The organism is Brevibacillus panacihumi (assembly GCF_003710985.1).
In the GTDB taxonomy this organism is placed as follows: Bacteria; Bacillota; Bacilli; order Brevibacillales; family Brevibacillaceae; genus Brevibacillus; species Brevibacillus panacihumi.
Window position 1 is genome coordinate 1 of sequence record NZ_RHHT01000046.1, and the last position, 55,103, is coordinate 55,103.

The 55,103-nt window shown below is 52.1% G+C and carries 63 protein-coding genes and 2 riboswitches (1 of these 65 running past the window's edge); of the genes, 41 read left to right on the forward strand and 22 right to left on the reverse strand.

The window, feature by feature from the left end:
• Positions 1-100: 100 nt before the first annotated feature.
• Positions 101-535: a DUF2621 domain-containing protein gene (locus EDM58_RS18750; RefSeq protein ID WP_122914794.1), complete on the reverse strand. Its 435-nt coding sequence runs from the start codon at positions 533-535 to the stop codon at positions 101-103.
• A gap of 176 nt (positions 536-711) precedes the next feature.
• On the opposite strand from EDM58_RS18750, the gene EDM58_RS18755 reads away from it, so the two are divergent.
• The 3 genes from EDM58_RS18755 to EDM58_RS18765 all read left to right on the forward strand — a co-directional run bounded on the left by EDM58_RS18755 (position 712) and on the right by EDM58_RS18765 (position 3,243).
• Positions 712-1,086, forward strand: coding sequence for an ATPase (locus tag EDM58_RS18755; protein WP_122914679.1), 375 nt, complete (start codon positions 712-714; stop codon positions 1,084-1,086).
• A gap of 63 nt (positions 1,087-1,149) precedes the next feature.
• Complete coding sequence (locus EDM58_RS18760) at positions 1,150-2,112, forward strand: tetratricopeptide repeat protein (protein ID WP_122914680.1); 963 nt, start codon at positions 1,150-1,152, stop codon at positions 2,110-2,112.
• Positions 2,113-2,307: 195 nt separating this feature from the next.
• The gene (locus EDM58_RS18765; protein ID WP_122914681.1) at positions 2,308-3,243 is read left to right on the forward strand and encodes a cation diffusion facilitator family transporter; all 936 of its coding nucleotides are present in this window, start codon (positions 2,308-2,310) and stop codon (positions 3,241-3,243) included.
• Between the two features lie 73 nt (positions 3,244-3,316).
• On the opposite strand, the gene EDM58_RS18770 is transcribed toward EDM58_RS18765, so the two are convergent.
• The 3 genes from EDM58_RS18770 to EDM58_RS18780 are packed head-to-tail and all read right to left on the reverse strand — an operon-like array spanning position 3,317 to position 5,906.
• A complete protein-coding gene (locus EDM58_RS18770; protein WP_122914682.1) occupies positions 3,317-4,123 on the reverse strand; it encodes an ABC transporter permease in 807 nt (268 codons plus the stop codon).
• On the reverse strand, positions 4,104-4,907 hold the full coding sequence (locus EDM58_RS18775; RefSeq protein ID WP_122914795.1) for an ABC transporter ATP-binding protein: 804 nt from the start codon (positions 4,905-4,907) through the stop codon (positions 4,104-4,106). Before EDM58_RS18775 ends, EDM58_RS18770 begins: the two co-directional genes overlap by 20 nt.
• A 6-nt stretch (positions 4,908-4,913) precedes the next feature.
• Entirely contained in the window at positions 4,914-5,906 is a 993-nt protein-coding gene (locus tag EDM58_RS18780) for an ABC transporter substrate-binding protein (protein ID WP_122914796.1), read from the reverse strand.
• A gap of 154 nt (positions 5,907-6,060) precedes the next feature.
• Here EDM58_RS18780 and rnz point away from each other — a divergent pair, with 154 nt between their 5' ends.
• The 4 genes from rnz to EDM58_RS18800 all read left to right on the forward strand — a co-directional run bounded on the left by rnz (position 6,061) and on the right by EDM58_RS18800 (position 8,212).
• On the forward strand, positions 6,061-7,038 hold the full coding sequence (gene rnz / locus EDM58_RS18785; protein ID WP_122914683.1) for a ribonuclease Z: 978 nt from the start codon (positions 6,061-6,063) through the stop codon (positions 7,036-7,038).
• Between the two features lie 27 nt (positions 7,039-7,065).
• Positions 7,066-7,287 (forward strand): hypothetical protein, encoded by a 222-nt coding sequence (locus EDM58_RS18790; RefSeq protein ID WP_122914684.1) that lies wholly within the window; start codon positions 7,066-7,068, stop codon positions 7,285-7,287.
• Between the two features lie 95 nt (positions 7,288-7,382).
• On the forward strand, positions 7,383-7,994 hold the full coding sequence (locus tag EDM58_RS18795) for a YczE/YyaS/YitT family protein (RefSeq protein ID WP_183187563.1): 612 nt from the start codon (positions 7,383-7,385) through the stop codon (positions 7,992-7,994).
• A gap of 122 nt (positions 7,995-8,116) precedes the next feature.
• Complete coding sequence (locus EDM58_RS18800) at positions 8,117-8,212, forward strand: YjcZ family sporulation protein (RefSeq protein ID WP_023554639.1); 96 nt, start codon at positions 8,117-8,119, stop codon at positions 8,210-8,212.
• A gap of 68 nt (positions 8,213-8,280) precedes the next feature.
• Here EDM58_RS18800 and EDM58_RS18805 read toward each other — a convergent pair whose 3' ends face one another.
• A complete protein-coding gene (locus tag EDM58_RS18805; RefSeq protein ID WP_122914685.1) occupies positions 8,281-8,511 on the reverse strand; it encodes a stage VI sporulation protein F in 231 nt (76 codons plus the stop codon).
• Between the two features lie 188 nt (positions 8,512-8,699).
• On the opposite strand from EDM58_RS18805, the gene EDM58_RS18810 reads away from it, so the two are divergent.
• Positions 8,700-9,632: a S8 family peptidase gene (locus EDM58_RS18810; protein ID WP_122914686.1), complete on the forward strand. Its 933-nt coding sequence runs from the start codon at positions 8,700-8,702 to the stop codon at positions 9,630-9,632.
• A gap of 57 nt (positions 9,633-9,689) precedes the next feature.
• Here EDM58_RS18810 and EDM58_RS18815 read toward each other — a convergent pair whose 3' ends face one another.
• Complete coding sequence (locus EDM58_RS18815; protein WP_122914687.1) at positions 9,690-10,016, reverse strand: hypothetical protein; 327 nt, start codon at positions 10,014-10,016, stop codon at positions 9,690-9,692.
• A 73-nt stretch (positions 10,017-10,089) separates the two neighbouring features.
• Between EDM58_RS18815 and EDM58_RS18820 the strand changes: the two genes are divergently transcribed.
• Both EDM58_RS18820 and EDM58_RS18825 read left to right on the forward strand, forming a co-directional pair.
• On the forward strand, positions 10,090-10,542 hold the full coding sequence (locus EDM58_RS18820; RefSeq protein WP_122914688.1) for a DUF188 domain-containing protein: 453 nt from the start codon (positions 10,090-10,092) through the stop codon (positions 10,540-10,542).
• Positions 10,539-11,216, forward strand: a complete 678-nt coding sequence (locus EDM58_RS18825; RefSeq protein ID WP_122914689.1) for a phosphatase PAP2 family protein — start codon at positions 10,539-10,541, stop codon at positions 11,214-11,216. The genes EDM58_RS18820 and EDM58_RS18825 overlap by 4 nt, the downstream gene beginning before the upstream one ends.
• Before the next feature lie 17 nt (positions 11,217-11,233).
• Here EDM58_RS18825 and EDM58_RS18830 read toward each other — a convergent pair whose 3' ends face one another.
• Entirely contained in the window at positions 11,234-12,115 is an 882-nt protein-coding gene (locus EDM58_RS18830) for a LysR family transcriptional regulator (protein WP_023554633.1), read from the reverse strand.
• 135 nt (positions 12,116-12,250) lie between these two features.
• Here EDM58_RS18830 and EDM58_RS18835 point away from each other — a divergent pair, with 135 nt between their 5' ends.
• Positions 12,251-13,465 (forward strand): MFS transporter, encoded by a 1,215-nt coding sequence (locus EDM58_RS18835; RefSeq protein ID WP_183187559.1) that lies wholly within the window; start codon positions 12,251-12,253, stop codon positions 13,463-13,465.
• Between the two features lie 281 nt (positions 13,466-13,746).
• Here the strand turns inward: EDM58_RS18835 and EDM58_RS18840 are convergent, their stop codons facing one another.
• Positions 13,747-15,156: a sigma-54 interaction domain-containing protein gene (locus tag EDM58_RS18840; RefSeq protein ID WP_122914798.1), complete on the reverse strand. Its 1,410-nt coding sequence runs from the start codon at positions 15,154-15,156 to the stop codon at positions 13,747-13,749.
• Between the two features lie 209 nt (positions 15,157-15,365).
• Between EDM58_RS18840 and EDM58_RS18845 the strand changes: the two genes are divergently transcribed.
• Both EDM58_RS18845 and sda read left to right on the forward strand, forming a co-directional pair.
• Positions 15,366-16,577, forward strand: coding sequence for an ornithine--oxo-acid transaminase (locus EDM58_RS18845; protein ID WP_122914691.1), 1,212 nt, complete (start codon positions 15,366-15,368; stop codon positions 16,575-16,577).
• A gap of 265 nt (positions 16,578-16,842) precedes the next feature.
• Positions 16,843-16,980: a sporulation histidine kinase inhibitor Sda gene (sda, locus tag EDM58_RS18850; protein ID WP_023554628.1), complete on the forward strand. Its 138-nt coding sequence runs from the start codon at positions 16,843-16,845 to the stop codon at positions 16,978-16,980.
• Positions 16,981-17,076: 96 nt separating this feature from the next.
• Here sda and EDM58_RS18855 read toward each other — a convergent pair whose 3' ends face one another.
• Positions 17,077-17,586, reverse strand: coding sequence for a molybdopterin-binding protein (locus EDM58_RS18855; RefSeq protein WP_122914692.1), 510 nt, complete (start codon positions 17,584-17,586; stop codon positions 17,077-17,079).
• Between the two features lie 145 nt (positions 17,587-17,731).
• Here EDM58_RS18855 and EDM58_RS18860 point away from each other — a divergent pair, with 145 nt between their 5' ends.
• From EDM58_RS18860 to EDM58_RS18870, 3 genes are all read left to right on the forward strand, one after another.
• Complete coding sequence (locus EDM58_RS18860) at positions 17,732-18,937, forward strand: MalY/PatB family protein (RefSeq protein ID WP_122914693.1); 1,206 nt, start codon at positions 17,732-17,734, stop codon at positions 18,935-18,937.
• 111 nt (positions 18,938-19,048) lie between these two features.
• Complete coding sequence (locus EDM58_RS18865; RefSeq protein WP_023554625.1) at positions 19,049-19,330, forward strand: Fpa/YlaN family protein; 282 nt, start codon at positions 19,049-19,051, stop codon at positions 19,328-19,330.
• A 124-nt stretch (positions 19,331-19,454) separates the two neighbouring features.
• Positions 19,455-20,789, forward strand: a complete 1,335-nt coding sequence (locus tag EDM58_RS18870) for a sodium-dependent transporter (RefSeq protein ID WP_122914694.1) — start codon at positions 19,455-19,457, stop codon at positions 20,787-20,789.
• A 21-nt stretch (positions 20,790-20,810) separates the two neighbouring features.
• Here the strand turns inward: EDM58_RS18870 and cax are convergent, their stop codons facing one another.
• Positions 20,811-21,854 carry a calcium/proton exchanger gene (gene cax / locus EDM58_RS18875; RefSeq protein ID WP_122914695.1) on the reverse strand — a complete coding sequence of 348 codons (1,044 nt, stop codon included), beginning with the start codon at positions 21,852-21,854 and terminating at the stop codon, positions 20,811-20,813.
• Positions 21,855-21,968: 114 nt separating this feature from the next.
• Between cax and EDM58_RS18880 the strand changes: the two genes are divergently transcribed.
• Positions 21,969-22,226, forward strand: a complete 258-nt coding sequence (locus EDM58_RS18880; protein ID WP_122914696.1) for a hypothetical protein — start codon at positions 21,969-21,971, stop codon at positions 22,224-22,226.
• 125 nt (positions 22,227-22,351) lie between these two features.
• Here EDM58_RS18880 and sleB read toward each other — a convergent pair whose 3' ends face one another.
• Positions 22,352-23,110, reverse strand: a complete 759-nt coding sequence (sleB, locus tag EDM58_RS18885; protein ID WP_122914697.1) for a spore cortex-lytic enzyme — start codon at positions 23,108-23,110, stop codon at positions 22,352-22,354.
• Between the two features lie 249 nt (positions 23,111-23,359).
• Between sleB and EDM58_RS18890 the strand changes: the two genes are divergently transcribed.
• A complete protein-coding gene (locus EDM58_RS18890; RefSeq protein WP_122914698.1) occupies positions 23,360-23,689 on the forward strand; it encodes an Asp23/Gls24 family envelope stress response protein in 330 nt (109 codons plus the stop codon).
• Positions 23,690-23,757: 68 nt separating this feature from the next.
• On the opposite strand, the gene ftsW is transcribed toward EDM58_RS18890, so the two are convergent.
• Positions 23,758-24,930, reverse strand: coding sequence for a putative lipid II flippase FtsW (ftsW, locus tag EDM58_RS18895; protein ID WP_122914799.1), 1,173 nt, complete (start codon positions 24,928-24,930; stop codon positions 23,758-23,760).
• Between the two features lie 82 nt (positions 24,931-25,012).
• Positions 25,013-25,357, reverse strand: coding sequence for a YugN family protein (locus tag EDM58_RS18900; RefSeq protein ID WP_122914699.1), 345 nt, complete (start codon positions 25,355-25,357; stop codon positions 25,013-25,015).
• Positions 25,358-25,532: 175 nt separating this feature from the next.
• Between EDM58_RS18900 and EDM58_RS18905 the strand changes: the two genes are divergently transcribed.
• The 7 genes from EDM58_RS18905 to EDM58_RS18935 all read left to right on the forward strand — a co-directional run bounded on the left by EDM58_RS18905 (position 25,533) and on the right by EDM58_RS18935 (position 29,890).
• Positions 25,533-25,973 carry a CBS domain-containing protein gene (locus tag EDM58_RS18905; protein ID WP_122914700.1) on the forward strand — a complete coding sequence of 147 codons (441 nt, stop codon included), beginning with the start codon at positions 25,533-25,535 and terminating at the stop codon, positions 25,971-25,973.
• 134 nt (positions 25,974-26,107) lie between these two features.
• Positions 26,108-27,157: a MerR family transcriptional regulator gene (locus tag EDM58_RS18910; protein WP_122914701.1), complete on the forward strand. Its 1,050-nt coding sequence runs from the start codon at positions 26,108-26,110 to the stop codon at positions 27,155-27,157.
• A 330-nt stretch (positions 27,158-27,487) separates the two neighbouring features.
• Positions 27,488-28,204: a thermonuclease family protein gene (locus EDM58_RS18915; RefSeq protein WP_122914702.1), complete on the forward strand. Its 717-nt coding sequence runs from the start codon at positions 27,488-27,490 to the stop codon at positions 28,202-28,204.
• A 113-nt stretch (positions 28,205-28,317) separates the two neighbouring features.
• The gene (locus EDM58_RS18920) at positions 28,318-28,542 is read left to right on the forward strand and encodes a spore coat associated protein CotJA (RefSeq protein WP_023554613.1); all 225 of its coding nucleotides are present in this window, start codon (positions 28,318-28,320) and stop codon (positions 28,540-28,542) included.
• Between the two features lies 1 nt (position 28,543).
• Positions 28,544-28,816, forward strand: a complete 273-nt coding sequence (locus tag EDM58_RS18925; RefSeq protein WP_122914703.1) for a spore coat protein CotJB — start codon at positions 28,544-28,546, stop codon at positions 28,814-28,816.
• Between the two features lie 21 nt (positions 28,817-28,837).
• Complete coding sequence (locus EDM58_RS18930; RefSeq protein WP_023554611.1) at positions 28,838-29,407, forward strand: manganese catalase family protein; 570 nt, start codon at positions 28,838-28,840, stop codon at positions 29,405-29,407.
• Between the two features lie 51 nt (positions 29,408-29,458).
• Entirely contained in the window at positions 29,459-29,890 is a 432-nt protein-coding gene (locus EDM58_RS18935; protein WP_122914704.1) for a hypothetical protein, read from the forward strand.
• 98 nt (positions 29,891-29,988) lie between these two features.
• On the opposite strand, the gene EDM58_RS18940 is transcribed toward EDM58_RS18935, so the two are convergent.
• Complete coding sequence (locus EDM58_RS18940) at positions 29,989-30,432, reverse strand: protease complex subunit PrcB family protein (protein WP_122914705.1); 444 nt, start codon at positions 30,430-30,432, stop codon at positions 29,989-29,991.
• Positions 30,433-30,497: 65 nt separating this feature from the next.
• On the opposite strand from EDM58_RS18940, the gene EDM58_RS18945 reads away from it, so the two are divergent.
• From EDM58_RS18945 to EDM58_RS18960, 4 genes are all read left to right on the forward strand, one after another.
• Positions 30,498-32,408, forward strand: a complete 1,911-nt coding sequence (locus tag EDM58_RS18945) for a hypothetical protein (protein ID WP_122914800.1) — start codon at positions 30,498-30,500, stop codon at positions 32,406-32,408.
• Between the two features lie 56 nt (positions 32,409-32,464).
• On the forward strand, positions 32,465-32,917 hold the full coding sequence (locus EDM58_RS18950; protein ID WP_122914706.1) for a YlbF/YmcA family competence regulator: 453 nt from the start codon (positions 32,465-32,467) through the stop codon (positions 32,915-32,917).
• A gap of 62 nt (positions 32,918-32,979) precedes the next feature.
• Positions 32,980-33,324, forward strand: coding sequence for a YlbG family protein (locus EDM58_RS18955; RefSeq protein ID WP_023554606.1), 345 nt, complete (start codon positions 32,980-32,982; stop codon positions 33,322-33,324).
• A gap of 154 nt (positions 33,325-33,478) precedes the next feature.
• On the forward strand, positions 33,479-34,243 hold the full coding sequence (locus tag EDM58_RS18960; RefSeq protein WP_122914707.1) for a LamB/YcsF family protein: 765 nt from the start codon (positions 33,479-33,481) through the stop codon (positions 34,241-34,243).
• Between the two features lie 77 nt (positions 34,244-34,320).
• Here EDM58_RS18960 and EDM58_RS18965 read toward each other — a convergent pair whose 3' ends face one another.
• Genes EDM58_RS18965 through modA form a run of 3 tightly spaced genes read right to left on the reverse strand, consistent with a single transcriptional unit; the run spans position 34,321 to position 36,509 of the window.
• Complete coding sequence (locus EDM58_RS18965; protein WP_122914708.1) at positions 34,321-34,977, reverse strand: ATP-binding cassette domain-containing protein; 657 nt, start codon at positions 34,975-34,977, stop codon at positions 34,321-34,323.
• A gap of 14 nt (positions 34,978-34,991) precedes the next feature.
• Positions 34,992-35,675, reverse strand: a complete 684-nt coding sequence (gene modB, locus EDM58_RS18970; protein WP_122914709.1) for a molybdate ABC transporter permease subunit — start codon at positions 35,673-35,675, stop codon at positions 34,992-34,994.
• 36 nt (positions 35,676-35,711) lie between these two features.
• A complete protein-coding gene (modA, locus tag EDM58_RS18975) occupies positions 35,712-36,509 on the reverse strand; it encodes a molybdate ABC transporter substrate-binding protein (RefSeq protein WP_246000877.1) in 798 nt (265 codons plus the stop codon).
• Positions 36,510-36,650: 141 nt separating this feature from the next.
• Here modA and EDM58_RS18980 point away from each other — a divergent pair, with 141 nt between their 5' ends.
• The 4 genes from EDM58_RS18980 to EDM58_RS18995 all read left to right on the forward strand — a co-directional run bounded on the left by EDM58_RS18980 (position 36,651) and on the right by EDM58_RS18995 (position 40,157).
• Positions 36,651-37,607, forward strand: a complete 957-nt coding sequence (locus EDM58_RS18980) for a helix-turn-helix transcriptional regulator (protein ID WP_122914710.1) — start codon at positions 36,651-36,653, stop codon at positions 37,605-37,607.
• A 117-nt stretch (positions 37,608-37,724) separates the two neighbouring features.
• The gene (locus tag EDM58_RS18985) at positions 37,725-39,590 is read left to right on the forward strand and encodes a stalk domain-containing protein (RefSeq protein ID WP_122914711.1); all 1,866 of its coding nucleotides are present in this window, start codon (positions 37,725-37,727) and stop codon (positions 39,588-39,590) included.
• 126 nt (positions 39,591-39,716) lie between these two features.
• A complete protein-coding gene (locus EDM58_RS18990; protein ID WP_122914712.1) occupies positions 39,717-39,878 on the forward strand; it encodes a YqzE family protein in 162 nt (53 codons plus the stop codon).
• Positions 39,879-39,905: 27 nt separating this feature from the next.
• Complete coding sequence (locus tag EDM58_RS18995) at positions 39,906-40,157, forward strand: YkuS family protein (protein WP_122914713.1); 252 nt, start codon at positions 39,906-39,908, stop codon at positions 40,155-40,157.
• A 24-nt stretch (positions 40,158-40,181) separates the two neighbouring features.
• Here EDM58_RS18995 and EDM58_RS19000 read toward each other — a convergent pair whose 3' ends face one another.
• From EDM58_RS19000 to EDM58_RS19010, 3 genes are all read right to left on the reverse strand, one after another.
• On the reverse strand, positions 40,182-41,045 hold the full coding sequence (locus EDM58_RS19000; RefSeq protein WP_122914714.1) for a hypothetical protein: 864 nt from the start codon (positions 41,043-41,045) through the stop codon (positions 40,182-40,184).
• Positions 41,046-41,156: 111 nt separating this feature from the next.
• Positions 41,157-42,224, reverse strand: a complete 1,068-nt coding sequence (locus tag EDM58_RS19005; protein WP_122914715.1) for a YqhG family protein — start codon at positions 42,222-42,224, stop codon at positions 41,157-41,159.
• Positions 42,225-42,257: 33 nt separating this feature from the next.
• On the reverse strand, positions 42,258-43,958 hold the full coding sequence (locus tag EDM58_RS19010; RefSeq protein ID WP_122914716.1) for a DEAD/DEAH box helicase: 1,701 nt from the start codon (positions 43,956-43,958) through the stop codon (positions 42,258-42,260).
• Between the two features lie 217 nt (positions 43,959-44,175).
• Positions 44,176-44,268, forward strand: a riboswitch (glycine riboswitch).
• A riboswitch (glycine riboswitch) is annotated at positions 44,269-44,363 on the forward strand.
• A 102-nt stretch (positions 44,364-44,465) separates the two neighbouring features.
• On the opposite strand from EDM58_RS19010, the gene gcvT reads away from it, so the two are divergent.
• The 5 genes from gcvT to EDM58_RS19035 all read left to right on the forward strand — a co-directional run bounded on the left by gcvT (position 44,466) and on the right by EDM58_RS19035 (position 50,494).
• Complete coding sequence (gene gcvT, locus EDM58_RS19015; protein ID WP_122914717.1) at positions 44,466-45,569, forward strand: glycine cleavage system aminomethyltransferase GcvT; 1,104 nt, start codon at positions 44,466-44,468, stop codon at positions 45,567-45,569.
• 41 nt (positions 45,570-45,610) lie between these two features.
• Complete coding sequence (gcvPA, locus tag EDM58_RS19020; protein ID WP_122914718.1) at positions 45,611-46,963, forward strand: aminomethyl-transferring glycine dehydrogenase subunit GcvPA; 1,353 nt, start codon at positions 45,611-45,613, stop codon at positions 46,961-46,963.
• Positions 46,956-48,422 carry an aminomethyl-transferring glycine dehydrogenase subunit GcvPB gene (gcvPB, locus tag EDM58_RS19025; protein WP_122914719.1) on the forward strand — a complete coding sequence of 489 codons (1,467 nt, stop codon included), beginning with the start codon at positions 46,956-46,958 and terminating at the stop codon, positions 48,420-48,422. The genes gcvPA and gcvPB overlap by 8 nt, the downstream gene beginning before the upstream one ends.
• A 103-nt stretch (positions 48,423-48,525) precedes the next feature.
• Positions 48,526-49,605 carry an undecaprenyldiphospho-muramoylpentapeptide beta-N-acetylglucosaminyltransferase gene (locus EDM58_RS19030; protein ID WP_122914720.1) on the forward strand — a complete coding sequence of 360 codons (1,080 nt, stop codon included), beginning with the start codon at positions 48,526-48,528 and terminating at the stop codon, positions 49,603-49,605.
• Between the two features lie 58 nt (positions 49,606-49,663).
• Positions 49,664-50,494: a lipoate--protein ligase family protein gene (locus EDM58_RS19035; protein WP_122914721.1), complete on the forward strand. Its 831-nt coding sequence runs from the start codon at positions 49,664-49,666 to the stop codon at positions 50,492-50,494.
• 70 nt (positions 50,495-50,564) lie between these two features.
• Here the strand turns inward: EDM58_RS19035 and dat are convergent, their stop codons facing one another.
• The gene (dat, locus tag EDM58_RS19040) at positions 50,565-51,416 is read right to left on the reverse strand and encodes a D-amino-acid transaminase (protein WP_122914722.1); all 852 of its coding nucleotides are present in this window, start codon (positions 51,414-51,416) and stop codon (positions 50,565-50,567) included.
• A gap of 319 nt (positions 51,417-51,735) precedes the next feature.
• On the opposite strand from dat, the gene EDM58_RS19045 reads away from it, so the two are divergent.
• Positions 51,736-53,100: a PA domain-containing protein gene (locus EDM58_RS19045; RefSeq protein WP_122914723.1), complete on the forward strand. Its 1,365-nt coding sequence runs from the start codon at positions 51,736-51,738 to the stop codon at positions 53,098-53,100.
• Between the two features lie 55 nt (positions 53,101-53,155).
• Here EDM58_RS19045 and EDM58_RS19050 read toward each other — a convergent pair whose 3' ends face one another.
• Positions 53,156-54,169 (reverse strand): hypothetical protein, encoded by a 1,014-nt coding sequence (locus EDM58_RS19050; RefSeq protein ID WP_122914724.1) that lies wholly within the window; start codon positions 54,167-54,169, stop codon positions 53,156-53,158.
• 165 nt (positions 54,170-54,334) lie between these two features.
• Here EDM58_RS19050 and EDM58_RS19055 point away from each other — a divergent pair, with 165 nt between their 5' ends.
• Positions 54,335-54,898, forward strand: a complete 564-nt coding sequence (locus EDM58_RS19055; RefSeq protein WP_122914725.1) for an NADPH-dependent FMN reductase — start codon at positions 54,335-54,337, stop codon at positions 54,896-54,898.
• A 90-nt stretch (positions 54,899-54,988) separates the two neighbouring features.
• Positions 54,989-55,103, forward strand: partial view of a transcriptional regulator MntR gene (gene mntR, locus EDM58_RS19060; RefSeq protein WP_122914726.1) — the start only. Its footprint extends 314 nt past the window's final position; the window shows 115 of its 429 coding nt (coding positions 1-115); the start codon lies at positions 54,989-54,991; its stop codon lies off the right edge, out of view.

Consider the following 55,103-nt stretch of genomic DNA (forward strand, 5'->3'; position numbering starts at 1 on the left):
AAATATTAGCTGGTTTCCTCTGCTCCGCTACAGTTGGAGGACCACTAATCAAAAAGGCGGGTCAACTTCCCGCCCATTTCTCATTTGGTAACTAGCGGCTTCACGCCTCCGTGTGCAGATATTGTTTATAAGGCGTATAGTCAATCTGCTTGGACTCCAGATGGGCGATCAGCCATTTATGGTCCCGTTTTGGCGTGGCGACGATATAACCCTTTACAATCAGCTCGGTCGAGATCGTCTCTGCCTTTTCCTCCAGCGCCAGCTGTCCGATCTTGGCCGCGATGGTGCGTCTGGCTACGTCGCGAAACAGCTGCGGCACCGGTGACACCAACTCATTCAACAGCTCCAGTCCTTCATCCGTCCACCGAGAGCGGGTCTGATCGATATAGTAATCCTGCCAGTCAAGATCGGACTTGCCGTCTTGCTTGGGCATCGATTTCAAAAATTTGCGGAACATGAAAAAGCCGCCAATAAACATCAGACTGACCAGAACGATCGACCATCCCACAATAAAGAGGGAGAACCCCGTGGTCATTTGCATGCTCGTACACCTCGTTTACCAGGCAAAAATTGCGTATTACCCAAAGTGTAACGCATTTTGCCCGCGACAACAAACTTTTTGTGCCATTGCCCAAGTGCGGTGTTTGCTCTTCCCAAGCGCACCTAACATTGTGTATGATAGGTAGTAAACTTATGAAGGAGTTGACGCTTATGTTCAAGCTTGGACAACGCGTCGTCATCGTGGCCGACTCCTTTGAACAAGGTTTGCCCATTAGCGAATACGGTTACCTGATCGCTCGCGACCGTAATCCAGACAGTGCTTTTGCGTGGATTGTGCGAATCCCTAAAATAGATAAGCAATTCCCCGTTGTCGAGGAGGATATTGCGCTGGAACAACAAATCCTGGAAGAGGAGGCGGAGCGAGTATCTCGCGAGGCCTTGCTCGATTACGCACTAGCGACACGCAACGAAGCTCTATTTCGCCAACTGCTGGGGATGCAGGAAGCGGATGCGGCTAATGACGAACCGGTCAAGGAATCAATGGAAGAATTTATCCGCAAAGTAAACATGAAGGCCTGGATTTAAACGGGGACAAGGACCGTCGCACCCTAAAGAACATTTTACGGGAAATGAAAGTGAGGCTGTTTCATGTCTGATTTTGTGACATTTACAAATGAGTTTGGCCAAACGGTTCAGATGTCGCGCGAGGATTACCAGAAAAAGGTGATCCCTGCCAATCTGGATCGATACTGGGACGACAAGGACAAGTTGCGGAATTTCGCCATGGAATTGGCGAAGGAGCAGTTCAATGAAGAGGCGGCAAGTGCGGCAGACAGACTGCTGGAACTTTACGGCCCGATCGAGTCAGCCCTGATTTTTCGGGCTGTCGTACATATGCAAGCGAAGGAATTTGAGCGCGCCAAAACCATCCTGATCAATTGTCTCGACCGTTTTCCCGCCTCCGGTACGGCCTGTACCAATCTGGCGAAAATATACGGAGCAGAGGGAGACGAAGCCAAGGCTTTTGAAATGCTGGAGACGGGCCTGTTCAAGGATCCCAACCAGGAAAATGCCCTTAATCTGTACGCGCAGGCGTTTGTGAACAGCGGCAGAAAGGATGAACTGCGACGTCGATTGGAAACGCTCTCTTCCAAGGAAGGCGCATGGCGTCCCAAACTTCATCTGGCGCGGCTAGCGCTGACGGAAGAAAATCTGCTCAAAGCGATGCAGTGCTACCGGGAGGCAATCGAAGGAACCAACGACCGCTTCGAGGTGGTCATGACCGTCACTGGAGAGTTGGGACAAGCAGGGTATGTGTATCAATTGATCCAAATCTGCGAGGATTACTGGCAGCCTGATTTTCCCTATCCCTATGCCGGCTTCAACTACGCGAACGCCTTGCTCGCGACGGATCAGAAGGAAAAGGCCATCGCGATCCTGCGCCACATGCAGGACCATCTGGCAGACAACTACAAGCCGATGGTAGACCATTTCCTGGCCCGAATCCCTGGTGCGGCGGAAGTGGAAGCTGCCGCGGAACAAAAAGTGGCGCTTGAGCAAGCAGAAAATCCGGCACATAAAAAAAGCTGGTGGAAGTTTTGGAAATCATGATGAAAGATGTGGAATGAACAGAGGCTATCTCTTCGTCGGCGGACGATTGGGATAGCCTTTGTTTTTTTTGGGCGGTTGGGAATGAGTATCACTTGTATGATCCATAAAATGTTCATTGGAAAAAAAGAAAAAGAAGATGTATGATTAAAATAATTATTAGATAGTATTTATTTTAATATTGAGAGGAGCGTTCCCATGAAATATGCCGATTATCATCATCTCGACCATGTAAAGGAACAGCAAAAATCAAAGAAAACCCTCTGGATCACATTGCTGTTGACCCTGTTTTTTACCATCGTAGAGGTCGTGGGAGGAATTCTCTCCAACTCTCTTGCACTCCTGTCCGATTCGGCCCATATGATCTCTGATGTCATTGCGCTGGGCTTGAGCATGACAGCCATCTACATGGCAACACGAAAGCCGAACCAGAAGTACACGTTTGGCTTCCTGCGCTTTGAAATCATCGCTTCGTTCTTAAACGGGTTAGCCCTTGCCATTATTGCGATCGGTATCTTTATCGAGGGAATTAATCGGATGATCCATCCCCAAGACGTGAATCTGCAGCTCATGCTGCTCATTGCTTCAATCGGCTTGGTGGTCAACGTCGTGCTGACGGTCATTTTGAGCCGGAGCACCAAGGAAGAAGACAACCTGAATGTAAAAAGCGCACTTTGGCATTTCTTCGGAGATTTGCTCAGCTCCGTCGGCGTCATTACATCTGCAGTTTTGATCCACTTTACAGGCTATTACATCTTTGACCCGTTGATCAGCATGGTGATCGGGGGAATCATTTTTGTCGGAGGGGCCAAAATCATTCGCGAGTCGCTAGCTGTATTGATGGAATCCGTTCCCGAGAAGTTCGATCTGGATCAAATCCGGGAAGACATCGGACGTGTCGAAGGAGTAGAGGATGTTCACGAGCTGCATTTGTGGGCGGTGACTACAGACCATTACTCGCTGACTGCGCATGTTTTTGTTCGGGAAACGATTCAGCCGTTTTGTGTGATCATGGCAATCAACCATCTTCTGAAGACAAAGTACGGCATCGAACATTCGACGATTCAGATCGAGGATCCAGCTATTTTGGATCATGGAGAATACGGCAAAAAGTTTTTGCTCCAGCATGCGTGACAAACACGTCAGGACTTACGCAAAAAACGGTGCTGCTCGATCGCTTGCGAGCAGCACCGTTTTTTGATGCTATCTATTTAAACTGGCTGGTGAGCCGCCGTTCGAGAAACGCGACCCCTTGGTACATCAAGGTGGCGACGACTGCGATGATGGCGAGGCTCATCATGACCAGGGTAAAATTAAAGACTTGGAAGCCGTAGATGATCAGATATCCCAATCCCATCTGCGAGACGAGAAATTCTCCGACGATCACTCCGACCCAGGAGAGGCCGACATTCACTTTTAATGTGGCCAGTATGGTCGGAATCGTAGACGGGAGAATCACGGTGGTAAAGATTTGCCGCTTGTTGCCGCCCAGCGTCTGCACGACCTTGACGAAGTTCGGATTTACCTCGCGAAAGCTGGTGTAGATGTTGATGGTCGTGATAATGACGGAAATCGCTAATCCCATCGCGATGACGGAGGTCAGACCTGGACCGAATAAGACGATAAACACAGGTCCGAGCGCAACCTTGGGCATGCTGTTGGCGACGACGAGATAGGGCTCCAGCACGCGGGAGAGGAAGGGGGACCACCAGATGACAGAGGCGAGCAAGGTACCCAGCAGCGTTCCGAGTACAAAACCCACAATGGTCTCCCATACTGTCAGCCCGACGTGGGGGAGCAGACTGCCATCGAGCAGTTGCGTCCACAGCAGCGCGATGATTTTCGACGGATAGCTGAAGATCAGGGAATTGATGAGATTGGCGCGCGACAGCAATTCCCAAAGGCCGATAAAAGCCGCGAAGAGAAAGAGCTGGGTGACGAATACCCAGGTTCGAGTCCGTCCCTCCTTCTGGAGATACTGCTGATGGACGGCTTCAATTTCCTTTGCTTGCATCCGACACCACCTCCATCTCTTTCCATACCTGATGAAATACGTCCTGAAAGCCTTCCTGATTCCGTGCTTCAAACGGGAGGGCATTGCGAATAGCCGGCGGTATCGTCAATTCCATGCGCACCTGTCCCGGATTGCGGGATAAGATGGTCACCCGATCTCCGAGCGCGATCGACTCGGAGAGATCATGCGTCACCAGAAGAGCGGTTTTTTTATGGCGGCGCAAAGTAGTAAATACGAGGTCCTCCAGCTTCAGCTTGGTATGGTAATCGAGCGCGGAAAAAGGTTCATCCAGCAACAGCACATCCGGCTGGCAGGCGAGCGTCCGTACGAGAGCTACGCGCTGCCGCATGCCGCCGGACAATTGGGTCGGCGATGATTTGCGAACATCGATCAGCTCCATTTCTTCCAGCAGGTGCAACGCGTATTCTTCTGTCTCTTTGTTGCGGATTCCCTGTATCTCCAGACCGAGAAATACATTGTCCTCGATGCTTCTCCAGTTGAACAAGTAGTCTTGCTGAAGCATATAACCGACCTGCGAAGACGTCCCGCTGACGGGTTTGCCATCGATGAACAGCTCGCCGGATGTGGGCCGCTCCAGTCCGGCAATCAGGGACAGCAGGGTCGTTTTCCCGCAACCGCTGGGACCAACCAGACAAATGAACTCGCCTTCCTCCACGCGCAGGTTTATATCCTTGACCGCCATGAAAGCCCTGTGCGCGGATAGGTAGAGATGGGTCACGTGGCGAAGTTCAATTTTGGCCGGCGTAGAAGGAGTCTTGTTCATCATGGTCTACTTCCCTTCTTTAGCAGCTTTGGCAAACGTCGTATTCACCAGCTTGGTGTAATCGGCAGGTTCCTTCAGCTCTCCCGCTTCGTTCATAATGTCCTGAAGCTGTTTCCATTCTTCTTCATCCAGGATCGGGTCAGCAGCGTAGGAGCCTTGTTCCAGATAACGCTTCACAGCACTTTCCATGATCTCGGGTTTGATCCCCTCAAAGTACTTGGCAATGACTTCTGCTGTTTCTTTGGGAGAGTGGCTGGCAACCCACTGTTGCCCTTTGTATACGGCATTGGTAAACTTCTGGATAGCATCCTGATTTTTATCCAATGTACTTTGCTTTGTCATGTACACGGTATACGGGACCGTTCCGCTTTCTTTTCCGAACGAAGCGACGACATGGCCGATGCCTTCCTGTTCAAAGCGGGACGCTTCCGGTTCGAACAGTTGCACGTACTGGCCTGTGCCAGAAGCAAAAGAAGCGGCGATATTTTTGAACTCTATGTTTTGGATCAATTCAAGATCATTCTGTGGATGGATATTGTGTTTTTTGAGCACGTATTCCCCGACCATTTGCGGCATGCCGCCTTTTCGCTGCCCAAGGAAGACGCTGCCTTTCAGCTGATCGAAGGAGAAGGTACCTGTCTTTTCGCGGGCGACGAGGAAGGTGCCGTCTGTCTGTGTCAGCTGCGCAAAATTCACCACTCGATCCGCAGCTCCTTGCTGTGCGACATAAATGCTGGTTTCGGAACCGACGAGTGCCACATCGATGCCGTCAGAGAGGAGTGCAGACATGACTTTGTCTCCGCCAGGGATGGTGGATAATTCCACCTCCAGCCCTTCTTCTTGAAAAAAGCCCTTTTCCAATGCGACGTACTGGGGGGCGTAAAATAGAGAACGGGTTACTTCACCGATGCGGATTTTATCTGGAGCACTGGAACAGCCGCCCAAGATTGCCATGGCTCCCAGGCCTACTGCCATTCCCAGATAGAGAAGGCGTTTGATCATTAAATGTCCCTCCTTGCTAGGTTTGTCGTCTGAGGTAAGGTATGCGATTCGGGAAAAAAGGGTGAATGCCCAGATGAGCGGACAGACACCTAAATGCGTGATCAGGGCTCAAGGAGAAGACTTCCAATCAAAAAGGAGATGCACACTCACCGTGATTGTTACATTTTTGGGTACAGGTTCAGGAGCGCCGACCACCAAGCGCAATGTAAGTGGAATCGGGCTTCGGTTTTTACAAGCTGGGAAATGGTGGCTGTTCGATTGCGGGGAAGGGACCCAGCATCAATTGCTTCGCGCCCCGATGAAAATCAGCCAGCTGGAAAAAATCTTTATTACACATCTGCACGGGGACCATCTCTACGGCTTGATCGGACTTTTGGCCAGCCGTTCTTTGCGCAATGGCGAAGCATCTCCGTTGGATTTGTACGGTCCCCCGGGTCTGGATCGCTACTTTCGCGCCATCATGGAGACGAGCCCTGTCCATCTGCACTATCCCCTGCAGATCCATATCGTCAGCGAGGGAGTCGTATATGAGGATGAGGAGGTCGTTGTCACCTGCCGTCCCGCCCGGCACCGGGTCATGTCATTTGCTTACAGCGTGGAAGAAAAAGAGAAGCCGGGTGCCTTCCAGGTAGAAAAAGCGAGAGCGCTCGGGGTTCCGTCAGGTCCGATCTACGGGGCGTTGAAGCGGGGAGAACAGGTTGTTCTGCCAGATGGACGGGTCCTGGATGGACGTGATTTCGTCGGGGAGGCTCAGCCAGGCCGTAAGATCGTATTCAGCGGCGACACCGAGCCCTGCCAGGCGGTTCTACAGCTTGCGCAGGGAGCAGATTTGCTGGTGCATGAGGCGACCTATTCGCAGCAGGACAAGGATCTGGCGGTTCGCAGCGGCCATTCCACTGCTCAGGAAGCGGCTCAATTGGCACGGGATGCAGGGGTGAAAAGCCTTTGCCTGACTCACTTCAGCCCGCGTTATGAGGATGAGGAAGGGGAGTTCACGATGGAGGACCTGCTGGCCGAGGCGCAGGCGATTTTTCCGAATACGACATTGGCGGAGGATTTCTACAGTTTGCCGGTCAAACGTGAGCGAAAAACCATGGGAGGAAATGAAGAAGCCTGCTATAATGGATGATCATTACATACAGGAAGGGAAGGAAGCATGAAACGGATTGTTTTTGCGACCCCGGAGGAGTTGGTGGAGCACTGCCTGCGCGAAGAGGTAAGCCTGGTTGTCGAGTACAAGGATGAAGCGAACAAGCAACGGCAGATCGTCCTGGCATCGGAGCAGCTCTCCCAGGCACCGATCTATTTGCGCTATGAAAAAGCCGAGGCGTATTACCGCAAGGATGGCATCTTTTTTGAAGTGGTTGTTCAAGGGTAACTGGTAAGGGATAGATAGAGCGGAGAATAGGAGAGGAAAGGTGAAAGGCAGTGTCCGGTATACGGATTGGCAGGCCGATCGTGATTCGTTACGCCATGTTTGTGCTGGGGCTGTTTGTCTGCGCCTTCGGTTGCGTGCTGACGATTCAGGCGAATATGGGGGTTGCGCCCTGGGATACGTTTCACATTGGTTTGCAAAAAACATTTGGATTGACGATCGGGATTTGGTCTCAGATTGCGGGTGTCGCAGTCATCATGGCCTCTTACCTGCTCGCCAAGATCAAGCCCACTTTTGCCATGTTCCTGAACATGGTTTGTTTTGGCCTTTTTCTGGATTTGTTCATATGGTGGGGGATCGTGCCCAAGCCGGAAATGATGGTGGAGCGCACTGTCATGTTTCTGGTCGGGGTTCTGATCATGACAGTGGGGATAGGAATGTACCTCTCTCCAAAACTGGGGGCGGGGCCTCGTGACAGCTTTATGCTGGCGATGAATGAACGCCTTGGCTGGAGCATCCAGAGGGTTCGCCTGATCATTGAGATTACGGTCTTGATTGCAGGAGCGTCGCTGGGGGGGCCGGTATCGGTTGGTACCGTCTTGATTGCCTTGTTGACTGGCCCGTTGATACAGCGGACGATTCCCTTTTGGCAAATGGTGATGAAAAAACAATACGCGTTGCCGGAGCCAGTTGAGCGCCGAGCCAGTTGATTTTCCTCTACGGCAGTAGTGAGGTGTCCAAAAAAAGGGCACGCAGATAGGCGATCGTCCAATCAGGTTAGACGTTTCGCTCATACAGTATGACTAGTTGCCGATAAAAGGAGGGAAAGCAAATGAGTAGCATATTCAACGGTTCCGGATTCGACGATTTTGCTTTGATATTGGTGCTGTTCGTCCTGCTGACGATTGTAGGTTGTGCCTGCGACTAATCAGTGGATAGGATCCGGTCAAGAGAAAACGAGAAAAGGGAGAGCTTCGCGGCTCTCCCTTTTCTTGCTTATCCGAGGCGATCGTGCACTTGTTTTTTGACAGAAGAAATTTGCTTGTCGCTTAGCTTGATCCCGACTGCCTTGCTTACTTTTTTAATCAGCTCGCCCAGCTTTTTGTCGTTTTTCAGATCCTTTTTGGAATACCCTTTGGCAAGCGATTTAATATCGCTCATTTTTACTTTTTTCTTGCTCTTCTTGTTGATTTTTTTCAGCAGATCGCTGGCTTTTTCTTTTCCCATGCTGCTCTCTCCCCTCATTTCGAATAGCTGGTCTCCTATGCAGTTATATGGAAGTAATCTCCTCCTTGTCTGGACAAATGCCGCGGTAATGGGTGCCTATTTTGTCAGGCGTGTGTATCTGCCCAAGCCGAGTGATGCGGCAGGTACATAGGATGAGGCAGAAAGAAGCATGACAGGAGGCCACAGAGTTGAAGATACTCAGCTTTCATCGAGAGACGCCTTTTCATGAAATACTCCGGGATCTGCAAGGAAAAATTCGCACGAACAGGGAGCGCAAGCCGTGGCGCTGTTACGAGGATATGGCCTGCATGTGTGTGAGCAAACAGATGTATCGGCTGTTGCAAAAGCATGTTGAACGCTATCAGCCGACGGTCGAAGAAAACTTGACGGTCAGTGTGCATGCGGAAGAAGAGATTCCCTGGGGCGTGCAGTACGTAGGGGCGCAGCGGCGCTGGAAGAAGGGGATGGGAGCCGGAATCAAGATCGGTGTCATTGATACCGGGATTTCGGGCGAGCATTTCGAATTAAGGCATCGTTTAAAAGGCGGAGTAGATTTTGTCGGAGGCAAACGCAACGGGCACGGGACACATGTAGCCGGGATCATCGTCGCAGAGATGAACCAGCGGGGGATCGTCGGTGTTTCTCCCGAATCGCATATCTATGACATCCGCGCCTTTGATGAAGAGGGGAGATCTTCGCTTGCGACGATACTGCGTGCCATTCACTGGTCGATTGACAATCAGATGGACATTATCAATATGAGCTTTGGGATGCCGCAGTACAGCGAAGCTTTGGCCCGCGTCATCAAAAAGGCGAATGACAGGGGAATCGTAATGGTTGCCTCGGCCGGAAACAACGGTGGAGAAGTCGAGTATCCCGCCCGATACGATCAGGTGATTGGCGTGAGCGCGATCGATCAGAACGGCAAGCTGGCTTCCTTCAGTTCCCGCGGGAAAGGAGCAAATCGGAAGGCGCCAGGAGTCGATATATTGTCAACCTGGCCGGGAAATCAGTTCCGCAAGCTAAACGGCACCTCGATGGCAGCGCCGCATGTGACGGGACTGATGGCTCTGCAGATGGCCCGCCGAGTCCGCTCCTCCAAGGCCAAAGCAACCGTATAGAAAAAGGAGAAGACCCCAGGGAATGGCTGCCCAGGGGTCTTGCTTGTTGGCACATCGTCATTGATGGACTTTGGTATCGTGATCTTGCTGAACGCGGAACCATATATTAAGATCATTAATGAGACTGGCTAATTCATGAATTTCGCTGTTCAATTCACAAGAGCGGACGAAGTTTTCCTCTTCTGACATTTGCCGGGTCTTCTCGATGATGATCGCTTCCAGCTGGAGAATGCGGTCAGGGATGGTGGCACGAATCTCCTCCCAGGCCAGCAACATGTCCGCGCGCTCTTCGCTTGTGTACTCCTCCCACTCCAATGGGACCCACGGCAGCGAAATGCCGAGTCGTTCATCGTGTTTGAATGCGTAACGCAATAGTACGTTCACTCCTCTCCATTCTCATCATATCAAAAAAAGTGCCTGATTGGGGAGAGAAAAGAGCAGGAAAGGGTGGCTGCCCATGCTTGAGCGCCGCATCCTGATCGATGCAGACGCCTGTCCTCGCCAGGCCTTGGCGATTGCACAATCACTCAGTGAAGAGAAGAGCTGGCGATGCCTGACCTTCGCCAGCCTGAACCACCAGCTGCAAGGAGATAACCACATCGTGGTTGACGCAGGTCCGCAGGCTGTCGATATGAAACTGGCAAACGAAACACGGGCGGGAGACATCGTTGTCACGCAGGATATCGGTTTGGCAGCGCTGGTGATGGGGAAAAAAGCACTGCCGCTTACTCCGCACGGCTTGATTTTCGATCCCGAAAGGATTGCCTTTCACCTGGAAGAGCGCAACGAAAAAGCCCGTTTTCGGCGTGGAGGGGGCAGAACGCGCGGTCCTCACGCCCGGACCAGGGAAGACGATCAGCGATTCGCCGCTTCTTTGCGTGAACTGATGGATAGGGAGATCTCCTTATGACGCGGCATGCGGAAAAAGGCGCCCTCCTCGGTGCATTTGTTTTTTTGATCTTGTCCGTGTTGTTGGTTGGCTTACATATCAGCGGTCTGCTCATTTCGCTTGATCAGACTGCATTCGAATGGGTGTCTGCAATCAGAACGGATTGGTTGACAGCCTTTCTTGGAATGCTTACATTTTGGGGCGGGGGCATTGCTTTGGCTCTCGTCGGGCTGATTGTCATGCTGGTCTGCTTCTGTAAGGGACAGCGTGTCGAAGCGCTGGTGATCTTTCTCACTTTGCTATCGGCTTTTTTGCTGAATGAAGGAATGAAGGCGTATTTTGCCCGGCCGCGCCCGACGTTGTTTCACCTGGTAGAGTTGCCGGCCTCCTTTTCCTTCCCAAGCGGTCATGCGATGGTCGGAACCGCCTTTTACCTGTTGCTGGCAGTCGTTCTGCACAATGGGCTCAGGGACAAGAACTGGTCTTGGCTGATTCAGCCCGCAGCAATCCTGCTGGTCATCTTGATCGCATCGAGCCGGGTGTACCTGGGGGTTCATTATTTCAGCGATGTGATTTGCGGCTTTAGCCTGTCTATCATGGTTTACTTTTTTTCGCGGTTTGCCCTCGCGCAGTGGAGCGACAGGCATCGTGATCGTGAAGCGCCTGCCGTCCTCGAATCAGTACGAGAGGGGTAACCTTAAGGTCTGTAAAACTACGTCCGATAACCAAACTCTCTCATCAAGCCCAGCCATTTTTCTACGCTGGGCTTGTTCTTCTTGTCGCGGGGCAGCACGATATAGGCGGAGCGCTTGGGAGGCTTGTTTCCTGTGATGGCCAATTCCTTCAGCGTGCCTGCCGCCAGCTCGGCTTGAACGGTGGAGCGGGTCAACAGACTGACTCCCAATCCTTCCTTTACAAGATCGATCGCCAGCTCCGCTTTGTCTACATTGAGCCGCGGGACGTAGTTTCGCGGCAACGTTTGCCGGATCCATTCATTAAAGGGAGGACCCCAGCTCATGTAGAGGAGAGGAAGATGGCGAAGCTCGCTCGCATCTACTTGATTGGTAGCCGCGTATGTACTGTCGGAGGCGCATACCAGCACCACTTCGTCCTCCCATGTCGGGATGACATCGAAATTCGGCAGGGAAGGCGGGACGTAGACGATGCCGATCTGGATGACATTGTCCAGCAGGTACTGAATGACGTCCGAGGAGCGTCCGGTTTTGGTGCTTAGGGCAATCGACGGGTAGCGGTAGTGATACGCTTTCAATATAGGTTCAAGCGTCGAAGTCCAGATGGCATTCAGACTTCCGACGGACAAGTAGTCTTCATACGGCTGCAGCGAGGCAACTTCGTTCACGGCTTCATGTGAGAGCTGCAGGATGCGTTCGGCATACGGCAGAAGCGTCAAGCCGGCCTGCGTGATTTCCACGCTGCGCTTGTCGCGGATAAAGAGCGGCTTCCCCACCTTTTCCTCCAATTGTTTGATTCGCATGGTGACAGTCGATTGGACCAGGTGAAGCATCTCGGCTGCCTTGGTGAAGTTTTTCGTCTGGGCTAATGTATAAAATGCGCGCAATTGTTCAAAGTCCATCCTGGATGATCCCTCTTATCTAAATAATTGATAACCATATACAAAATTGTTCGTTTCCCAAAGTATACCTTGTTCTTTAAGCTGGGAGTATCCCTAAACTTTTTTCGGGAGAAGTGAGAGAGAGGCGTATTGGACATGAAGCGGGAAGTATGGAGGGAGACTCCGCTGGCAGTCAAGCTGCTGCTATCTACCTCCTTTATGATGAACTTGGGTTTTTATGCGTTGATCCCTTATCTCACCCTGCATTTGACCGGAAGCATAGGCTGGACCCTGGCCATGGCCGCTCTCGTCTTGAGCGTGAGGCAATTTTCCCAGCAGGGATTTGCCTTCCTCGGGGGAGCTATGGCGGATTTATTCGGGTATAAAGGAACGATGGTCATCGGAATGCTTGTCCGTGCCGTCGGCTTTGCCATGTTTGCGTACTGTACGGAAGCCTGGCATTTCTTTTTGGCAGCCATTTTGTCCGGACTTGGCGGTTCGCTGTTCGACCCGGCCGTTTCAGCAGCTTTTGCCGTTCATACGCCTGATTCGGTGCGCAAGGAAGTATTTGCGTTTCGCAACGTATTGGGAAATATCGGCGTCGTAGGCTCGCAGCTCGTCGGCACAGCTTTGTCCGTCGTAGATTTTACGTACCTGTCGCTATTTGCCGGAGGTATTTTCGCGCTGTGCGGGCTGCTGTTGTTCCTGCTTCTACCCCCGATTGCGGCGAAAAATACTCGTTACAGCGTCTGGGAGAGCATGTCGCATGTGTTGAAAGACAGGCAATTCGTCAGATTTACGATCATTCTTATGGGCTATTATTACTTAAATATGCAAATTTTCCTGACGATTCCCCGGTTTGTGGAGGACGTGACAGGCGATACCTTTTATGTAGGGGTCGTGTTATCGACCGTTTCGATCTCTGTCATCCTTTTGCAAATGCAAGTGACACGCTGGCTGGAGGGCTTTCAGCAGCGTTTGACTCTGATCGGGATCGGCGCTCTGGTGATGGGCGTCGGGTTGTTCATGCTGGCTTTTGCCGATTCGCTTTGGCTGATGCTGATCAATGTATTTCTGTACGCTTTGGGGACGATGATCTCTGTACCCAATATGGTAGAGATGGTGCCGCGCTTTGCCCCCAAAGAGATGGTGGGCGCTTACTACGGCTTTAATGGCTACTCGGTGGCCATTGGCGGTTCTGTAGGGCAAATCGTGGGAGGCTGGGTCTATGACATGGGCCATCGCCTGGCGATGCCATGGATGCCATGGATGATTTGTCTCATCGTCGGACTCATCGTAGCCTGGAAGCTGTACCAGATGGAGCGGGATGCAGGACGATTTGAAAAGGATGTAAAAATGGCAAATTTATGAAAACGCAGTTGCGGTGAAACATTTTCCTTGGGCCTATCGTATATAACGGTATAGGAATGGGCTAAAAGGAAAGTGAGGGACGATTTCATGGAAGATATGAAAAAACTAAAGCGGATGCTGCTAGTTACGAGTTCCCTGGGATTTGCTGTTTTTGCCATGGTTGTCATAACAGAAATTGTGAGCATCTCCTCTGTATAGGAGTTTATAGGTATCATCAAAAAAGCTTGTGCTTATTCCCTGGCCGTTGCGGCAGGGAGGCACAAGCTTTTTTATTTGCATCGTCACGAGCGGCGAAGTCCCAGTTTTTTTACACGGTATTGCAGGCTCTGGCGGCTGATCTGAAGTTCTTTGGCCGCGTGGGAGAGGTTGCCGTCATGCTTGTCGACGATGCGGCGGATATAGGAGGCTTCGTACTCCTCCATGACTTCCCTGAGCGATTTCTCCTGCTCCGGCATGGGATAGACCGGTTCGGCAGGTTGGACAATGCTGGCAGGAGTTCGCCTCAGCAAGGGAAGAGGCAGGTGCTCGAGTGTAATAAGCGTTTCTTCCCCCATCAGATTCATGGCGCCTTCGATCAAATGCTGCAGCTCGCGGATGTTCCCCGGCCAATCGTGCTGGTAGAAAAACTGCATCACCTCTGGACTTACTCCCGTTACATCCATTTGAAAGAGTGAATTGTACTTCCTTGTAAAATGATCCACCAAGGCCGGAATATCTTCCTTGCGCTCTCGCAATGGAGGAACCAGAAGGGTAACGACGCCGAGCCGATAGAAAAGATCCTTGCGCAGACGCTGATGGGCAATCGCCTCGACTGGATCTTCATTCATGGCAGCCACAATCCGCACATCGATCGCACGGTCCTTCGTATCTCCGATGCGACGGATTGTCTTCTCCTGCAACGCACGCAACAATTTAGCCTGCAGAGGCATACTAAGGGCATTGATTTCGTCGAGAAAAAGCGTCCCGCCCTCCGCTTGCTCAAAGAGTCCGGGGCGCTCTATGGCCCCAGTAAAGGCTCCACGCGCAGTACCGAACAGCAGCCCTTCGATCAGCGAATCAGGGAGGGCTGCACAATTTTGCGAAATAAACGGGCGTGCGGCACGTTGACTGGCATTGTGAATGCTCTGCACGAACAGTTCTTTTCCGGCTCCTGTCTCACCGACCACCAGAATGGAGGAGGAGGTGCGGGCTGCACGTCTCGCGTTTGCCACAACGTCTTGCAGTGAAGCGCTGTTTCCGATAATGTCGGCAAAGGTATATCCTGCTCCGGTCCTCTCCTGGATATTTTCACGGATGAGCCGTTCCATTTTCGTCACATCATTGGCGATTTCTACGGCACCGATCAACTCGCCATTTTCTACGAGCGGGAGAGTATGATTGATGGTTGTGATTTCCTTTCGTTTGCCGTTGTAGTAGGTCTGTCTGGTATTGCGGATCCCTTTTCCGGTCTGCAAGCAGGTCAGAAGAGTACTTTCTTGACCGGCGGGGAAGCGAAAAACCTCCGTAAGCGGCTTGTACAAGACGTCCTGCCGCTTCATTGCTTCCAGCTCGGTCATTTTCCGGTTGTAGAGAATCGTCATTCCGTTGGCATCAATGACATGGACGCCTTCGTTGATCTCATTCAAAATTTGCTCATAGATCCGCAACAGCGTGTCGGCAGCGGGTTGATTCACAGGGGTCGACACAGCCATTTCACCGCCTTTCCTTGTATCCTGATCATAGCATAAGCAAAATACATGCAAACAGATTTTGCTGCAAAAATATTCGGCATGAAAAACTGCAAAAAATTTTTGCTTCATCATCAGGAAGCATTGCTATTGCTGGTCGGGTGATTTGGCATCATTCTTGCTATTCTCTAACAATCAAGAAAGGTTTCAATTCTGGAAGGAGGCAGCACGAAATGAACAAGACGAAAACCGTCATCGAACAAACGGAGAAATATGGAGCCCATAACTACCATCCACTTCCGATCGTGATCAATCGCGCGGAGGGTGTGTGGGTGTACGATCCGGAGGGCAACAAATACCTGGACATGCTGAGTGCCTATTCTGCGCTGAACCAGGGGCATCGCCATCCGCGCATCATCCAGGCTTTGAAGGATCAGGCAGACAAGGTGACGCTTACTTCCCGCGCCTTTTACAACGATCAACTGGGCGAATTCTACGCGAAGCTGTCAGCCTTGACAGGCAAGGATATGATCCTGCCGATGAATACGGGAGCCGAAGCGGTGGAGACGGCGATCAAAGCGGTGCGCCGCTGGGCCTATGATGTGAAGAAGGTAGAGGCGGACAGAGCCGAGATCATTGTTTGTGAAGGAAATTTCCACGGCCGGACTGTGACTGTGACCTCCTTCTCCTCAGCGGAAGAATATCGCCGCGGATTTGGACCATTTACCCCGGGATTCAAGATCATCCCTTATGGAGATATAGAGGCGCTGAAAAAAGCCATCACTCCGAATACTGCTGCTTTCATGCTGGAGCCGATCCAGGGAGAAGCCGGTATCATCATCCCGCCGGATGGTTTTCTAAAAGAGGCGTATGAGGTGTGCAAATCACATAACGTGTTACTGGTAAGTGACGAGATCCAGACCGGATTTGGCCGTACCGGCAAGCTCTTCGCGAGCGACTGGGAGGGTGTCAAGCCAGATATGTACATCATGGGCAAAGCCCTGGGTGGCGGAGTGTTCCCGATCTCGGCTGTGGCTGCAGACCAAGAGATCCTCGGCGTTTTCGAACCAGGCTCCCACGGTTCGACATTTGGCGGCAATCCGTTGGGATGTGCAGTAGCTATCGCGGCTATGGATGTCCTGGAAGACGAGGGACTGGTTCAGCGATCACTGGAAATGGGCGAGTACTTCCTGAAAAAGCTGCAGGAAATCGAAAACCCTATGATCCAGGAAATCCGCGGACGCGGATTGTTCATTGGGCTTGAACTCAAAACGGCGGCTCGTCCGTATTGCGAGCGACTGAAAGAACTGGGACTGCTGTGCAAAGAAACACATGAAACGACGATTCGTTTTGCGCCGCCTTTGGTCATATCCAAGGAAGACCTGGATTGGTCCATCGAGCGGATCAAGCAAGTGCTGCACACTACACAAACAGCAAAGGCGTAATAAATATCTGGATAAGACTGCTTTAGGTGGAAATTTCCGCTTACAAGCAGTCTTTTTCACTTTTTCTTTCGACAAATATCGACTAATTGTGGATATCTTTGTCAACGATATGCACAGTGGCGTTGCCAGCTTTTATTGCAGTTGCTCACAGCTTGCCCACAAGATACCCACATGATGCCCACAAGTCCTGTGGATAGAGGAACGATTGTTCGATGTACAAGCATTTGATAAAATGGGCTCAACACAAGGATGGGGGTGAGCAAGGGTGAAATACATGAGCGATCAAATGTTGATAGAAGTGTATCATCGTGCTATCGACCTTCAATTGGACGCAGCTTTTATTGAACTGCTGAGCCTTGAATTAAAACATCGCAACATATCCATTACAAAAGCTAGTGCCTGATCACTGATCGTTCATAGAGAAGCCGTGCATTCGACGGCAAAAAGCCATCCACTTTTCATGCAAGTGATGGCTTTTTTTCTCGTTCGATTCAGGTTTTCAGTTTGCTGCAAAAAATTCAATGGCATATATTCCCTTGACGGGCTCTTCCTTGGCGAGCAGAGCTTCAGGCAAATAAAAATGGACAGGCCCATGCTCGCGAATCGGTTTGCCGCCGCTTGCAAATTGCAGGATCGCTCTTCTGGCCGTCTCAATGGGGAGGACGATCGGCTCTTCGTCATGACGATGCAGACGGACATGGGTCGCCTCTGGATGCGGCTGGGCGTTCGTGATAAACGGATCGAGCCGCATCCCGTAATCGCCTTCCAAGGCTTTTCGGGCTTCTACCAGACTGGTTGGTTTCTCAGATGGAGGGGTCGCGCCTTCCTGCAATTCTTTATCCCATTGGGAGCCTGTCCCTTTCAGATACGTAGCCTTTCCGTCGTCCGATCCATCTGCATCGCCGACGTACGTACTCAAATCGATTTTGCGGTCATCAAAAATCCAGACGGTAGGGTCCAGGGTAATGGGGTAGGAGACCGCCCCTTTGAATACAATCACTTCTGACATGAGGCATTCCTCCGACTCTTGGGTACTTGATCGTACCCATTGTAACGCAGGTGCCGAAGTACTGGCAAATGGGGAAGCTACTTGTAGAAGCAGCACAAAAAGGAGTATGCTTACTAGACAGAAAAATCAGAATGGAGTGGCGCAGATGAGGTTTGATTTTGATGCGGTAACCGATCGTACGGGAACCTGCAGCCTGAAATGGGAATCGAACATGCGGGGCTATAATGAGGAGGGAATGATCCCGCTTTGGGTCGCGGATATGGATTTTGCTTGCCCCCCGCAAATTACGGAAGCACTGGCAAGACGGGTGGCCCATCCGATCTATGGCTATTCCATCGAGCCGCAGGAATTTTACACTTCGCTAAAGGATTGGATTCGCCGCCGCTTCCAAGTCGAAGTAGAGGAGAGCTGGATGACCAGCATCCCAGGCATTATTCCTGCGATGCACGTAGCGCTTGAAGCCTACACCTCCCCGGGGGACAAGGTAATTGTACAAACTCCGGTCTATCACCCTTTTTTCTTGTCGGTCAAAAACCGGGGGCGTGAGGTAGTGGAGAACAAGTTATTGGAGGATGACGGGAATTACTTCATCGATTTTGCTGATTTGGAGCAAAAAGTACGAGATCCCCAGGTGAAGCTGTTGTTCCTCTGCAGTCCGCACAATCCGGTGGGACGCATCTGGAGTCGTGAAGAACTGCAGCGACTGGGAAGGTTGTGCGTTGATCACGATGTACTGGTGGTCGCGGACGAGATTCACGCAGATCTGGTCTATGAAAAAGGAAGCCATCTTCCTTACTACGCCTTGCCGGACGAGCTTTCCAAACAAAGCCTCTCGCTTCTTTCTGCAAGCAAGACATTTAACATCGCCGGATTGTTTACCTCGTATGCGCTGTCGTCCAACCCTGAGATTCTGCGAGCATTCCAGTCGGCCGCCACGCGCATGGGCCATGAGTTTGTCAATCTGTTCGGCGTGCAAGCCACCATCGCAGCCTATCAGCACGGCGAGGAATGGTTGGATCAATTGCTGGTATATTTGCGAGGAAACGCGCAGTTTATCCATCAGTTTTTGGCGGAAAGAGTGCCTCCAGTCTCCATGCGGGTGCCGGAAGCCAGCTATTTGGGCTGGATAGATTTTCGCAAGCTGGGCCTTCCGCAAGAAACACTGATGTGGTTGCTGCAAAAAGCGAAGCTCGGTTTGCACAACGGTGAAATCTTCGGAAGCGGCGGCACGGGATTTATTCGCATCAATTTTGCTTGCCCTCGCTCCTTTCTCGTCGAAGCGATGGAACGGCTCGAGAGGGCGATACAGTCTATGGGTTCAACCACTTTTAAACCAGCAAATAAAGAGTGAAAACTTGGTATCTTTTAGCTGGCTGCATTTCGACTCTCTTCTCCCCTTTTCAAATGGCCCAGAATCGCGTACTATGTATGATAAGGATGGAGGCAAACGGAGGGATAGGTTTTGACAGAATTAAAGGTAATCGATCTGGAACAAAAAGCGCTAGCTTTGCTTCAAGCAGACGCAGACAAAATCTTTAAACTGATCGACGTACAGATGGAAAACCTGACCATGCCGCAGTGCCCACTTTATGAGGAAGTACTGGATACGCAAATGTTCGGGCTCTCAAGAGAAGTAGAGTACGCGGTACGACTCGGTTTGATAGACGAAGAGATTGGCCGGGAGATCATGGGTTCTTTGGAGCGCAAACTGGCTGATCTTCATGAAATGTATAGGAACAAGTAAAAACGAGGGGAGCGTTATGCATCCTCGTTTTTCATGTTTGCACCGCGAGACCCGACCCGTTCCCTTGTGGAGCGGGTTTTTTTCTTTTCACATCCGAGAATCGACAAGAGGAGTGTAGGTATTGATGAAACAAACAGAGCAGTGGACAGGCAGGGTAGGCTTTATCCTGGCTGCAGCCGGGTCGGCGATTGGTCTCGGGGCCATCTGGAAGTTCCCTTTTGTAGCAGGAATGAGCGGAGGGGGAGCTTTTTTTCTCCTGTTTCTGCTGTTTACGATTGTGCTCGGCTTGCCGCTTTTATTGGCGGAATTTACGATTGGCCGCAGTACGCAGAAGGAAGCGATCTCCGCGTACAAAGCGATTGCGCCCGGGTCGCTTTGGCATTGGATTGGAAGGCTGGGGGTAGGGACCTCCTTTATCCTGCTCTCTTTCTACAGTGTAGTGGGAGGTTGGATTCTGATCTACCTGTACCAGGCTGTAAGCGGACAGTTAATGGGGCAGCAATATGATGCATTGTTTGGAGACGTGATCAGCAACCCTGCCAGTGCGGTAAGCGCGCAATTTTTGTTTATGCTGATCACGGCATGGGTTGTAGCGCGTGGCGTCCAAAACGGTATTGAATCAGCCAACAAGTACATGATGCCGGCCTTGTTTATTCTGTTTCTCGTCCTGATGGTCCGCTCCTTGACGCTGGATGGAGCGATGCAAGGAGTAAAGTTCTTCCTCTGGCCGGACTTTTCCAAGCTCGATGCGGAAGCGATTCTCTATGCGCTGGGACAATCTTTCTTTTCCTTGAGCGTCGGGGTGTCTGTGATGGTGACCTACAGCTCCTATCTGGCGAAAAATGAAAATCTGGTCCGCTCGGCCGGCTCCATCGTGGCTCTGAACCTTTTGGTCTCCTTGTTTGCGGGGCTGGCGATCTTTCCTGCCGTATTTTCTATTGGCGTGGAACCGACCGCGGGGCCTGGCCTGCTGTTTATCGTACTGCCTTCTGTCTTCGAGCAGATCCCCTTCGGCGGGGTATTCCTGCTCATTTTCCTGGCATTATTCCTGTTTGCTACCTTAACCTCAGCGTTTTCTCTCTTGGAGATCATTGTCGCTTCACTGTCCAAAGGGAATGAGGAAAAGCGAAAAAGATTGTCTTGGGTGATCGGCTTGCTGATTTTCGCAGCAGGTACACCGTCGGCACTCTCCTTTGGTCCCTTGGCTGATCTGCAGATTTTCGGAAAGTCCATTTTTGATGCGGCAGATTATCTCGTGAGCAATATTCTCCTTCCCCTGGGCGCACTGCTGATCGCTGTTTTCGTTCCCTTGAAGCTCAAGCGGGAGGTGCTGCAAAGCGAACTGCAAGTCAGCTCTACTTGGGGCCGCAGGCTGTTTCTGCTTTGGCTGTTCCTGCTTCGCTTCGCAGCGCCGATCGCTATCATCGTCGTCTTTGTGCATATGCTGGGGGTATTTTAGTCGATTCCGGGACCTCCGAGGTCAGACGAAGAAGAAGGCAGTGCCCAGGATGATGTAGACAGTCAACAGCAGAACTCCTTCAAACCAGTTGGTCGCTCCGTCGCGTGTGATGGAGATCGTGATCAGAATGCTTGCTGCAATCGCGGCCAGCTCAAAAGGGGTAAAGACGAAATCCATCGGCTTGCCGATCAAAAGGCTGACCAGCACCAGCGTTGGCGCCACAAAGAGAGCGATTTGCAGGCTGGAGCCGATGGCAATCTCTACAGCCCCGCCAATTCTTCCCTTCATAGCCAGGAGGACCGCGGCGCTGTGTTCTGCCGCATTCCCGATAATCGCGATCACGAAGGCACCGACGAAGAGATCAGACCAGCCAAAGGTGTGGGAGATGTACTCCACACCGTGCACCAGCCATTCGGACACAATGGCGACGAAAAGCGTGGACAAGGCGAGCATCAGAATGGAAATGCCCTTGGACCAGAGCGGTTCGCTTTCTTGCGGATCGATATCGCTTAAAAAGTCGCTGTGCGTGACCATGGAAAAAATCAGCCACAGCACATAGGCGATGATGAGCAGAATGGCGATAACGATGCTTAGCGACTCAATTTTCACTACGGGCAGCTCGCGCAAGAAGACGGCGGGGATAAACAACGCCGCAATAGCCAAGATCATCAGCGAGGCGTTGTGTCCGGCAAGCTTCGCATTGAACTTCTGTTCCTTGTACTTGATGCCGCCGAGCAAAACGCTGAGACCCAGCACCAAAAGCATGTTTCCGATAATCGCGCCGGTGATGGATGCCTTAACCATTTCAAACAAGCCATCTCGCACGAGGAAAAACGAGATGATCAACTCGGCAGCATTGCCGAAGGTGGCGTTGAGAAAGCCGCCGATGCGGTCGCCAGCATAATGGGCCACGCTCTCCGTCGATTTGCCCAGCCAAGCGGCGAGGACAACGACGGCCAGTGCTGCAGTCACGAATTGAAAAATAGCATGTTCCGTAAAATAGTGGGCGAACGCGGCAAGCACCAGACTCGCTGCGACCAACGAAAAAAATAGGCGTTGATTCATGCAGGTTCCTCCAGCAATCTCCGAATGGTTTCCCTGCAAGGGCAGGGGATGTGGGTATAGCTTTCCTCTTCTGGAAGGAAACTAATCGGTGAACATTATTGGGAGGTGGCAATCATGACCAGACCATTGCTCTGTCCTACCTGCAAATCCAATCGCATGAGATTCACTGTCATTGAACAGACCCCGCGCTATATGCGACTCGACCCGCAGACGGGAGAAGTGGTAGCGGAGTTGAGTACGGAAGAGCTGGACATGTTTCATCAGCCTTACAAGGGTGAAGCCTTCATGGTGCAATGCGGCGTGTGCGGAACCACGGAACCGGAAGAACGCTTTGCGAAAATGGCGGAACACATGCAAGGACAGCGCGGGTAAACCGGCTTGGTGACTCAAAAGCATCCCTTATCACTACGAGTGGTAGGTAGGGATGCTTTTTTCAGTATATAAAAAGGCTGTCGAGATCGACGACAGCCTGACGGACACCTTGCATGTGCCTTTTTTTATCGGCAGAAGATATGCTTGCCGATTTTTTTGATTTGCGGGCGAGACCAGATCCAGCCAGAGGTAGCCGTATCGGGGTTAAAGTAGTACAAGGCTCCTCCTGTAGGGTCCCAACCTTTCAATGCATCCTGGACAGCTCTGGATGCCGTCTCGTTGGGTGTCAGCCAGATCTGCCCGTCTGCTACCGCTGTAAAAGCACGCGGCTCGAAGATGACAGCAGCGGGCGTGTTGGGGAAGGAAGGGCTCTTGGTCCGATTCAGGATGACCGCGGCGACTGCCACCTGGCCAATATAAGGTTCACCGCGAGATTCACCGTACACGGCATTTGCCATCAACCTCAGGTCATTGCTGGAAATGCCCTTTGCCGCATATTGGGTTTGATTTTGTTGAGGGGCAGCTGGCTGAGCCGTTTGGGGAACGCCTAGCTCCTCCGCTGTCGGTTTGTAGTGCGTGGTAGCATTGTAGAGCTTCAGCTTTGTTTTTGGACCGAGTACGCCGTCTACGTTCAACCCGAATTCGTATTGGAAGTTGCGCAATGCCCAGTACGAACGCCAGCCAAAAACACCGTCCACTTTTCCCGTGTAGAAACCGAGAAGCTTCAGTCGTCCCTGCATCTCCCGGACGTCCTTGCCTTCCGCGCCTACTTTTACAATTTGCTCGCTAAAGGCATCAGAACGTGCGGGAGAAAGAACGGATGCTGTCGTCAACAGACCCCCGACGAGCAGGAAAGCGATAAGCCATTTTACAGGCCGATTCATGAAAAATCCACTCCTTATCATGACTGACTATACCTGGGTTAGCCGTTTACATATGGTTCACAGGTATGGTTCTCAAGACCTCTTCAGGCTATAGGATTCCCAGTTTTCGCAGGGCTTGCATAGTAAAATTTTGGAGACGATCTTCGACAAAAAAGCAGAGAAATTTCTTTCAAGCCCAAGCTGTGATTGTTTATAATGAAAGAAAAATCGGAAAGCAGGAAGGATTCGGGCGAAAAGGAGGGCGTCCAGATGGCGGACAATATCGGTGAAATCAGAATAGCTGACAATGTTGTCGCAGTCGTGGCTGGTGTGGCGGTTGAAGAAGTGGCGGATGTTTCGGTGCGTTCTGGAGGCTTGTATCAGGATCTGGCAAAGAAAATCCAGGGCGGAACGAAAGGCATCAATGTTTCCATTCTGGACGGCAGGGTTACAATTGATTTGCGTATTTCCGTTCGTTATGGCATTCCGATACATCATGCATGCAGCACCTTGCAGAAAAAGGTGAAGGAGACGGTGGAGCATATTACCGGACTTTTTGTGGAAGCGATCAATGTCCGCGTCGATACTATCGAATTGTGAGAGAATTCCATCAAAAAAAGAGCTATCCCGTTGTCAAAGGTTCTGATAGACAACAAGGATAGCTCTCTTTACATCGAAAAGGAGTGTTGCTGCTGAAGCTGCTCTTCTATCTTCTGACGGCTTACTTCCCGCGATACCGACAGCAAGATTCCTGTGGCGATCAGACACACCAGGAGAGAGGACCCGCCATAGCTGATAAATGGCAGCGGGACGCCTGTCAAGGGAATCAACCCGGTTACGCCACCGATGTTGATCATCGCTTGCAAGCCGATCATGGTAATGACGCCGATTCCGACCAGGCTGGCAAACGTATCCTTGACGCGCAGGCAGATATGGATTCCGCGAAGCAGATAAAGCAGGTACACAAGTAAAAAGAGTGTGGCGCCGATAAAACCGAGCTCTTCCGAAATGATGGAGAAAATAAAATCGGTATGCGCTTCCGGCAGGTACAGATACTTTTGAATGCTCCTGCCAAAGCCGGTTCCGGAAATGCCCCCGTGGGCGATGGCAATCCAGGACTGAATGATGTTGTAGCCCGTATGCAGTGGATCGCTCCAAGGGTCCAAATAGGAATTGATCCGGTTGATCGCGTAGTCTTTTGTGCTGATATAGGCAAAGAGCGCGACACTGACAGTCGGCAAGCCGATTCCGATCAACTGAATGATTCTGGCACCGCCGCAGATCAGAATGACCAGTGCGACCCCGAGAAGGATCGCGGCAGAGCCCAAGTCAGGCTGAAGGGCGATCAGCAGAAAAAACAATCCGGTAATGACCAGTGGTGGCATGAGGCCAGACTTCAGCCTGCGTATGCCGTCCCCTTTCTTGCTGATAATTGCAGCCAGGTACAAGATCAAGCCCAGTTTGGCAAATTCGGCAGGCTGAAGGTTGGCGATCCCCAGGTTGAACCAGGAGCGTGCCCCGTTGATTTTTATCCCGATTCCCGGTATGAGTACCAGAAATAATGCAAGTAAGCTGATGAGGGCAATCCCCAAAAAATTGCGTTTATAAAAGGAGAAGGGGATATTCATGGCAACCAGCATGCCGAAAATGCCAAGCAGCAAAAAGACAATTTGTCTTTTTACAAAATACAATTCATCGCCGTTGCAGTAACTGCAGCCATGCGCTGTGAAGCTGGTCAGGGCAAAAATCGAGCTGGCGCTAAGTACCATCAGCAAACCAAATCCAACAAGCAGGGCAGTCAAAAACAGGAGCAAAAAATCGGGAACGCCCCGTGTCTTCATCATCGAAAACCCCCTTCTACGTGAAACAGAGAGGGGATACCTCTCTGCACCTGCTAACAGTCTGTGGAATTAATGGCGATTCTTAATGGGAAGACAGTTTTTCATTGAGCAATTTCAGTTTGCTTTTCGCTGTTTGAACGACAGAGTCCGGCATGTTGCAGTCGTAGTCGAAACCATGCGGGAAAAGGTGCTTGCCCAGGTATGGCTCCTCCAGCTTCAGCTCTGCGTGGGTATCTTCCAGCTTGCCTTTGGTAACGGTAGCTTCGATACGCAAATAGTAGGTATTGCCTTTATCTTCGATTTTATAATCGTATGTAGCGTGTTTGTAATCCCATGCGCCGCGGTCAAAGCCAAGATCACTCATGTAATGCTCAAGATCGGCGAAGAAAACTTCCTTTGTGCCAATCCCGCTATCCTTGATAACCATTATTTTTCCTCCTACACAAGGTGAGATTTTCACTTATTAATATAGTATCTTTTGGCAAGAAGCGCAATGCATAGTTCGCTCTTGTCAAGAGATCTCCTACCTTTTCGCTCTCTGAATGACAGGTTTGGCAGTTGGACACACTACAAAACGTCTCTTAGAAAAAGGAGGAGAAGGAATGGCAAAAGTAGAAAATCGTACCCTGCGTGAAATCATGACCAAAGATGTAGCGACAGTGACGCTTAAGGATAATGTATACGAGGTAGCCTGCAAAATGCGTGACTGGAACGTAGGCGTGATCCCGGTGGTGGACGAGAAGGACGACGTCATCGGAGTGATTACGGACCGTGACATCGTCATCCGCGGACTGGCCGAGAAGCGCCAGGGATCGGCTGCTATTGAGCAAGTCATGTCACGCGACATCATCCTCGGTCAGCCGGGCATGACGGTAGACGAAGCTGCGAAAATTATGGCCCAGCACCAAATTCGCCGTCTGCCGGTGGTCGAAAACGGCAAGCTCGTAGGCATTGTAGCCATCGCTGACATGGCTGTTCGTGAAGTTCATCAGGATGAAACAAACGAGGCGATTCGGGAAATCTCCCAGCCTACCCAGTCCTAACCTGCACCCATTACCAATCTGTCTAGCTGTCGGCGTTTGTCGGCAGCTTTTTTCTGTACCTTCACGCGACGGCAAGGTTTATGATACTGGTACAGGCATGATGTTCTGGAGTGAAAGGGACGGGGAGGAACCGGATGCTGATCAAGGATATGGCTGCTCGCCTGCAAATCACGCCGCGAGCCATACGCTACTATGAGGAAAAAGGACTGATCAAGCCGCAGAAAGCGGACGAGTCGGGCTATCGCCATTTTACCGAAGAGGACGTCTGGAAGCTGCAGACCATCGTCACGTTGCGGGAGGTTGGCATGCAGATTGAGGATATTCGCATGGTAATGGAAAAAATGGAGGATCATCAGGGGAGTCTCCTGCAGCATTTGGAATTGCAGCGGTCTGTGCTCTATAGCCGATGGGTCGAAATGAGCAAATTGATTCAAACGACGGAGACCATGATCGAACGCGTCAAGCACGATGGAGTAATGGATGCCGCTGCCTTGTACGAGCTGGCGGAGGGCAACAAGCGGCTGCGGCAGACGCGGGACAATTGGGTGGATCGATGGAATTTCGATCAGATCGCAGACCATTACGATGAGCTTGTTTTGGGTGAGCGGGAGGGTTTTAATCCGCATGAAAATTATGAATTCGTGCTTGATACAGTCGTAGCAGCCGTGAACCCGCAGAAGGGAGAACAGGGGCTGGACGCAGGAATCGGCACGGGGAATCTGGCGAGCCGTTTTGCCCGGCGGGGAATCCAGATGTGCGGTTTTGACCAATCCTTGCAAATGCTGCAAAGATGCAGACAAAAGCATCCGTTCGTTCCGACGAAGCTGGGTACGTTTTTTGCGATTCCCTTTCTGGAGAACGGCTTTGACTTTGTCGTGACGAGCTATGCCATGAACCATCTTACGGATGAACAGAAGCTGCTCGCGCTGGCGGAATTCAGCCGCGTTCTCAAGCCGGGCGGGAGATTGGCGATTGCCGATTTGATGTTCGAGGATCAGACGGAACGGACTAAGCATCTGCGAGCTTTGCGCGATGCAGGGGAAGAAGAAGCCATACGCCTCATCGAAGACAAATGGTATGCCGACCGCTCCCGCCTGATCGACGGTCTTCAGGACTTGGGCTTTGAGGTCCATGCGAAAAGACTGACCCGCTATGTTCACCTCCTTTTGGCTATGCCTCGGTGAGTCTTACTTCTTTTTTTCTTTTGGGCTCTTCCATGCAATGACACGCATCCAGGTTTTTGCATAGGCTGTAGCGAGAAGGGAAAGGAGGACTCGGCAATGGGTCTGTTCGACGGTTTTTTTGATCGTGATAATGATGAATTGCTGTGGATCATCATCGTCGTCGCGGTGCTGTTCTTCTTGTTCAACGCCGATCGAGATTAATATCTGGAAGTATAGACAAAACGACCTTAATCGCGGGGTCGTTTTTACGTTTTCCTCTCTCTTGACCACTGTGCCTTCTTCCACTACCCTTGTACACAGTGCAAAACACCCCAAGAGAGGAGCAGGAGAATGAAACGATGGATGCTGGCAGGAATGATGGTGGTGGCGATGCTCGTAGGAACCGCATGTGCCGCTGATCAACAGCCCAAGCCAAATGGAGAAATGGAAGCGACAATAAAAAGGGTAGTGGATGGCGATACGTTCGAACTGTCTGGCGGGGAAAAAGTCCGCATGATCGGCGTAGATACGCCGGAAACCGTAAAACCAAACACTCCCGTGCAGCCATATGGCAAGGAAGCAAGCGATTACTCCAAAGAGCTTTTGACGGGCAAACAAGTGACCTTAAAGTTTGATGTCGAAGTAAAAGACCGATACGGCAGATTGCTCGCCTACGTCTATTTGCCTGATGGAAGTTTTGTCAACGAAAAGCTGGTTCGGGAGGGCTACGCCCGGATTATGACGATACCGCCCAATGTCGCGCACGCTGATCTGTTTTTGGAGGCGGAACGGGAGGCTCGTGAGCAAAATCGCGGGTTATGGGCGTTGGAGGAGAGCCAGGCGAAGGAATCCTCCGGGAAGAAGACCAACACTTCCGGTGAATCGAAAAAATCAGCTCAGTCCCCAGAAGCACCGGAAGGCAAGCTGATTAAAGGCAATATCAATTCCAAGGGTGAGAAAATCTATCACGTCCCCGGCTCTGCCAACTACGATCGGACGAACCCTGAAGAGTGGTTCGCGACAGAAGAGGAAGCGCAGGCGGCCGGTTACCGCGCTCCCAAACGATAGGGACAGCAAGATGCCGGTTTGCGATTAGGCAGATGCCCATCACCATCCCAGGGCAGGTTACATAAGGTAATGTGACTAGTCAGATACCTAGTTCCTGGGAGGGGGAGTAAGTATTGTATTCACAGATTCGCGTCTACTATCCGTACATTAGTCCATTTGATCCTTGTCCGCCGATCCGCGTCAAGACCTACCAAGTTAACCCTCAGTTGTTCATAGGTTTTCAACCGGAGAATTTACCCCAGTTTTCCCCGATGGAAGCGTTGAGGCTTGGCACGCTATGGCCTGCCTTGTACAGTCCTTATTCCGGTCGTGGGGATCAAGAAGGATTGGAGGGGTAACATGAATTCCGCAAATCAACCAGGCGACAAACGCTACTATGAACTGCTGGAACAACTGCAAGCCATCGACTTTGTATTGGTCGAACTGAACCTGTACCTGGATACGCATCCGACAGACAGCAACGCACTCGAACAGTTCAACCAACAAGCGGAACAGCGCTGGGCCATCGCGCAGGAGTTTGAATCTTTGTATGGTCCGCTGCTCAATTTTGGCCACAGCTATTCCGGGTACCCTTGGCAGTGGAACAATGTTCCCTGGCCTTGGCAAGTATAGAAAGAGGGGATCAAAGAGGTTATGTGGATCTATGAGAAAAAACTGCAATACCCTGTTCGCGTCAGCAAGTGCGACCCTCAGATGGCAAAGTTTTTGATTGAGCAATACGGCGGTGCAGACGGCGAGTTGGCTGCGGCGCTGCGATACCTGAATCAACGCTACACGATACCTGACAAGGTGATCGGGCTTTTGACAGATATTGGGACAGAGGAGTTTGCCCATTTGGAAATGATCGCGACGATGGTCTACAAGCTGACCAAGGATGCGACCCCGGACCAATTGAGGGAGGCAGGCCTTGGGGCGCATTATGCGAATCATGACAAGGCGCTGTTCTACGAAAATGCATCAGGAGTGCCGTGGACGGCGAGCTATATCCAAGCCAAGGGCGATCCGATCGCAGACCTGTACGAAGACATTGCTGCGGAGGAAAAAGCGCGCGCGACGTACCAATGGCTGATCGATATGACGGATGACGTCGATCTGCAGGACAGTCTGCGGTTTTTGCGCGAGCGGGAAATCGTCCATTCGTTGCGCTTTAGGGAAGCGGTCGAAATTTTGAAGGAAGATCAGCAGCGCAAGAAGGTTTTTTAAGCGGTGATTTGGGCAGACTGGGGATAACGGATTTTGGAAAGGAGTATCCCCATGAAAGCCAAACGTTTTCTCTTTCGCTTGTTGCTTTTGATCGCTTTCGCCGCTTGCGTCGAAACGCTGCTCTATGTAAACAAGGATTCCTCCGAGACGGCATCACCCGTAGAAGCGGTCGAAGAAATAGGCTCTCATCAGCAGCCTCCTACCCTCGACGTGAAGTATACGCTGAAGGAAGATGACCTGCATTTGCAGCTTGCGGTCAATCATTTTTCTTTCTCGCTGGAGAATATGGGCAAGGAAAACCGCCCTGGAGAAGGCCATGTCCATCTTTATCTTGACGGAAAGAAAGTAGCCAAGGTATTTGAACCGACATATGTGCTGAAAGACATCGCGGCAGGAAAGCATGAGGTCATGGTGGAATTGGCTCACAACAATCACGATTCGTATGGGGTTTCACAGCGGTTTCATATTGAGGTCAAACCGTAGCGGGGAGTGTATTAGAGGACTCCACTGAAGAAAAGCCGACATCCGAAGGGCCAGATGGCGCTGCGAGTGTCGGCTTTTTTGGTAAGCGTATATCAATCTTAACGCACTTGGACGTTTACATTTGCTTGTTGATCAGGAACCGCAACTACCAGTGTCGGGTAGGAAATAACCTGTGTTTTCATGGTACCGGCTGCAGGCGCTTGCAAGCGTACGAGCAGGCTGTACTGATGCGGAGCCGTTTTCTTGACCGGATCAGCGACCAGGCGATAGCCTCCAGTCGGTTTTGGGCCTGCACCGATCACGACATAGGTTTTGCCGTTTGCCCGAACCAAGGTGTAACCGCCGCTTTTCCGAACCTTTTTCAAGGCTTGCTTGACAGCAGGCGGATAAGAAGCGACTGCGCTTTCTTGGGAAAAGCCGTCCTGCGCAAGCTCTTTATTCATCGCAGCACTTGGGGTAGGATGAGTAGAAGGCAACGCTGGTGTTCCTACGGATGCGCCAAGAGTGGCGGCAAGCAACAAACCGGGCAGCATGGCTAACATGAAAATCCCTCCATTTGTTGTGTATTCTATCTATGACCGAAAGAGAAAAAGTTGAGGTGGCAGAAGTGCACTTACAGGATTCACTAGAATATTTGTCCGAGACGACGCAGCAGGCAATCTTACAAGAGCATGCCCGCCGCTTTGGCTTGGATACGCAGGAGCCTTTATTCGACCGCTTGGCCGACCCGGCTTTTGCGCAGCATGTATGGGAGCATTCCAGTGAATGGGAGCGCAGCGTCATCAGACAGTTTGTCCAATTTGCCCCGAGAGGCTTTTTTACAAGACGGGATTGGGAAAAGGTCTCAATCAAAGAGCAACGTCTCATGTCTGTCGGGCTCACAAGGCTGCGCAGATTGGGCATTGTGATTACCGTGAGAAAAATGTGGAGTGAAATCGGTTATATGATGCCGCATGAAATCCGGGAGCATTTGACAGGATGTCTGCTTCCGGAACCAGATGCGGCTTATGTGACGCTGTCGAAAACGCTCCCTTATTATATACCAGCAGGCAGAGGGATTCATCTGGATCTTATTGGATTATTGATCTTCATCCGCGATCACGAGATCCCCGTCACCCAAAAAGGGACGGTCCATCGCCGTTACCAGCAAAAAATGGCAGAACTTCTGACGATCGAGGACGTGCATCTTCAAGGCTTGCAGCTTCCTGCCTGGGAGACGGAGCCGCCAGCAGGACGAGAATTGCTGATCGCTCTGGATTTGGCTTGGAAGCTGGGGCTTGTCTGGGAACGCGACCGCCTTCTCGCACTTGACGAAGAGCGGATAGGGCGCTGGTTGAGCCAATCTCCGTCAAGCCGCTTCAGTGACATGTACCGCATCGTCTGTGAGCAGTATCTGCCACAAGAGCCTTGGTGGGATGCCATGGTCTGCGTCATGGATCAGGCGCCTGCCGATCAGTGGTGTTCGTTGGAAGCGCAATTGAGCATGCTAAGAGAAGCAGGATTTGACGTACCCGTTGAGGCCGGCAAGAAAGTTGCTGAGCAATGGCTGCATCTTCTGGGAGGACTCGGCTGGGTCCAGCTCGGGATTGATGAGAAGGAGCAAATCTATTGGCGCTGGAATGTGATGGCGCGAGCCGAAGAGCAGGAAGGCTGGTATGTTGATCCATCCGGAGAGGTTACGATTCCCCCGCTCGTTCCCTTGCAGGCCATCTGGAAGCTTAGTGATTTTTGTACGATCCAGTCGGACGGCACTCTTCTGCGCGCGGAATTACAGGACAAGTCCGTACAAGCCTATCTGACAGCGGGGGGAGATGAGACACAAATCATTGGCTTGCTTCAGGCTCATTGCATCCATCCCTTGCCGGATGCGATCGGGGAATTGGTCAGCCACTGGGCAAAGACTGCCCGACAAATCCAGATCGAACCGGTTTATCGAGTGAGGACAGCACATCCGGGCTTTTTGGCTGAGTGGAAGGAAATGGCGGATTTTCAACCGTTTTTAAAACAACTTCTCTCGCCTACAGAATTCCTGCTTACCGCAGAGGAGCATGGGAGATGGGTCGATCTGCTACGGCATTACGGCTATGAGCCGCATCTGCTCGACACAGCTGATGAGGTGAAGAAGAACCACTATGACAGGCAGGATGAGCAAACCCGCGTCGGTCTGATACAAGTGTCGCAGCCTTGGGAGGGGTATGCGGTCGAAAACACGTTTCCGGATCTGGGAGACGAGGTGGCTCGGATTACTGCTTTGCCCAAGGTTTGGACACAGCATATGCAATCCTACCATCCTCAATCGCTGCGTGACTTGTTCAAGCGAGCCACTGAATTGCAGCTGGATGTGGAATTGCAGTCAGACGGGCCATCGACGTGGAGCGGCAAGCCAAGCGACCTGTGCGTCGAAATGGGGTATTGGATGGTCACCATCGCTGGACGAAATGGCAAAAAACGCATGCGGCTTGATGACATTGGCCGAGTGCGCATCCTGGTGCCTGATTTTCTGTACGAAGAGAAATGATCGTGGTACAATAAAAAAGCATGACCTTGATGATAGAGAAGGGAGGCTTCGCCATAATGGAGTCATTGCAAACAGCGGACGTAACTGCGTTGATCATGGAGTCCTACGAACTGTCCACGATGATTAACCAGTCGCGCGAGGTCTCGGAGTACCTGCAGGCCAAGCAAGCGATGGAAGAGGACGCGGAAGTGCAGCGGCTGCTTTCCTTGTTTGAGAAGAAGAAAGAACAGTACGAGGATGTACAACGATTCGGGAAGTACCATCCCGATTTCAACCATATATCCAAGGAAGTGCGCGAGTTGAAGCGCACGATCGAGCTGAGGGATTCGGTACAGGCTTTCAAACGTGCCGAGGAGCGGCTGGATGAATTGTTGTACCAGGTCAGCCGCACGATTGCCGACGCCGTGTCAGAGACGATTAAGGTCCCGAGCAACAACCCGTTTCTGGAAGCGAAGAGCAGCGGTTGCGGTACAGGCGGCAGTTGCGGATGCAGTGTGAAAAAGCACTAATGCATCCGCCCGAGGCTTGCCAATCACATACCATCGTTTGGGAAGGAGACCGACGACCAAACATGAGAGATCGACGGCTGGGGGTCGCCGTGTGGGTAAAGAACACACGCGCAGCCAAAAATTTACGCAAATTTGGCACCATTCATTACATCTCCAAGCGGCTGCACTACGTCTCGATGTACGTGGACGCCAATCAGATCGACGAGACGATCCGCATCATGGAAAAGCTTCATTTCGTGACCAAAGTGGAACGTTCCCATCGGCATGAGATCCCGGTGGAGTACAATAATGCGAGACCGGACAAGGCAAAGGAATACGATTACAAACAAGAAAAGAGCCAAGTGATGGCTTTAGCGGAGACGTTGTTGAACGAGGAGAGCATTCACACGAAGGTTGCCTCGCCATAAGATGTTGGGAAGCTGCCATGTTTCGGCAGCTTTTCTGCTTTTGCCCAGGTCTCGTACATGGTATGCTAAAGAGAGACGAAAAGCGATTACAACGCTCATGTATGCGTTTTCATCGAGGGGAATATAGATCATACCAGGAAGGGAGTGTACATAGATGATACAACTTGACATTAACTGCGATATGGCCGAGTGCTTCGGCAGAGGGCGGCAAGCAGAAGATCTGGGCATTTTGAAGTGGGTGACCTCGGTCAATATTGCCTGCGGCTTGCACGCGGGCGATCCTCACATCATTCGCCGGACGATTGACGCTGCGCTGAGGCAGCAAGTAAAAATAGGGGCGCATCCGGGATATGCAGACATCCATGGGTTTGGCCGCCGCCCCATGAACTTGTCGTCTACGGAAGTGTACGAACTGGTCTTGTATCAGGTGGCGGCGCTTTCGGGAATGACCAAAGCGCTCGGCGGGGAGCTGCATCACGTCAAACTGCATGGCGCGCTGTACAATGAGGCCGCTGAGCGGCCCGAGCTGGCCGAGGCGGTTGTCCGTGCCGTAGCGGATATTGACGAGGAATTGATCCTCTACGCATTGTCTGGCAGCAAGCTGGTCGAAGCGGGCCTGGAGCACGGCTTGCAGGTCGCAGAAGAGGTGTTTGCTGACCGGGCGTACCTGCCGAACGGAAGACTCGCTCCGCGTGAGCTGGAAGGCAGTGTGCTGATCAGCAAGGACGAGCGGATGGAGCAGACGAGGCAATTGGTTCTGCATCAGCGGGTGATGACCGTAAACGGACAGCACATCGACCTGGCTGCGGACACGTTGTGCGTCCATCACGAGAGCCACGATGTCATTCCGTTTCTCGCCGACCTGCATCGTTGGGCGAAACAGCATGATGTCACCATTGAACCGATTACAGCAAAATAGAATATCAACCAAAAAGCCGTGAAGCAAGGATTTCGCACCCGATGCGAACCCCGCTTCACGGCTTTTTCATTTTTCTGCTACCTTGTTGCGAGATCGCGGGCGCCCCGTTTTTCTCCTGTCAGTTTACCGTTTTCTATCGTCAAAATAATATCAGCCAAGCGTTCGGCCTCTTCCCGGTCATGTGTCACCATTAAAAAGGGGATTTTCCACACTGCTTGCAAACGAAGCAATTCATCTTGGCATTCCTTGCGCGTATCCGCATCGAGTGCAGAAAGGGGTTCGTCAAGAAGCAGCAAATCGGGCTTGGTGGCCAGAGCGCGGACGAGTGCCACACGCTGTTTTTGCCCCCCGGAGATCTGATGCGGGTACTTGTCGAGCAAATGGCCAATGCCTACGGTAGCGACCAACTCATCCAGCCCTACTTCTTTTCCTTCTTTGACCCCGTAGCGAATGTTTTGGGCGACGGTCATATGGGGAAAAAGCGCGTAGTCTTGAAAGACGTAGCCGATATTTCGCTTTTGTACAGGAAGCGCTTTGGTTCCATGCTCGTAAAAAAGGGTGTCTCCCAGCCGGATCATGCCTGCATCGGGTGTGACAAGCCCGGCGATGCTGTTGAGAATCGTCGTTTTCCCGGAGCCGGAGGGACCGAATAAGACGACGATCTCTTTCTGTATGGCAAAACAGACGTCCAGAAGAAAATCAGGAAGCTGTTTTTGTATGGAGACCGTCAACATGTTGACCACCTGCTTTATTTTTGATTCGCATAGCGGCGCAGATTCCGCCTGCTCCACCAATTGAGCCATAGCGTTGTGCTCATCCCGAGCGCGACGATGATGATGACCCAAAACATCGCTTTCTCCATCTGCCCTGATTCCACAGCGAAATAGATGGCGACCGGGATCGTATCCGTTCTGCCGGGCAAATAGCCGGCAAGCATCAGGGTCGCCCCAAACTCTCCCAGACCACGTGCAAAGGAGAGGACGAAGCCAGCCAGCAATCCGGGCCATGCCAACGGAAAGACGACTGTCCAGAACAAGCGCCATTCAGAAGCTCCCATGGTCCGCGCTGCATCCTCCAGACGCCGATCTACACTGGTGAAGGCGGCGACCGCGCTTTGATACATCAGGGGAAAGGAGACGACGATAGATGCGATCACGGCCCCAGTCAGGGTAAACACGACGGTAATTCCAAACCACTGGTCCAGCAGTTTGCCAAGAAAGCCGTTTTTCCCAAACAGGAGAAGAAGACCGAAGCCGACGACTGTCGGCGGGAGGACGAGTGGCAACAGAAAAAAAGACTCCAGGACATGCTTGCCGAAAAAGTGACGTCTTGTCATACAACGGGCTAGCGCGATGCCGATTACAAATACGATGGAGGTGGAAAGCACGGCAACCTGTAAGGATAAGAGCAATGGCGTCAAATTGGTTTCCATACGCTGCGTTCCACCTTTCCGAATTCATGTTTTCTTTTAGCGAAAACCATACTCCTGCAGGGCGTTCTTACCCGCCTCGCTCGTCAGGTACGAGAGGAATTGCTTCGCAGCCTCGGCGTGAGCAGAGTCACGAACGACTGCACCTGGATAGACAATCGGTTTGTGCAAATCTTCTTTCGCTTCGGCGAGCACTTTCACCTTCTCGGACGTAGCTGCATCACTGGAGTAGACGACGCCGACCTCGGCATTGCCGGCCTCGACGAACGTCAAGACCTGCCGTACGTCACTGCCAAATACGAGGCGGTCAGACAGGCTGTCCCACAGCTTGAGGTTGTCCAGAACCTCTTTGGTATAGCGTCCGGCCGGTACGGATTCAGGCGCTCCGACAGCGATATGCTGCAGGGATGAGTCTGTCAGCTCCTCGAAGGAAGAAATCGCTGCACCGTTCTCTTTTGCGGTGACCAATACGAGCGAATTGCCCGAAAAATCGACGCGCGTTTCTGGCACAATCAACTGCTTTTCGGCCAGTTTGTCCATGTCTGCTTGGCTGGCTGAGAGAAACAGATCAGCCGGAGCTCCCTGCTCAATCTGCTGGGCCAGCTTGCCAGAACTGCCAAAGCTGTATGTAAGCTTGACCCCGGGATGTTTTTCCTCATAGGAGCTTTTCAACGAGTTGAGAGCATCTGTCAAACTGGCTGCCGCCAGCACCATCAGCTCGACGGATTCGTTCTCGGCTTGGGGCTTGTCCGCCGTCGCGTTCGGTGATGTTGGACCTGAGCAGGAAGCCAAGATGAACAGGATGGCCGCTGTCAGGATCAGGCTGATTTTTTTCACATCATTTCCCTCCGAATGTGATATTTAATTATATTTAGTTATAATTGGTTATAGTTAGTTTAAAGATTCCATATCCAAAAATCAATTGCGAATTTTTCTTCCTTGGACGAGAATAGAAGAAAGCAAGAACGGAGGCCGGATATGACGCAAGACAAATCTTATACGACAGAAGAAATCGCCAATCTGCTGCGCATTTCGAAACTGACTGTCTACGACTTGATCAAAAAAGGCGAGCTGCCTGCCTATCGGGTAGGCAGGCAGATGCGTGTCGATGCGGCCGACCTGGAATCTTATAAAGCGCGGGCGAAGGGAGCGTACAGCAGGCAGCCAGCTGCACCGCCAGTTTCCTACATGGCGCATTCCGTACCGCAGGAGCAGCCGCCCGCTACGACAAGAAACATCATTATCAGCGGACAAGACATTAGCTTGGACCTGTTGGCGAATGAGCTGGAAAAGCAGGAGGATTCATTTCGCGCCCTGCGTTCCTATGTCGGCAGCATCAACAGTTTGATCGCGATGTACCGAGGTGAAGCGGATGTCGTCAGCACGCATCTGTACGACGGCGATACCGAGGAATACAATGTGCCGTACGTTCGCCGTTTACTTTCAGGTCATTCCTATTTGATGGTCAACCTGGTTGCGCGCTGGGCAGGGTTCTATGTGCAAAAAGGAAACCCTCGGAAGCTTGGCAGCTGGGAGGATTTGAAAAAGCCCGGGATCATCATGGTCAACCGCGAAAAAGGATCAGGAGCCAGAACGTTGATCGAAGAGAAGCTTCGTCAGCATAGCATCACAGGTCGAGAAATTGTGGGCTATGATAGGGAAGAGAAGAATCACCTTGCCGTCGCGGGGGCAGTAGCGCGTCTGGAGGCTGATGTAGGGGTCGGAATCGAAAAGGCCTCATTGATGGTTGGTGTTGATTTTATCCCTTTGATTCGAGAGCGGTACGACCTGGTCATTATGAAAAAGAAGGAAAATGAAATGCTGATCCGCAAAATCAGGGAGATCCTGTCATCGACTTCCTTTCGCCAGGCGCTGGAAGCCATCGGCGGTTATGACCTCACGCATACAGGAGAGGTCATGTACGAGACGCCATAAATGAAGAATATGCCATATTTCTACTCAATTTGACAAAGATTTGCTACAATGAACAAAATGGTCGTGACCGTTTTGGAAGAATAATGAACGCTTGCAGCCGAGCGTCTGGAGGCTGTTATGAAATCGATACATAAAACCAGCTTGCTGGTGTGCCTCACTATTTTTACTATGTTTAGCTCGATAGGAGTCGTTCTGTACTGGCCGAGCCTGGTCGCTTTTTTCACTAGCGAGCAAACTGCAGCACCACAGGATGCGGGAGTCGATCCCTTTTCTTATGATCCGCCGCTTCCTTCCTATGTAAAGAACCTGCATCCGCACTATACGATTGAGGCGGAATTGCATCCGAGCGATGCGAAAATAACGGGGAAGATGAGCATCGAATTTGACAATCCGCGCAGTGAGAGCTTGCTCTTGTACGTGTACGATTATCTTTGGAACAAGATGAGTGTGAAGGCAGTCCGCTATCAGGACAAGTCCCTTCCGTTCGAACGAGGGCTTTCCCAGATCAAGCTGAGCAACCCGTTCGGCGATGTGGAGCGGGGCAAAATCGAGGTGGAATTCGAGCATCCGGTGCCGCGCAGAGGAACCAGATACGGGGTCAAGGATGATATTTGGACCTTGACGACCTGGTATCCGATGCTTGGAGCGCAGAATCAGCAGGGACAATGGTATGAGCCGCCGCTGCGGATCAATTACGGGGACCCTTTTGTCTACCATTACGCCGATTACGATGTCTCCTTTATTTCACCGAAAGGGTATCAATGGGTCAGCTCTTGGGGCCGGGGAACGGCAGAAGATGCAGGCAACAATCGGCAGAAAGTCCGCTATCAAGGGCAAAAATTGCTTAATTTCGCGCTGGTGGGCAGTCCTTTATACCAAATCGAAACGATTACGCTTGAATCAGGATTGCAGGTTGACATCGCTTCGGTGGACAAGGGCAATATTGAGCGGATCAAAAGCATAGCAGAGTCCGTTTTTCCTACCTATACCGAATGGTTTGGGCCGTTGCCCTATCCACACGCCGCGATTGCCGAGACGAGTACGGGCACGACCTATGCGATGGAGTACGCCAATATGGCGATTTTCAAGCGGGACATGCATCAACGCAATCTGATCGATCACTGGCTGCCTCATGAAGTGGCCCATATGTGGTGGTACAACAGCGTAGCGACGCTGGAGTCCGTACACGGCTGGGTGGATGAGGGCTTGGTGGAGATCAGCGTCTCCTACTACCTGCAAGGCAGATACGGTTCACAGTCTTCTTCTTCGCTTCTGGCGGAGTACGAGCGCGACCTGCAGAAACTGCGGGTGAAATACCCGAACGGTAGGTTGAGCAAGTCATTGCAGCAATTTGCGACGGAGGAAGAGTTTCATTGGACCTGGTATTCCAAAGGCGCGCTGCTGTTTGAGAATCTGCGCCGCGAGATCGGGGACGATGCGTACAAAAATTTCCTGAAACGCGTCCAACAAAATTATCACGGCAGCGTCATCGGCGCCGAACATCTGGATCAGGCGCTGGGACAGGCCTTGCAGGGCGAAGCCAGCTATTTTGTCCCCAACGTCAACCAAACCAATGACAAGCCGTTTCTTCCAGTGCGCTTCGAACCATACATCACGACAGTTCTCAATGGCATGAGCTACTATCCGCCGATTCCCGCAAGGCTCAAGGATGGTACAGTCTACATTCCGCTGAGGGACGTAGGTGAACAGCTCGGAGTGAAGATCGAGTGGAATGAAAAAGAGAAGCGCATCCATCTTCAGGCAAACGGGCGGGCTGTAGAGATTCCGGAGAAGGATCGGATCGCAGAGGTTGACGGCAAGCCCCTTGATCTCGGTGTTCCGCTTCTGGAAATCAAAAAGCGGGCCATGGTGCCGCTCTCCTTGTTTGAAGATGCTCTCGGATTTGACGTCTATTATGACGCGGAGCAAAAAACAGTCAAAATCGCCAAACCGTCACCGATCAGCAAAGCCAAAACCTTGTAAAGACAATTCGGGCAGGGGGAAATCCTGTCGCGGGATTGAAAGCGGCGGAACCGGGACAAAATAGGGGAGAGGGCCTTGCCTGTTGTGTTTCGGGGCGGGACCCGAAAGGTAAAGGAGGGACGCGCCATGTCCTTTCAGGAGTACTTGAAGTACCTGACCCGATTGTTCGTCCAATACGTGGAGACGCCCAAGGAAGAGCGGAAGCAAAACAAGCGTCCGCGGGAATCCTGGTCGTCGCGCTGGTTTGGGGCAATCCCCATGTCCATCAAGCTTTTGCTGCGTAAATAATACTACAAGAACGGGCGGAGGGATCGTATGGCGAGAGTAGCTGTGGAGCAATCGCTGACCCCAATCAGTCAAATGCTGCGTGACAATGGGTATGAGGTAGTGCAGCTCGGAAACTGGCAGCAGGAAGTGGATGCTGTCGTGATCACCGGACAGGATGACAACATGATGGGGATGGCAAACATCGCCACCGGGGCTCCTGTCATCAACGCAGAAGGCATGACAGCCCAAGAGGTATTCCATGCTGTTCACCAAAGACTGTCCCAAACCGAGCATCACTAAATGAAAACAAGCTCTCCAAACCGATTATTCGGCTGGAGAGCTTGTTTCATTCAGGTAAAATTGGCCGATTTGTTCCGCGTAGGCGAAAGGGACAAACCGCAATCCTTCATCCCAGACACCGACATAGGGGCTTTGGTCATTCCACAGATGCAGGGATGCGACGACATAGGGGGCGAGCACCTGCTCATGATACAAAGGGACGGTATAGGTGACGCGGGGGTGGTCAGCACTTTGCTGCCACAGCTGTCCCCAGGAAATGCGTTTGTTGGCATAAAGCTGGTGTATCCAGCCAATCTGGTCGAAGGGGTTTTGTGCTTCAGTCTTCAAAATGCGGGTCTGTGTCAATCGCCCTCCCTCGTGAACGACGGAATCAGGTGACAGCTTTCCCATCACCGGCTCATTGGCATGAAAGGCGGAAGGATACACTTCCCCCGTTTTGGCATTGACCATCTGGGGGGCAGAAGACGAATTCTCGGCAATCAGCCAGTGCGACGCAAAACCGTCGTATACCGGCTCTGCGGCAACCTCTCGGGGTGCGAACGCATCATCGAACAGGATATAATCTCCGACCCCGTATTCCAACAGCACGAATTGGGGCTGCTGTGCCGGATCGGGGGTTTCGCCGACGACCATATAGCCGACTTGCTGGTCAGACTGCTTGATGCTGACGAGCCATTGATGCTGATTGGCGCCTAATGTCTGCACCTCTGTACGTGCATTCCGCCACTGTGTAAATTGAGGGTCGCGCTCGGCTATCGCATTCATCCACTCCTGGATCCGCGCTTGGAACTGTGCGTCCCAATTGGATTCACCGTGCGCAGCAGGAGGATGGACCATCTGCAGAATAACCAACCAGGCAAGGAAAATCGCAGCGATTCGTCTGGCCATCAGGATAACACCACCTTTTGCAAAAGGCTTTTCTTTTCCTATTGTAACCAGATAGGGACAAAAGATTTGTTGCAACTTGTCTTTTGTCCCTCACATTTTCTCGTTGATGTTTTACAGGATTCGCCTCGTTTGCGGCGTGGAGTGGAGGTAAAACAATCCGGCGTTGATCAGCTTGATCTCAATGCGCGGCTCATACTGCCAGGAGAGCTCCTCCATACGGCGCTGGCGTTCCTCAGACGGTGTGCTTTTGCGCCACTCGGTCTGGTCGATCTGTTCGCGCGGGGTGACCGGTATGCCATTAGCACGTAAAAAGTCGAGGATTCGTCCCCCGCTGCTGCGGTATTCGTCAAGAGATGCCGTTTGCGCGGGTACTTCGACAGTTTGATTCATGATCTCCGGTTCCTCGGGAAGCGCATCTTCGGGTTCAGGGTGGTCGGCAGATGACTCTTCCGGTTGATCCTCCGGCTCCTTTTCACGCAGCGCCAATTCTTCATAATACGCTTGAAGGATGGCTCTTTCTTCTTCCAGACGGGTCCGGGCCTCCTGCGCCCAAGTCTGATCTTCTTTTTCCAGCATCCTCGCCACCTCCTGCTGGACGAGCTGGGCAGCTTGCGGGATGGCGATCCGCCGCTCCAGCGTGAAACAGTAGTCCGGGATGGCGGGGGACAGCGGAAGGCGATACAGGACAGAAGGAAAGTCATGCACGATCCGCGGCTCGTGCAGATTGACCCCCATGTAAAGGAGAATATCTCTTTTTTTGTCGCAGAGAAGCGAGACCTTCAGGTTGAGACCAAGCCAGGGGACGAGCGGCATCGATCGCCTTCTGCCCGAAGAAGACAAAAGTCCCTCCCGGGGGACCTGCTCATACATACACACAAATTGGCCATGCTTTTTGGTGGAGTCGAAGATTTGCTGCATCCGCCCAGCTCCCAGATGCAGGTACTCCGCCCTTTGGCCCTCAGGACTCGCTTCCGGATGAAAGGCAAAGGTCAGGATGAGAGGCTGGTACGCCAGATTCATCTTCTCTACCCAGCTCCAGTAAAAAGGACGGTTGCCGATGTCTTTGTCGACCTCCACAGGCAGCTTGACTGTGAGGTAGTCGGGATGCGCTTCCACGATATGGCTGGAAAAGGAAGCGAGATAACGCTCCACATACTGCCTGACCTGATCTTGCTGCATAGCGCATCCTTCCTCCTTGTACGATTTCGTTCTTTATTGTTCCGCTGCCTCGGCAAGCGTGCGAGATGGCTTGGCAGAACGGATGGCGCGAATGGCTTGGCCCATATTATCCAGCTTTACGGCCATTTCACCGGGACTGCGCGAATCCATGATGATTTGCACCAGATTTTCTTCCAGGGTTTGGGTGAGGCTGAGTCGTTCTACGATGTCATCCAGCTCGCCGATTACCATCTCGAACAGATCAATTTTTTCATACAGCAGATTCAAGATATGTTCTTCGATTGTGCCAACGGTAGAGAGGTTGTAGATATGAACATCCCGCTGTTGCCCCAAGCGATGGACACGGCCGATCCGCTGTTCGACGCGCATAGGGTTCCAGGGCATATCATAGTTGATTACCTGATTGCAAAATTGCAGGTTGATTCCTTCACCGCCAGCTTCCGTCGCGATCAGCACCTGGGCGCGATTCTGAAAGAGATCGGTCATCCAGTCCTTCTTGCTGCGCTTAAAGCCGCCGCGAAACGGAACAGAGGTAATTCCGTGATCATGCAGATATTTTTGCAGGTAATTTTGGGTCGCCCGATACTCGGTAAAAATAATGACCTTGTCATTGATGCTTTGAATCAGCTCTACCGTCTTGGCCGCCTTTGAATGAGTCTCGATGCGCTTGATCAGCTCGACAAGCTCCAGGATTTGTTCGCGCAGCTCCGAGCCTTCCGGGAGGCGCTGATGCATGTTGTACAGCGTCATAAACGCAGCTTCCTTGCTGGAGCATACCTCGCGCTGCAGGGTGATCAAGGCGAGCGAGTTGAATCCGCCGGAACCGGTGTAATACTGGTCGCGGACGAAGCGGGTGACGCCTTGGTAGAGGTCCAGCTCTTCTTTTGACAGCTCGATGGGGACGGATTGGACGCGTCGGCTGGTAAAATGGACGCCGCCGTCGCTGCGTTTGTTGCGAATCATGACTTTTTCAATTTCCCCGCGGAGCTGTTCGTTGTTTTTGGCCTGGCGTTTTCCCTCGACATAATTGGAGGAAAAGGAAGTCGCATGACCGAGATGTCCCGGCTTTAACAGGTTGATCAGATTGTACAGCTCGTCCATTTCATTCTGGATCGGTGTAGCTGTCAAAAGCAGGCAGTATTTTTTGTGAATCTCTTTGACGAATTGATAGTTGCGCGTGCGCTTGTTTTTCAGCTTGTGGGCTTCATCGATAATCAACATATCGTATTCGATATCCAGCACGTGGCGTCTGTGCGGGTCGCGCTTGGCCGTATCGATGGATGCGACGACGACGTCATGCTGGCGCCACATGTACTCTTTTTTTTGCGCGACAGCGGGAATCCCGAACTTCTGGTTCAATTCCTTCGTCCATTGGATTACCAGCGAGGCGGGCACCAGGATGAGAATTTTTTTTGCCAAACCGCGCACCATGTACTCCTTCATAATCAAGCCAGCCTCAATCGTTTTGCCCAAACCGACCTCATCTGCGAGAATGGCACGGCCCCGCATTTCATTGAGGACACGTTCTGCTGTATCCAACTGATGGGGATAGGGTGTCAGACCAGGCAAGTACTTGAGGCACTGCAGCTGGTCGAAATCCCGGACAGCCATCGCTTCCTCCGCTTCCAAAGCCAGCTTGAACAGCTCCCATTTGTCCCAGGGCCCGTCGTCCTGCATGCGAGTGGTCAGCGGTTCGATCCAGGAAGTATCGAATGAAAATGGAACATTCGGCATATTGGTTGCTCCTTACTATCGTTCTGCCATATCATTCTTTTTATCTGAATAAAAAATGAACATTTATGGCTTTGTTAAAAATTTTGTTCAGTTTTTTAGAGGCAGACGCTTATTTGATATTTTCAAGTGGCGACTCTCATGGTAGGATAAAGATGAAGTTCATCCTTTAGTATGGAATGATATGAAAATCTTATGTATGACCAAGTATCCAACGCGAATGATAGTAGCAGGGAGAGACTGCTTCACAGCAGCGCCGAAGGAGCAAGCCGGTCACGGTGAATCTCTCAGGCAAAAGAACCTCTACTGGACGCATCTCTGGAGAGTGCCCGATCAAGGGCCACCAAAGGGGAAACTTGCTGGCAAGTAGCAAGGTAACTCTCAGGTACCAAGGACAGAGGAGGAGAAATGGGCCCAGACATTGTTTTGGTGATCCCATTTCTACTTTTCTGTCTTTTTTTCATTCTGTCAAAGAAGTGAAAGAACGTATAACTTGCGGAGGTGCCATTCATGTCCGAATTGAAACGAACGCCGCTTTATGCCAGCTATGCCAAATACGGGGCCAAGACCATTGACTTCGGCGGCTGGGATTTGCCCGTGCAGTTCTCAAGCATTACCCAGGAGCACGAAGCCGTGCGGACAAAGGCAGGTTTGTTTGACGTATCCCATATGGGAGAAGTGGATGTAAAAGGAGAAAATGCACTCGCCTATCTCCAGTATGTAACAACCAATGATGTGTCCAAGCTTGCAGTCGGGCAAGCGCAGTACAGCGTGCTGTGCTACCCGGACGGGGGAGTGGTCGATGATCTGCTTGTGTATAAGCATGCGGATGACCACTACCTGCTTGTGATCAATGCCGGCAACATCGAAAAGGACGTCGCCTGGCTTACCGAGCATCTGATCGAGGGTGTTGTCATTGAAAACATCTCCGCACAAACAGCGCAGATCGCCATTCAAGGGCCGTTGGCTGAATCCATTTTGCAAAAGCTGACAGACACAGACCTGTCCCAAATCGGCTTCTTCCGCTTCCAGGACAATGTACTTGTGGATGGCATCCCCACATTAGTCTCGCGCACAGGCTACACCGGAGAGGACGGCTTTGAAGTCTATCTGCCCGCCGAATCTGCCGAGCAGTTGTGGGATCGTCTGCTCGAAGCAGGAAAAGAGGACGGACTTGTACCATGCGGCTTGGGCGCTCGCGACACGTTGCGCTTTGAAGCGAAGCTGCCGCTCTACGGCCAAGAGCTGAGCCAGACGATCTCGCCGCTCGAAGCAGGCATCGGCTTTGCGGTCAAGGTAGACAAGGAAACGCCGTTTATCGGCCAGGAAGCATTGAAGGCACAAAAAGAAAACGGTCCAGCCCGCAAACTGATCGGCATCGAGATGATCGACCGCGGCATCCCGCGCACGCATTATCCAGTCTATGTCGGGGAAGAGCTGATCGGGGAAGTGACCACCGGCACGCAGTCGCCGACGTTGAAAAAGAACGTGGGTCTTGCGCTGGTAAAAAGTGAGTACACAGCTTTGGGTACAGAGGTGGAAGTAGAAATTCGCGGAAAACGCCTCAAGGCACAAGTTGTGGCAACCCCGTTTTACAAACGTCCAAAAAACTGATGGATACCCGATAAGCATCTATTTAAAGGAGGACATCACTCGTGAAATACCGCTACTTGCCCCAAACCGATCAGGATAAGCGCGAAATGTTGGAGACGTTGGGCATCTCCAGTGTCGAGGAGCTTTTTTCCGATATACCGGAAGAAGTCCGCTCCAAAGGCCCGATCCAGATTCCAGCTGCACTCTCCGAGCCGGAGCTGGTGAAATACTTCACAGGTCTGGCCAACAAAAACGTCAATTTCAGCACGCATGTCAACTTCCTTGGTGCAGGGGTATACCAGCATTACATCCCGAGCACTGTCAATCATATGCTTTTGCGCGGCGAATTTTTTACCGCCTATACGCCGTATCAGCCAGAGATCAGTCAAGGCGAGCTGCAGGCGATATTTGAATACCAGACGATGGTGTGCGAGCTGACCGGGATGGAGGTAGCCAACTCCTCCATGTACGACGGCGCTACGTCACTGGCTGAAGCTGCGATGATGGCATCCGGCCATACAGGCAAGAAAAAAGTGATCGTCTCCCGTGCCGTCCATCCGGAATCGCGGGCAGTGCTGAAATCGTACGCGCATGGCCAGGGCGTGGAGCTGGTCGAAGTAGGGGCCGACAGTCAGGGAGTGACCGATGTATCCGCACTGGAAGCCTTGATCGACGACAAAACGGCTGCTGTCATCGTCCAATACCCGAATTTCTTCGGCATTGTAGAGGATCTGGGTGTCATTGAACCGATTGTGCACGGCAATGGCTCCCTTCTGATCGTTTCCTCCAATCCGCTGTCGCTGGGTGTTCTCGAGGCTCCAGGCAAACTGGGGGCGGACATCGTGGTGGGCGACATGCAGCCGTTCGGGATTCCGGCATCCTTCGGCGGCCCGCATTGCGGTTATTTTGCTACGACTACCAAGCTGATGCGCAAAATGCCTGGCCGCATCGTCGGCCAAACCAAGGACGAGAACGGCAAGCGCGGCTTCGTACTCACTCTGCAGGCACGTGAACAGCATATTCGCCGTGAAAAAGCGACGTCCAATATCTGTTCCAACCAGGCGCTCCTGGCGCTGGCCGCTGCGGTTACACTGACAGCGCTCGGCAAGCAAGGCGTACAGGAGATGGCGATGATCAACCTGCAAAAAGCGCACTATGCGAAGCAGGCATTGCAGGCAAAAGGATTTGAGGTAGCCTATAACGGCCCTTCGTTCAACGAATTTGCCGTCAAACTGTCCAAACCGGTAGCCGAAGTGAACCGGGAACTGCTGAAGGCGGGCATCATCGGCGGCTACGATCTGGGACTGGACTATCCAGAGCTGGCGAATCACATGTTGCTGGCCGTAACCGAATTGAGAACCAAAGAAGAAATCGATGCATTGGTGCAGGAATTGGAGGCGATCACTCGTGCGTAACGACCAGGAGAAAGCACTGATTTTTGAAATGAGCAAGCCGGGCCGCGTGGGATACAATCTGCCGGAGCTGGATGTGCCCGAGGTAGACGTAGCCAGCCTTCTGCCCAAGCATTTGATCCGTGAGACCCCTGCGGAGCTGCCAGAGGTTTCGGAATTGCAGCTGGTGCGCCACTATACGGAACTGTCCCGCCGCAATCACGGCGTAGACAACGGCTTCTATCCGCTCGGCTCCTGCACGATGAAATACAACCCGAAGATCAACGAAGATGTGGCGCGTTATCCGGGCTTTGCCCAGACGCATCCGTATCAGCCGGAAGAGACTGTGCAAGGCGCTTTGGAGCTTTTGTACAATCTGCAGGAAGAACTGGCTGAGATCACCGGCATGGACGCGGTCACTCTGCAACCAGCGGCAGGTGCTGCAGGCGAATGGACAGGGCTGATGATGATCCGCGCCTACCACGAAAGCCGCGGCGAAGGTCACCGCACGAAGGTGATTGTGCCCAACTCGGCGCACGGAACCAATCCGGCATCTGCCGCGGTAGCAGGGCTGGAGACCGTTACGATTGCCTCTGATGAGCGCGGTCTGGTCGATATCCAGGCATTGCGGGATGCGGTCGGATCCGATACGGCAGCCTTGATGCTGACCAACCCGAATACGCTGGGCCTGTTTGAAGAGGACATCGTGGAAATGGCTCAGATCGTCCATGATGCCGGCGGTCTGCTCTACTACGACGGAGCCAACGCCAATGCCATCCTCGGTATCGCACGCCCTGGAGATATGGGCTTCGATGTCGTTCACCTCAACCTGCATAAAACCTTTACCGGGCCTCACGGAGGCGGTGGACCAGGTGCAGGACCGGTTGGCGTGAAGAAAGTTCTGGAGCCATTCCTGCCGAAGCCAATCGTCGCGAAAAATGAAGCAGGCATGTTCTACTGGGACAACGAACGCCCGCAATCCATCGGCCGCGTAAAAGGGTACAACGGCAATTTCGGCATCCTTGTTCGCGCCTACAGCTACATCCGCACGATGGGGCCGGAAGGGTTGCTTCAGGTCTCGCAAAATGCGGTGCTCAATGCCAACTACATGATGCGCAGGCTTGCTACGGCGTACCAATTGCCTTATGACCGCGTCTGCAAGCACGAATTCGTCTTGTCTGGTGTCATCCAGAAGAAACTGGGAGTGCGCACACTCGACATCGCCAAGCGCCTGCTGGACTTTGGCTACCATCCGCCAACCATCTACTTCCCGCTGATTGTAGATGAGTGCATGATGATCGAGCCGACAGAGACAGAGACCAAAGAAACGCTGGACGAATTTATCGACGTGATGCTGCAGATCGCACGCGAATGTGAAGAAAATCCGGAAATCGTTCAGGAAGCTCCCCATACGACAGTGGTCAAGCGACTGGACGAAGCTACAGCAGCAAGAAAGCCGATCCTGCGCTATCAGGCACAATAAGCCAGGCCGACGAAAACCGCCTTTTGAACAGGGCGGTTTTTTTGGCTTCTTCATGGTAGGATGAGGGGTAGGAAAAAAGCAGGAAGGGAGAGGCGAAGGCCCAATGAAAAGACGCATTGCTTTTACGGGAGGCGGGTCGGCAGGACATGTGACAGTCAATCTCGCTTGCATCCCCCATTTTCTGGAGGCCGGGTGGGAAGTCGCCTACATCGGCTCGGAGAATGGCATCGAGCGAGAATTGACGCAGGACCTGCGGGGTGTGAGGTACGAAGCAATATCGACAGGCAAACTGCGTCGCTACTTTGACTGGAAAAATGCAACGGATCCGTTCCGGGTGGCGAAAGGAGTCTTGCAGGCGACCCGTTTTCTATCGCATTGGAAGCCGGACGTCATTTTCTCCAAGGGGGGCTTCGTCTCTGTTCCCGTCGTCATGGGCGGATGGCTGAATCGGATTCCGGTCGTCATCCACGAATCCGATCTGACGCCCGGGCTGGCGAATCGCCTGACGGTTCCGTTCGCCCGGAAGGTGTGTGTGACTTTTCCGGAAACGCTTGAGCACCTCCCTGCGAAAAAAGGGGAATGGGTCGGAGCGATCGTGCGAGATGAACTGATGCGCGGCAAGAGAGAACGGGGACTATCCCTTTGCGGATTCACTGCGGATAAGCCCGTCTTGCTGATCATGGGTGGAAGCTTGGGCGCAAAAAGGATAAACGAGGCCATTCGCGATCGATTGAGCGAGAGGCTGAAGAGGTTCCAGATCGTTCATATTTGCGGCAAGGGACAGGTGGATGACTCGCTGCAGCTGGAAGGCTACAATCAGTTCGCCTATGTCAAAGAGGAGTTGCCGGATCTCCTGGCGATGACCGATTTGGTGGTTTCCCGGGCTGGCTCCAATGCGATCTTCGAGTTTTTGGCCTTAGCCAAGCCGATGCTGCTCATCCCTTTGTCCCAAAAGGCAAGCCGCGGAGACCAGATCCTGAACGCCCGGTCGTTTGAACGGCAGGGATTCTGCCAGGTATTGCTGGAAGAGGATATGACCCGAGAGCGCTTTGATCAGGAGTTGGCAAAGCTGTGGGAGCAGCGAATGGTCTATCGCGAGCGGATGCGCCAGTCGCAAGAGGCGGATAGCTTGACCCGACTGCTGGAAGTTATCCGGCAAGCGGCAGGCGAAGCAGAGACTTGAGGGGTTGCCGCCATTTTGCGATCAGGCGTACAATGAACGGTAGAGGGAGGCTGGCAAGATGGAAAAATGGCGCTATCTGGTGACGGAAGCCATGTCACCAGAGATGAATATGGCAGTAGACGAGGCAATTTTGCAGCTGCACGCAGAAGGAAAGGTTCCGCCTACCGTGCGCTTCTATACATGGAACCCGGCCACGTTGTCGATTGGCTATTTTCAAAAAGCTCTCAAGGAGATCAATCTGGAGGAAGTACATAAGCATGGACTCGGTTTTGTTCGCCGTCCCACAGGCGGAAGGGCGGTTCTGCACGACAAGGAGCTTACCTACAGCGTGATCGTGTCAGAGCAGCATCCCAAGATGCCGTCCAGTGTGACAGAAGCCTATAAAATCATCAGCATGGGCTTATTGCACGGCTTTCAGAACCTGGGATTGAAGGCGGAAATGGTGTCGCTGGCAAACGAAGAGGAAAAAGAGAAATATTCTTCTCCCGGATCATCGGCATGTTTCGATTCCCCCTCCTGGTATGAGCTTGTCGTCGAAGGCAAAAAAGTAGCAGGGAGCGCCCAAACCAGACAAAAAGGGGTCATCCTGCAGCATGGTTCCATCTTGCTCGATATGGATGTGGAGCTGCTGTTTTCTTTGCTGAACTTCTCCTCGGATCGCCTCAAGCAGCGCATGATGGAGAGCTTTAGGCAAAAAGCGGTGACGATCAACGAGGTAAGTCCCCGAGCGATCAGTTTGCAGGAAGCCATTGATGCGTTTGGACGCGGTTTTGCGTCCGGTCTGGATGTGGAGCTGGTCCCGGGGGAATTGACCGAGGAAGAACTAGCTTTGGCGAAGGAATTGGCACAGACGAGATACGGGACGGAGGAATGGAATCTCCGTCGGTAAGGATCGTAGTACAAAAAAGCTCTCCTGGCGATCAGATGCGCCTGGAGAGCTTCTTCTTTTTTAGCCAAACCTAGACGAGGACTGCTTCCTCGATATGCTGCTCAAACAATGTCTGGAGCTTTTGCGTCACAGAACCGACCAGTCCGTCGGCAATTGCTTGGCCGTCAACAGAGATGACCGGCATGACTTCGGCAGTTGTGCTGGTCAGGAAAATCTCGTCAGCTTGAAGCAAGAATTTTGTGTCAAAAGGTTTTTCATGGACGGTCAGGCCGTTTTTCGTCGCCAGCTCGATCACGACATCGCGAGTGATTCCCTTCAGAATCAGGTTGTTGGCAGGGTGGGTGTACAGCTCGCCATTTTTCACTGCGAACAGATTGGCGGCGCTGCACTCCGTAATAATTCCGTCACGATGCAGAATCGCATCCTGAGCGCCTGTGTCCTTGGCGTATTGCTTGACCATCACCGCACCGAGAAGGCTGATTGATTTGATGTCACAGCGCAGCCAGCGGATATCCTCGATCAGCGCTGCTTTCAAACCTTTTTTATGATCGGCCAATGGGCGGTCTTTTTTTCTGGCAAAGCCTATCAGAACAGGCTTGACGTCTCCTGGGATATCGTGGACACGGGGAGAATTGCCGCGCGAGACCTGCATGTAGAGAGTGGCATCGTCTTGAGCCGTAATGCCGTTTTTCTCCATCAGCTGCTTGGCAATATCCAGAAGCTCTTGAGCGCTCCATGGCATCTTCATTTGGATTTCCTTTGCGCTGCGCTCCATGCGTTCGATATGAGCGTCCCACTGGAAAAGCTTCCCTTTATAAATGCGGACTACCTCGTAAACCCCGTCTCCGAAGTTATAGCCACGATCTTCTGGATCGACAGCCGCTTCGCCTGCCCCTACCCATTTTCCATCTACATATAGCATGGTTGAATCCTCCTCTAATCGTTCCTGCACTTGATTGATTCAACCTTAACAAATCGCTACCTCAGAATCAATTTTAAAATCAAGAAACAAGTATCAATCATTTTTCAACTCAAACCAGGTGGCTATAAAGATTTTTCATACCCGAAAAATTGGTCAGATATGCATTCGACAGACACCCAGAATCGATTGAAGCCAAAATGGGAGAAAAGCTGTCGTTCACTGACGCTGAATGATGGTATTTGACTAACTATTCTGACTAGACGCGTTTTGTCTATTGCACCCATAATGAAACGTACAATCAGGTGAAGGGGAGATCGGGATGCGGAATGTACACGGGTACGTATGGAAGAACGCCATTGTCAGCGGATTGCTGTTTTTGCCTCTGCTGTTCGTAACCCAGACCGATGCCAATGCTATTCAGACAGCGGCAGGCGACGGGGAGCTTCTCGCGGGACATGTGGAAAAGCTCTCAGCCCTATCAGGACCACCTGCTACCGAGACGGAATTCGCAGCCGGGGTGTACATAGAAAACATACTGCGCTCTTACGGCTATGAGACGGAGTTGCTGCCTTTTACGTACTATACGTATCGCAAGCCTGAAGTGCAGTCCCTGAATATCGAGGGGTGGCCGGATCAGCAGTGGAGCTTGCAGGGCTTCACCTACGCGCCGAACGGGAAAGCAGAAGGCGCGATCGTAGCCTGCGGGCTGGGGACAGCCCAGGACTACCAGCGTGTGGATGTCAGGGGCAAGATAGCCTTGGTTGAGCGGGGCGGAATCACGTACGGGGAGAAGGTCAGGCAGGCAGCAGCTGCCGGAGCAGCCGCACTCCTCATCCAAAACGATCGGGATGTGTTCGTTCCGGCAACGCTGGGGGAGCCGCTCGATATGGCGATCCCGGTCGTGGGCATTTCAAAAAGCCAAGGCGAGCAGTTGCGAAAGCGCATGCACAGCAACGGTGAACAAAAGGCCTCTCTACGCGTAGAAGGGGCTCTGACGCTCCGGCAGACCTCATACTCGTTCCTCGGCAAAAAGCCAGCTACCACCTCGAATCGGAATCAGGCTGTTCTGCTGGGCGCGCGACATGACATGGTAAAGGGAACGCCCGAAGCCTATGATGCAGGGTATGGAGCGGCTGTCATGCTGGAGGCTGCCAGATTGCTCGCAGAACATCCCCATGATACGGATATCTATGTCGTCAGCTTTGGCGCTTCGACCGCGCAGGATCAGGGAGCCCGAGCCTTCGTCGATTATTTGGAGCCAAAAGACAGGCAGAGAATTATCGCGGCCTTTGTCCTCGATGGACTCGGAAGCCGGAAGGGCAACGATCTGCTGGTCACGCCGGGAGAAGGCAGTGGCAGCAAACTTCTTCCCATCCGGGTAGCGCAGGAAAATGGAGCGCAGTACACTCCGTCTCTCGAGCAGAGAACAGGACTGTCTCAAACGGATAAAATCCTCGCACATTCAGGAATTCCGACGGCTCTATTGACGCGAACAGCCGCAAGCGGAGCCACGCCGCCCGCAGCACCTCGAACGATTGACACCGAACCGCTAGTCAAAGCCGCCAATCTCCTGGTGCAGGCGGTAGGGGAAATGATAGACCCGAAAACCCGCGCGTATCCCGTAGAAACGAGCGCCGCCCAACCGGCAGGGAAATCCACTGACGATGGAGAAGAGAGTCAATAAACCGGAAAGAAGCGTCCGAGATTGCAGGACGCTTTTTGGAATTCTCGATCCGATTCTAGGGGCGTTGCCGAACCCACAGCATGCGCAGGAGAAGGAGCAGACCGCAATAGGTAGCCCCCGACGCAAGAATCGATAGGCTCCAGGGGAATGCCTGCGCCAGTCCGCCAAATACCAGCATGATTCCCATCATCACGAGAATGATCGGTTGCATCCGCAGATCATTCCGATGTGCGACTGGAGCAGCGAGGGAGTAGAAAAGGGCTGCGATCCAGATGCCGAGATGAAGGAAGGACAGCGTGATATGTCCCCACCCCGCGGAAGGAAGCAGTTGGCTGATGATCAGCATGGTGGGAGCGGCCGAGCTGTGCACATCATGCCAATAAGCCAGCAGGATCGCATGCCCGAGCAGGGCGACTGCGAAAAACAAGAGGCAGCCGGTTCTGACGCCAAGAAGAATGCTGCGTTCATTGGCTGCTCTGCTGGTAAATGGCAGGCATAGCACCAGACACAATAAAAAATGAAGTCCCAGAAAAGAAAGAGCATGCACCATCCAATAGAAGTTAAGCTGATAACCAAGCGAGGGGATCGGGACATGGAGCTGATCCATGAAAATCAGGGCGTACAGTAGAAAGCCGGCGGATAAAGAGATAGCCATCCCGGAGGTAATCCGTTGCCATCCTCCCAAAACGAGAGCGGCGGCAATCAAAATAGGCAAAAGGATGAGAAACCAGGCAGTAAAACCGTTTGAAAGCGTGCTTGCATATTGACTTGTGATCGCTCCAGCGTAGGTGAGAAGAAAAAAATGAGTCAATGCCGAAAGACTGGGTGCGATGGCTTCTCCAAAAAAGTGGGAAAACAGATCATGCAGGGAACGCAAGCCATGGCGGTAACAGGTGAGGAGCACTTGATAGCCGAACCACCCCAGCCCGATACTGCTTCCTATCAGCCCGAATGTCCCCCAAGAACCAAAATAGGCAAAGAAACGGAGCCATTCGTAGCCGCCTAGGTACATCCCTCCGAGCGCAGCTCCTGCGAAAAATACAGCGATCTGCCAAGCGTTTTTGTCCATAGGCATCATCCTTATTTCCAACTTGGTACAAGTGTATGTAGGTGCAGGGCTCGTTCAGAACACGGATATGAAAGATATGCAGCATACATATTTGTTTGTAAAATAGACCAACCAGCGTATCCTGATTACATATGGTACAGGATCCATTCCAACGAGGTGATTGCAATGAAAATTCTCGGTATTTCGGGCAGCATGCGTCCTGAATCTACCACGAAAAAAGCCGTATCCATCGTCTTGGAGGCAGCCAAGAAGGCTGGAGCCGAAACACAATTGATCCACTTGGCGGATTGGACCCTGCCGCTCTACGACGGCCGCAGCGATCTTTCTACCTATCCAGGGCCAGTGCTTCGTTTTATCGAAACCGTAACCCGTGCAGATGGACTTGTCATCGGCTCTCCAGAATACCATGGATCACTTACAGGCGCGCTGAAAAACAGTCTTGATTTCCTGGAGGGACGTCACCTCAAAGATAAGCAGGTGGCTCTCCTAGGTGTTGCGGGAGGGAGCATGGGTGCGACCAATACCGTGAACGCCCTGCAGCAAATCATGCGAAATTTGCACGCTTGGCCTCTTCCTGCAAGTCCTTCCATCCCGTCTGCCTACAATGCCTTTACTCCAGAGGGGAAGTTGAAGGATGAAGGCCTGCAGGCTCGGCTGGAAATCCTCGGAAAACAATTGGTAGATTACGTCCAAATCATGAACGGCAATAAAGAAAAACAGCTTCTGTAGGGCAGGTTCCTCTTGCAAATCATTCTCATTCCAAGGTATGATATTTTTACGTGCCTTTTTTGAAATACGGTATGGAAATGAGGGGGTCACATGCCGACGCCGAGCATGGAAGACTATTTGGAACGCATTTACAGCTTAATCGAAGAAAAGGGCTATGCTCGAGTCTCAGATATTGCTGAAGCGTTGGAAGTACATCCCTCTTCGG

Bases quoted from the DNA above. Each gene is read 5' to 3' on its own strand.
- EDM58_RS18750 (WP_122914794.1), bottom strand. From the start codon at position 535: ATGACCACGGGGTTCTCCCTCTTTATTGTGGGATGGTCGATCGTTCTG.
- EDM58_RS18755 (WP_122914679.1), top strand. From the start codon at position 712: ATGTTCAAGCTTGGACAACGCGTCGTCATCGTGGCCGACTCCTTTGAA.
- EDM58_RS18760 (WP_122914680.1), top strand. From the start codon at position 1,150: ATGTCTGATTTTGTGACATTTACAAATGAGTTTGGCCAAACGGTTCAG.
- EDM58_RS18765 (WP_122914681.1), top strand. From the start codon at position 2,308: ATGAAATATGCCGATTATCATCATCTCGACCATGTAAAGGAACAGCAA.
- EDM58_RS18770 (WP_122914682.1), bottom strand. From the start codon at position 4,123: ATGCAAGCAAAGGAAATTGAAGCCGTCCATCAGCAGTATCTCCAGAAG.
- EDM58_RS18775 (WP_122914795.1), bottom strand. From the start codon at position 4,907: ATGAACAAGACTCCTTCTACGCCGGCCAAAATTGAACTTCGCCACGTG.
- EDM58_RS18790 (WP_122914684.1), top strand. From the start codon at position 7,066: ATGAAACGGATTGTTTTTGCGACCCCGGAGGAGTTGGTGGAGCACTGC.
- EDM58_RS18795 (WP_183187563.1), top strand. From the start codon at position 7,383: ATGTTTGTGCTGGGGCTGTTTGTCTGCGCCTTCGGTTGCGTGCTGACG.
- EDM58_RS18800 (WP_023554639.1), top strand. From the start codon at position 8,117: ATGAGTAGCATATTCAACGGTTCCGGATTCGACGATTTTGCTTTGATA.
- EDM58_RS18805 (WP_122914685.1), bottom strand. From the start codon at position 8,511: ATGGGAAAAGAAAAAGCCAGCGATCTGCTGAAAAAAATCAACAAGAAG.
- EDM58_RS18820 (WP_122914688.1), top strand. From the start codon at position 10,090: ATGCTTGAGCGCCGCATCCTGATCGATGCAGACGCCTGTCCTCGCCAG.
- EDM58_RS18825 (WP_122914689.1), top strand. From the start codon at position 10,539: ATGACGCGGCATGCGGAAAAAGGCGCCCTCCTCGGTGCATTTGTTTTT.
- EDM58_RS18830 (WP_023554633.1), bottom strand. From the start codon at position 12,115: ATGGACTTTGAACAATTGCGCGCATTTTATACATTAGCCCAGACGAAA.
- EDM58_RS18835 (WP_183187559.1), top strand. From the start codon at position 12,251: ATGAAGCGGGAAGTATGGAGGGAGACTCCGCTGGCAGTCAAGCTGCTG.
- EDM58_RS18840 (WP_122914798.1), bottom strand. From the start codon at position 15,156: ATGGCTGTGTCGACCCCTGTGAATCAACCCGCTGCCGACACGCTGTTG.
- EDM58_RS18845 (WP_122914691.1), top strand. From the start codon at position 15,366: ATGAACAAGACGAAAACCGTCATCGAACAAACGGAGAAATATGGAGCC.
- EDM58_RS18855 (WP_122914692.1), bottom strand. From the start codon at position 17,586: ATGTCAGAAGTGATTGTATTCAAAGGGGCGGTCTCCTACCCCATTACC.
- EDM58_RS18860 (WP_122914693.1), top strand. From the start codon at position 17,732: ATGAGGTTTGATTTTGATGCGGTAACCGATCGTACGGGAACCTGCAGC.
- EDM58_RS18870 (WP_122914694.1), top strand. From the start codon at position 19,455: ATGAAACAAACAGAGCAGTGGACAGGCAGGGTAGGCTTTATCCTGGCT.
- cax (WP_122914695.1), bottom strand. From the start codon at position 21,854: ATGAATCAACGCCTATTTTTTTCGTTGGTCGCAGCGAGTCTGGTGCTT.
- EDM58_RS18880 (WP_122914696.1), top strand. From the start codon at position 21,969: ATGACCAGACCATTGCTCTGTCCTACCTGCAAATCCAATCGCATGAGA.
- sleB (WP_122914697.1), bottom strand. From the start codon at position 23,110: ATGAATCGGCCTGTAAAATGGCTTATCGCTTTCCTGCTCGTCGGGGGT.
- EDM58_RS18890 (WP_122914698.1), top strand. From the start codon at position 23,360: ATGGCGGACAATATCGGTGAAATCAGAATAGCTGACAATGTTGTCGCA.
- ftsW (WP_122914799.1), bottom strand. From the start codon at position 24,930: ATGAAGACACGGGGCGTTCCCGATTTTTTGCTCCTGTTTTTGACTGCC.
- EDM58_RS18900 (WP_122914699.1), bottom strand. From the start codon at position 25,357: ATGGTTATCAAGGATAGCGGGATTGGCACAAAGGAAGTTTTCTTCGCC.
- EDM58_RS18905 (WP_122914700.1), top strand. From the start codon at position 25,533: ATGGCAAAAGTAGAAAATCGTACCCTGCGTGAAATCATGACCAAAGAT.
- EDM58_RS18910 (WP_122914701.1), top strand. From the start codon at position 26,108: ATGCTGATCAAGGATATGGCTGCTCGCCTGCAAATCACGCCGCGAGCC.
- EDM58_RS18915 (WP_122914702.1), top strand. From the start codon at position 27,488: ATGAAACGATGGATGCTGGCAGGAATGATGGTGGTGGCGATGCTCGTA.
- EDM58_RS18925 (WP_122914703.1), top strand. From the start codon at position 28,544: ATGAATTCCGCAAATCAACCAGGCGACAAACGCTACTATGAACTGCTG.
- EDM58_RS18930 (WP_023554611.1), top strand. From the start codon at position 28,838: ATGTGGATCTATGAGAAAAAACTGCAATACCCTGTTCGCGTCAGCAAG.
- EDM58_RS18935 (WP_122914704.1), top strand. From the start codon at position 29,459: ATGAAAGCCAAACGTTTTCTCTTTCGCTTGTTGCTTTTGATCGCTTTC.
- EDM58_RS18940 (WP_122914705.1), bottom strand. From the start codon at position 30,432: ATGTTAGCCATGCTGCCCGGTTTGTTGCTTGCCGCCACTCTTGGCGCA.
- EDM58_RS18950 (WP_122914706.1), top strand. From the start codon at position 32,465: ATGGAGTCATTGCAAACAGCGGACGTAACTGCGTTGATCATGGAGTCC.
- EDM58_RS18955 (WP_023554606.1), top strand. From the start codon at position 32,980: ATGAGAGATCGACGGCTGGGGGTCGCCGTGTGGGTAAAGAACACACGC.
- EDM58_RS18960 (WP_122914707.1), top strand. From the start codon at position 33,479: ATGATACAACTTGACATTAACTGCGATATGGCCGAGTGCTTCGGCAGA.
- EDM58_RS18965 (WP_122914708.1), bottom strand. From the start codon at position 34,977: ATGTTGACGGTCTCCATACAAAAACAGCTTCCTGATTTTCTTCTGGAC.
- modB (WP_122914709.1), bottom strand. From the start codon at position 35,675: ATGGAAACCAATTTGACGCCATTGCTCTTATCCTTACAGGTTGCCGTG.
- EDM58_RS18980 (WP_122914710.1), top strand. From the start codon at position 36,651: ATGACGCAAGACAAATCTTATACGACAGAAGAAATCGCCAATCTGCTG.
- EDM58_RS18985 (WP_122914711.1), top strand. From the start codon at position 37,725: ATGAAATCGATACATAAAACCAGCTTGCTGGTGTGCCTCACTATTTTT.
- EDM58_RS18990 (WP_122914712.1), top strand. From the start codon at position 39,717: ATGTCCTTTCAGGAGTACTTGAAGTACCTGACCCGATTGTTCGTCCAA.
- EDM58_RS18995 (WP_122914713.1), top strand. From the start codon at position 39,906: ATGGCGAGAGTAGCTGTGGAGCAATCGCTGACCCCAATCAGTCAAATG.
- EDM58_RS19000 (WP_122914714.1), bottom strand. From the start codon at position 41,045: ATGGCCAGACGAATCGCTGCGATTTTCCTTGCCTGGTTGGTTATTCTG.
- EDM58_RS19005 (WP_122914715.1), bottom strand. From the start codon at position 42,224: ATGCAGCAAGATCAGGTCAGGCAGTATGTGGAGCGTTATCTCGCTTCC.
- EDM58_RS19010 (WP_122914716.1), bottom strand. From the start codon at position 43,958: ATGCCGAATGTTCCATTTTCATTCGATACTTCCTGGATCGAACCGCTG.
- gcvT (WP_122914717.1), top strand. From the start codon at position 44,466: ATGTCCGAATTGAAACGAACGCCGCTTTATGCCAGCTATGCCAAATAC.
- EDM58_RS19030 (WP_122914720.1), top strand. From the start codon at position 48,526: ATGAAAAGACGCATTGCTTTTACGGGAGGCGGGTCGGCAGGACATGTG.
- EDM58_RS19035 (WP_122914721.1), top strand. From the start codon at position 49,664: ATGGAAAAATGGCGCTATCTGGTGACGGAAGCCATGTCACCAGAGATG.
- dat (WP_122914722.1), bottom strand. From the start codon at position 51,416: ATGCTATATGTAGATGGAAAATGGGTAGGGGCAGGCGAAGCGGCTGTC.
- EDM58_RS19045 (WP_122914723.1), top strand. From the start codon at position 51,736: ATGCGGAATGTACACGGGTACGTATGGAAGAACGCCATTGTCAGCGGA.
- EDM58_RS19050 (WP_122914724.1), bottom strand. From the start codon at position 54,169: ATGGACAAAAACGCTTGGCAGATCGCTGTATTTTTCGCAGGAGCTGCG.
- EDM58_RS19055 (WP_122914725.1), top strand. From the start codon at position 54,335: ATGAAAATTCTCGGTATTTCGGGCAGCATGCGTCCTGAATCTACCACG.